Annotated in this window: 53 protein-coding genes, 1 tRNA gene and 3 pseudogenes (1 of these 57 only partly in view); 25 read left to right on the forward strand and 32 right to left on the reverse strand. The window is 63.1% G+C overall.

Annotated elements, in window-relative coordinates:
- The 3 genes from MRBLSP13_RS03485 to MRBLSP13_RS03495 form a co-directional block, all read left to right on the forward strand.
- On the forward strand, positions 1-317 hold a 317-nt coding region (locus MRBLSP13_RS03485), incomplete at its 5' end, for a molybdopterin dinucleotide binding domain-containing protein (protein ID WP_363752740.1).
- A gap of 83 nt (positions 318-400) precedes the next feature.
- Positions 401-1,417, forward strand: a complete 1,017-nt coding sequence (gene moaA / locus MRBLSP13_RS03490; protein WP_414714692.1) for a GTP 3',8-cyclase MoaA — start codon at positions 401-403, stop codon at positions 1,415-1,417.
- A 168-nt stretch (positions 1,418-1,585) separates the two neighbouring features.
- Positions 1,586-2,257: a hypothetical protein gene (locus tag MRBLSP13_RS03495; protein ID WP_363752743.1), complete on the forward strand. Its 672-nt coding sequence runs from the start codon at positions 1,586-1,588 to the stop codon at positions 2,255-2,257.
- Here MRBLSP13_RS03495 and MRBLSP13_RS03500 read toward each other — a convergent pair.
- Complete coding sequence (locus MRBLSP13_RS03500; protein ID WP_363752746.1) at positions 2,197-3,168, reverse strand: helix-turn-helix transcriptional regulator; 972 nt, start codon at positions 3,166-3,168, stop codon at positions 2,197-2,199. The genes MRBLSP13_RS03495 and MRBLSP13_RS03500 overlap by 61 nt on opposite strands.
- Positions 3,169-3,387: 219 nt before the next feature.
- Here MRBLSP13_RS03500 and MRBLSP13_RS03505 point away from each other — a divergent pair, with 219 nt between their 5' ends.
- The 7 genes from MRBLSP13_RS03505 to MRBLSP13_RS03535 all read left to right on the forward strand — a co-directional run bounded on the left by MRBLSP13_RS03505 (position 3,388) and on the right by MRBLSP13_RS03535 (position 15,176).
- On the forward strand, positions 3,388-5,475 hold the full coding sequence (locus tag MRBLSP13_RS03505) for an amidohydrolase (protein ID WP_363737466.1): 2,088 nt from the start codon (positions 3,388-3,390) through the stop codon (positions 5,473-5,475).
- Positions 5,476-5,542: 67 nt separating this feature from the next.
- Positions 5,543-6,925 (forward strand): aminotransferase class III-fold pyridoxal phosphate-dependent enzyme, encoded by a 1,383-nt coding sequence (locus tag MRBLSP13_RS03510; RefSeq protein ID WP_363737467.1) that lies wholly within the window; start codon positions 5,543-5,545, stop codon positions 6,923-6,925.
- Positions 6,926-7,002: 77 nt separating this feature from the next.
- The gene (gene adh, locus MRBLSP13_RS03515) at positions 7,003-8,523 is read left to right on the forward strand and encodes an aldehyde dehydrogenase (protein WP_363738200.1); all 1,521 of its coding nucleotides are present in this window, start codon (positions 7,003-7,005) and stop codon (positions 8,521-8,523) included.
- Positions 8,524-8,578: 55 nt separating this feature from the next.
- Positions 8,579-9,010, forward strand: a complete 432-nt coding sequence (locus tag MRBLSP13_RS03520; protein WP_363752749.1) for a DUF779 domain-containing protein — start codon at positions 8,579-8,581, stop codon at positions 9,008-9,010.
- A gap of 41 nt (positions 9,011-9,051) precedes the next feature.
- Complete coding sequence (locus MRBLSP13_RS03525) at positions 9,052-10,938, forward strand: AMP-binding protein (protein WP_363738202.1); 1,887 nt, start codon at positions 9,052-9,054, stop codon at positions 10,936-10,938.
- A gap of 193 nt (positions 10,939-11,131) precedes the next feature.
- Positions 11,132-13,720: a TonB-dependent receptor gene (locus MRBLSP13_RS03530; RefSeq protein WP_363752752.1), complete on the forward strand. Its 2,589-nt coding sequence runs from the start codon at positions 11,132-11,134 to the stop codon at positions 13,718-13,720.
- A gap of 82 nt (positions 13,721-13,802) precedes the next feature.
- Positions 13,803-15,176, forward strand: coding sequence for an APC family permease (locus MRBLSP13_RS03535; protein WP_363752755.1), 1,374 nt, complete (start codon positions 13,803-13,805; stop codon positions 15,174-15,176).
- Between the two features lie 114 nt (positions 15,177-15,290).
- Here the strand turns inward: MRBLSP13_RS03535 and MRBLSP13_RS03540 are convergent, their stop codons facing one another.
- Positions 15,291-15,782 carry a DUF3237 family protein gene (locus tag MRBLSP13_RS03540; protein ID WP_363737471.1) on the reverse strand — a complete coding sequence of 164 codons (492 nt, stop codon included), beginning with the start codon at positions 15,780-15,782 and terminating at the stop codon, positions 15,291-15,293.
- Between the two features lie 293 nt (positions 15,783-16,075).
- Between MRBLSP13_RS03540 and MRBLSP13_RS03545 the strand changes: the two genes are divergently transcribed.
- Complete coding sequence (locus MRBLSP13_RS03545) at positions 16,076-17,719, forward strand: tannase/feruloyl esterase family alpha/beta hydrolase (protein WP_363752757.1); 1,644 nt, start codon at positions 16,076-16,078, stop codon at positions 17,717-17,719.
- A 118-nt stretch (positions 17,720-17,837) separates the two neighbouring features.
- On the opposite strand, the gene MRBLSP13_RS03550 is transcribed toward MRBLSP13_RS03545, so the two are convergent.
- The 9 genes and pseudogenes from MRBLSP13_RS03550 to MRBLSP13_RS03590 all read right to left on the reverse strand — a co-directional run bounded on the left by MRBLSP13_RS03550 (position 17,838) and on the right by MRBLSP13_RS03590 (position 22,622).
- Entirely contained in the window at positions 17,838-18,524 is a 687-nt protein-coding gene (locus MRBLSP13_RS03550; RefSeq protein ID WP_414714690.1) for an RES family NAD+ phosphorylase, read from the reverse strand.
- A gap of 29 nt (positions 18,525-18,553) precedes the next feature.
- Positions 18,554-18,967, reverse strand: coding sequence for an MbcA/ParS/Xre antitoxin family protein (locus MRBLSP13_RS03555; protein ID WP_363752761.1), 414 nt, complete (start codon positions 18,965-18,967; stop codon positions 18,554-18,556).
- Between the two features lie 113 nt (positions 18,968-19,080).
- Positions 19,081-20,007, reverse strand: a complete 927-nt coding sequence (locus tag MRBLSP13_RS03560; RefSeq protein WP_363752877.1) for a HipA domain-containing protein — start codon at positions 20,005-20,007, stop codon at positions 19,081-19,083.
- 135 nt (positions 20,008-20,142) lie between these two features.
- A pseudogene (locus tag MRBLSP13_RS03565) lies at positions 20,143-20,409 on the reverse strand (HipA N-terminal domain-containing protein); the annotation flags it as partial.
- Complete coding sequence (locus tag MRBLSP13_RS03570) at positions 20,409-20,660, reverse strand: helix-turn-helix domain-containing protein (protein ID WP_363737475.1); 252 nt, start codon at positions 20,658-20,660, stop codon at positions 20,409-20,411. The gene MRBLSP13_RS03570 and the pseudogene MRBLSP13_RS03565, both read right to left, overlap by 1 nt.
- A gap of 336 nt (positions 20,661-20,996) precedes the next feature.
- Positions 20,997-21,260, reverse strand: coding sequence for a hypothetical protein (locus MRBLSP13_RS03575; protein ID WP_363752763.1), 264 nt, complete (start codon positions 21,258-21,260; stop codon positions 20,997-20,999).
- A 278-nt stretch (positions 21,261-21,538) separates the two neighbouring features.
- Positions 21,539-21,655, reverse strand: a pseudogene (locus MRBLSP13_RS03580) (cold-shock protein); the annotation flags it as partial.
- A gap of 277 nt (positions 21,656-21,932) precedes the next feature.
- Positions 21,933-22,088 carry a hypothetical protein gene (locus tag MRBLSP13_RS03585; protein WP_363737476.1) on the reverse strand — a complete coding sequence of 52 codons (156 nt, stop codon included), beginning with the start codon at positions 22,086-22,088 and terminating at the stop codon, positions 21,933-21,935.
- Between the two features lie 315 nt (positions 22,089-22,403).
- The gene (locus MRBLSP13_RS03590) at positions 22,404-22,622 is read right to left on the reverse strand and encodes a hypothetical protein (RefSeq protein ID WP_363737477.1); all 219 of its coding nucleotides are present in this window, start codon (positions 22,620-22,622) and stop codon (positions 22,404-22,406) included.
- A 400-nt stretch (positions 22,623-23,022) separates the two neighbouring features.
- On the opposite strand from MRBLSP13_RS03590, the gene groL reads away from it, so the two are divergent.
- The 4 genes from groL (at position 23,023) to MRBLSP13_RS03610 (ending at position 27,134) form a co-directional block, all read left to right on the forward strand.
- A complete protein-coding gene (groL, locus tag MRBLSP13_RS03595; protein ID WP_363737478.1) occupies positions 23,023-24,648 on the forward strand; it encodes a chaperonin GroEL in 1,626 nt (541 codons plus the stop codon).
- 204 nt (positions 24,649-24,852) lie between these two features.
- Positions 24,853-25,227: a hypothetical protein gene (locus MRBLSP13_RS03600; RefSeq protein ID WP_363752765.1), complete on the forward strand. Its 375-nt coding sequence runs from the start codon at positions 24,853-24,855 to the stop codon at positions 25,225-25,227.
- Between the two features lie 1,255 nt (positions 25,228-26,482).
- Positions 26,483-26,725: a hypothetical protein gene (locus MRBLSP13_RS03605; protein ID WP_363737479.1), complete on the forward strand. Its 243-nt coding sequence runs from the start codon at positions 26,483-26,485 to the stop codon at positions 26,723-26,725.
- Between the two features lie 94 nt (positions 26,726-26,819).
- Entirely contained in the window at positions 26,820-27,134 is a 315-nt protein-coding gene (locus tag MRBLSP13_RS03610) for a hypothetical protein (RefSeq protein ID WP_363737480.1), read from the forward strand.
- Here the strand turns inward: MRBLSP13_RS03610 and MRBLSP13_RS03615 are convergent.
- Positions 27,110-27,830: pseudogene (locus MRBLSP13_RS03615) on the reverse strand (IS3 family transposase); the annotation flags it as partial. The gene MRBLSP13_RS03610 and the pseudogene MRBLSP13_RS03615 overlap by 25 nt on opposite strands.
- Before the next feature lie 299 nt (positions 27,831-28,129).
- Here MRBLSP13_RS03615 and MRBLSP13_RS03620 point away from each other — a divergent pair.
- From MRBLSP13_RS03620 to MRBLSP13_RS03630, 3 genes are read left to right on the forward strand one after another with little or no spacing between them, the layout of a single operon-like run.
- Complete coding sequence (locus MRBLSP13_RS03620; protein WP_363737481.1) at positions 28,130-28,483, forward strand: hypothetical protein; 354 nt, start codon at positions 28,130-28,132, stop codon at positions 28,481-28,483.
- A 31-nt stretch (positions 28,484-28,514) separates the two neighbouring features.
- Positions 28,515-28,751, forward strand: a complete 237-nt coding sequence (locus tag MRBLSP13_RS03625; RefSeq protein WP_363737482.1) for a hypothetical protein — start codon at positions 28,515-28,517, stop codon at positions 28,749-28,751.
- 54 nt (positions 28,752-28,805) lie between these two features.
- A complete protein-coding gene (locus MRBLSP13_RS03630; protein ID WP_363737483.1) occupies positions 28,806-28,934 on the forward strand; it encodes a hypothetical protein in 129 nt (42 codons plus the stop codon).
- Between the two features lie 421 nt (positions 28,935-29,355).
- Here the strand turns inward: MRBLSP13_RS03630 and MRBLSP13_RS03635 are convergent, their stop codons facing one another.
- The 19 genes from MRBLSP13_RS03635 to mnmA all read right to left on the reverse strand — a co-directional run bounded on the left by MRBLSP13_RS03635 (position 29,356) and on the right by mnmA (position 48,381).
- Positions 29,356-29,730, reverse strand: coding sequence for a hypothetical protein (locus tag MRBLSP13_RS03635; protein ID WP_363737484.1), 375 nt, complete (start codon positions 29,728-29,730; stop codon positions 29,356-29,358).
- 455 nt (positions 29,731-30,185) lie between these two features.
- Positions 30,186-30,261 (reverse strand) — tRNA-Phe (locus MRBLSP13_RS03640).
- Between the two features lie 51 nt (positions 30,262-30,312).
- On the reverse strand, positions 30,313-30,507 hold the full coding sequence (locus MRBLSP13_RS03645) for a DNA gyrase inhibitor YacG (protein ID WP_133652449.1): 195 nt from the start codon (positions 30,505-30,507) through the stop codon (positions 30,313-30,315).
- A complete protein-coding gene (locus tag MRBLSP13_RS03650; RefSeq protein ID WP_363752767.1) occupies positions 30,497-31,486 on the reverse strand; it encodes a ribonuclease in 990 nt (329 codons plus the stop codon). The genes MRBLSP13_RS03645 and MRBLSP13_RS03650 overlap by 11 nt, the downstream gene beginning before the upstream one ends.
- Before the next feature lie 6 nt (positions 31,487-31,492).
- On the reverse strand, positions 31,493-32,065 hold the full coding sequence (locus MRBLSP13_RS03655; protein WP_363752769.1) for a Maf family protein: 573 nt from the start codon (positions 32,063-32,065) through the stop codon (positions 31,493-31,495).
- 12 nt (positions 32,066-32,077) lie between these two features.
- On the reverse strand, positions 32,078-32,296 hold the full coding sequence (gene infA / locus MRBLSP13_RS03660; protein WP_003049127.1) for a translation initiation factor IF-1: 219 nt from the start codon (positions 32,294-32,296) through the stop codon (positions 32,078-32,080).
- Between the two features lie 59 nt (positions 32,297-32,355).
- Complete coding sequence (locus MRBLSP13_RS03665) at positions 32,356-33,645, reverse strand: adenosylmethionine--8-amino-7-oxononanoate transaminase (RefSeq protein ID WP_363752771.1); 1,290 nt, start codon at positions 33,643-33,645, stop codon at positions 32,356-32,358.
- 135 nt (positions 33,646-33,780) lie between these two features.
- Positions 33,781-34,179 (reverse strand): DUF4168 domain-containing protein, encoded by a 399-nt coding sequence (locus MRBLSP13_RS03670; protein WP_414714635.1) that lies wholly within the window; start codon positions 34,177-34,179, stop codon positions 33,781-33,783.
- 253 nt (positions 34,180-34,432) lie between these two features.
- Complete coding sequence (locus MRBLSP13_RS03675) at positions 34,433-36,448, reverse strand: M13 family metallopeptidase (RefSeq protein ID WP_363752773.1); 2,016 nt, start codon at positions 36,446-36,448, stop codon at positions 34,433-34,435.
- A gap of 146 nt (positions 36,449-36,594) precedes the next feature.
- Positions 36,595-37,206: a dethiobiotin synthase gene (gene bioD, locus MRBLSP13_RS03680; protein WP_363737490.1), complete on the reverse strand. Its 612-nt coding sequence runs from the start codon at positions 37,204-37,206 to the stop codon at positions 36,595-36,597.
- Positions 37,203-38,327: an 8-amino-7-oxononanoate synthase gene (locus MRBLSP13_RS03685; protein ID WP_363737491.1), complete on the reverse strand. Its 1,125-nt coding sequence runs from the start codon at positions 38,325-38,327 to the stop codon at positions 37,203-37,205. The genes bioD and MRBLSP13_RS03685 overlap by 4 nt, the downstream gene beginning before the upstream one ends.
- A 198-nt stretch (positions 38,328-38,525) precedes the next feature.
- Entirely contained in the window at positions 38,526-39,206 is a 681-nt protein-coding gene (locus MRBLSP13_RS03690) for a DUF2490 domain-containing protein (RefSeq protein WP_363737492.1), read from the reverse strand.
- A 126-nt stretch (positions 39,207-39,332) separates the two neighbouring features.
- Positions 39,333-41,282 (reverse strand): alpha/beta hydrolase family protein, encoded by a 1,950-nt coding sequence (locus MRBLSP13_RS03695; RefSeq protein ID WP_363737493.1) that lies wholly within the window; start codon positions 41,280-41,282, stop codon positions 39,333-39,335.
- A 78-nt stretch (positions 41,283-41,360) separates the two neighbouring features.
- Positions 41,361-43,484 (reverse strand): sodium-translocating pyrophosphatase, encoded by a 2,124-nt coding sequence (locus MRBLSP13_RS03700; protein ID WP_363737494.1) that lies wholly within the window; start codon positions 43,482-43,484, stop codon positions 41,361-41,363.
- 239 nt (positions 43,485-43,723) lie between these two features.
- Entirely contained in the window at positions 43,724-44,638 is a 915-nt protein-coding gene (gene thiL, locus MRBLSP13_RS03705; RefSeq protein WP_363737495.1) for a thiamine-phosphate kinase, read from the reverse strand.
- Between the two features lie 59 nt (positions 44,639-44,697).
- Positions 44,698-45,144: a transcription antitermination factor NusB gene (gene nusB / locus MRBLSP13_RS03710; RefSeq protein ID WP_133652460.1), complete on the reverse strand. Its 447-nt coding sequence runs from the start codon at positions 45,142-45,144 to the stop codon at positions 44,698-44,700.
- An 87-nt stretch (positions 45,145-45,231) separates the two neighbouring features.
- Positions 45,232-46,521 carry a histidinol dehydrogenase gene (gene hisD / locus MRBLSP13_RS03715; RefSeq protein ID WP_363737496.1) on the reverse strand — a complete coding sequence of 430 codons (1,290 nt, stop codon included), beginning with the start codon at positions 46,519-46,521 and terminating at the stop codon, positions 45,232-45,234.
- Entirely contained in the window at positions 46,511-47,173 is a 663-nt protein-coding gene (hisG, locus tag MRBLSP13_RS03720; protein WP_363737497.1) for an ATP phosphoribosyltransferase, read from the reverse strand. The genes hisD and hisG overlap by 11 nt, the downstream gene beginning before the upstream one ends.
- A gap of 86 nt (positions 47,174-47,259) precedes the next feature.
- Positions 47,260-48,381, reverse strand: a complete 1,122-nt coding sequence (gene mnmA / locus MRBLSP13_RS03725) for a tRNA 2-thiouridine(34) synthase MnmA (protein ID WP_363737498.1) — start codon at positions 48,379-48,381, stop codon at positions 47,260-47,262.
- A 122-nt stretch (positions 48,382-48,503) separates the two neighbouring features.
- Here mnmA and MRBLSP13_RS03730 point away from each other — a divergent pair, with 122 nt between their 5' ends.
- The 3 genes from MRBLSP13_RS03730 (at position 48,504) to MRBLSP13_RS03740 (ending at position 49,621) form a co-directional block, all read left to right on the forward strand.
- Complete coding sequence (locus MRBLSP13_RS03730; protein ID WP_363737499.1) at positions 48,504-48,803, forward strand: hypothetical protein; 300 nt, start codon at positions 48,504-48,506, stop codon at positions 48,801-48,803.
- A gap of 105 nt (positions 48,804-48,908) precedes the next feature.
- On the forward strand, positions 48,909-49,208 hold the full coding sequence (locus tag MRBLSP13_RS03735) for a DUF1153 domain-containing protein (RefSeq protein WP_007687284.1): 300 nt from the start codon (positions 48,909-48,911) through the stop codon (positions 49,206-49,208).
- Between the two features lie 158 nt (positions 49,209-49,366).
- The gene (locus tag MRBLSP13_RS03740) at positions 49,367-49,621 is read left to right on the forward strand and encodes a GlsB/YeaQ/YmgE family stress response membrane protein (RefSeq protein ID WP_013848281.1); all 255 of its coding nucleotides are present in this window, start codon (positions 49,367-49,369) and stop codon (positions 49,619-49,621) included.
- Between the two features lie 62 nt (positions 49,622-49,683).
- Here MRBLSP13_RS03740 and MRBLSP13_RS03745 read toward each other — a convergent pair whose 3' ends face one another.
- Entirely contained in the window at positions 49,684-49,932 is a 249-nt protein-coding gene (locus MRBLSP13_RS03745; protein ID WP_363737500.1) for a GlsB/YeaQ/YmgE family stress response membrane protein, read from the reverse strand.
- 199 nt (positions 49,933-50,131) lie between these two features.
- Here MRBLSP13_RS03745 and MRBLSP13_RS03750 point away from each other — a divergent pair, with 199 nt between their 5' ends.
- The 4 genes from MRBLSP13_RS03750 to MRBLSP13_RS03765 all read left to right on the forward strand — a co-directional run.
- Positions 50,132-51,304, forward strand: a complete 1,173-nt coding sequence (locus tag MRBLSP13_RS03750) for an efflux RND transporter periplasmic adaptor subunit (RefSeq protein WP_363752775.1) — start codon at positions 50,132-50,134, stop codon at positions 51,302-51,304.
- Positions 51,305-51,356: 52 nt separating this feature from the next.
- A complete protein-coding gene (locus tag MRBLSP13_RS03755) occupies positions 51,357-54,515 on the forward strand; it encodes an efflux RND transporter permease subunit (protein ID WP_363752777.1) in 3,159 nt (1,052 codons plus the stop codon).
- Positions 54,516-54,750: 235 nt separating this feature from the next.
- Entirely contained in the window at positions 54,751-56,016 is a 1,266-nt protein-coding gene (locus tag MRBLSP13_RS03760) for a DUF445 domain-containing protein (protein WP_363752780.1), read from the forward strand.
- A gap of 187 nt (positions 56,017-56,203) precedes the next feature.
- Positions 56,204-56,316 carry the 5' end (the start) of an energy transducer TonB gene (locus tag MRBLSP13_RS03765; protein WP_363737504.1) on the forward strand. Its footprint extends 580 nt past the window's final position, so the window shows 113 of its 693 coding nt (coding positions 1-113); the start codon lies at positions 56,204-56,206; its stop codon lies off the right edge, out of view.

Here is a 56,316-nt window from a genome sequence, read left to right on the forward strand (position 1 = left end):
ATATCCATCCGGCCGACATGGCTGAGCTGGGCATAGAGAATGGCGATCACATCGAACTGGAATCCGATGTCGGCAAGATCACCGCGATCGCCGAGGCGGACGAGACGATGCGTCCGGGCGTGATCTCGATCCCGCACGGCTTTGGTCCGGCCACCGGTGAGATGGACGAGGATGGCGGGGTCTCCATCGGTGCCCTCATCGTCGCCGATGAGTTCTATCAGCGCGTCAACGCCATCCCACGGATGACCGCCATCCCCGTGAATGTCCGGCGCCTGAGCAGCAGGATTATCGGGCACCAAACCGCAGAAGTGGAGTGAGCAACGTCTGAGAATTGGTAATGATCAGACGCAAAAATGCAGTTGGGAATCTGTCTGTTGACCAGGAATGCCATGCCGTGAAAATTGCGCCCTCCGATAGTTCGGCGCAGGCGGCATCCGGTCGCCTGACAGATCCCAGTGGCCGTAGCTTCGAATATCTGCGGCTATCGCTGACGGATGTCTGCAATTTTCGCTGCACCTATTGCTTGCCCAATGGCTATCGCAAGGCGGCGGGACGGACGCCCGATCTGTCGCCTGACGAGATCGTGCGGGCGGTGACGGCCTTCGCCCGGCTCGGCTTGTGGAAGGTTCGGCTGACGGGTGGGGAACCCACATTGCGCGCCGAATTCACCGAAATTGCCCGGCGCGTAGCGGCGGTGCCGGGCATTCGCCGCGTGGCGATGACCACCAACGGCTATCGCCTGGCCGATCACGCTGCGGAATGGCGAGCAGCTGGCGTAAGCGCGATCAACGTCAGCATCGATTCGCTCGATCCTGCTCGCTTCGCGGCGATCACCGGCCATGACCGGCTCGACGAGGTGCTGCGTGGCGTGGAAGCGGCCCGGGTCGCCGGGTTCGATCCGATCAAGCTGAACGCCGTGCTGATGCGGGGCGTCAACGATGACGAGTTGGAGGCGATCATCGCCTTCGTGCGTGACCATGACCTGTCGCTGCGTTTCATCGAAGTGATGCGCACGAATGACAATGCGCCTTTCTTCCAGGCCCATCATCTACCCGGTCAAACCGTGATAGACGCCTTGGCGCGGGCAGGATGGACACGCGTGGCGCGCGCGCCGGGAGCAGGCCCGGCCGTGGAATTCGCCCATTCCGACGCCAGGGGGCGGATCGGCATCATCGCCCCCTATGCGCAGGATTTCTGCGCTACCTGCAACCGGCTCCGCCTGTCGGCCGAGGGCAAGCTGCATTTGTGCCTGTTCGGCGATGGCGGACTCGACCTGCGCCCGCTCCTCCAGGACGATGCACAGATAGACGAACTGGTCGAGCGGATCATCACGCTCACGGCGCGCAAGGCACCGTCGCACCGCCTGCACGATGGCAATAGCGGCGCCACGCCGCATCTCGCCTCGATCGGCGGCTGACCTGTCAGCCATGGCGGAACTGCGCGCACCAGGCTTCGTCATGACCGTCCGGGCCAGCGATGGCGGATGGCTCGGGACAAGGTCGGGCTGATGGGCGCAGCACCGATTGGCTTCGACGAGGCAGCGGCGCGCCTGCCGGGCGTCTAAGCCCTGCTGGGCACCGAAACCGTGGCGTTGGCCAATGCGCCCGGCCGTGTGCTGGCGGAGCCGCTATACGCACGGCAGGATTCACCCGGCCAGCTGACCGCGGCGATGGACGGCTATGCGGTGTGCGACGCGACCACCGCCCCGGATCAATTGCTGCGGGTGACGGGAGAATCTCGTGCCGGGCTCGGCTTTCCCGGCATTGTGAGCGCCGGTGAGGCAGTGCGCATCTTCACCGGCGCGCCGATGCCCGCCGGGACGGACCGCTGCATCGTGCAGGAGCACGCGATCCGCGAGGGCGGCAACGTCAGGTTCACGGCTGGCTACGGCCCGGCATGGAATGTTCGGGCCATAGCCAGCGACTTTGTCGCCGGCACGCTGCTGCTCGATCGCGGCACCCGTCTCTCCCCTCAGGCCATGATTGCGGCCGCCGCATCAGATGTCGCCAGTGTGACGGTGGCGGTTCGGCCACGCGTGGCGATCGTCGGTACCGGCGACGAACTCGCTTCGCCCGGCACCGCGGCTGACCGGCCCGCCGCGATTCCCGAGAGCGTCAGTTTCGGAGTCACGGCAATGGTGGCGGAAGCCGGCGGCCTGGTGATCAGGCGGGCAACGGGTCGCGATGAGCTGGCCGCTCAGGCCGATTGCGGATCCGCCTGGGCCAGGGAACGCACGTTGCGTGGTGACGCGCCATAGCGCTTGCGGAAATTGCGGTCGAAGGTGCTCAGTTCGTTGAAGCCCCAGCGGAATGCAACCTCGGTAATGGTTCGTTTCGAATGGGTCGGCGCCGTGAGTTCGGCATAGCAGCGATCAAGTCTCCGGTCGCGGATCCAGCTCCAGAATGTTTCCCCCGAAGCCTGAAAAACGCGATGCAGCGTGCGGACGGAGACGCCAGCCCTTGCCGCGACCGTTGCGGGGCTCAGCTCCGGATCGTCGAGCGCGGCGGTTGCGATCGACTTGAGGTCGTTCAGCAGGCCCATTCGCGCCGCATCGGCAAGGGATCCGGTCGCCAGGGTTCCAAGCTGGACGATCGCCTCGGCCAGGCCGACCTGGAGAGCGGCGCAGTCGGCTGCGGAAAGATCCGCGCGAGAGTTGAAGATCGCGTCGATGAAGGAGGCGACACAGGCCCCGATTCCGACCTTGCTCGTGAAGACGCGATCCAGGGAGATGTTCCGCCCATAGGCCAGGCTTTGGACCAGAGCCCAGGGAAGTTGCACGCCTATGGTTTTGCTGCCGCACGATGATGTGTGATATTCCAGCAGCTTGCGGGAGCGCAGGAAGACCAGATCGCCGGGGCCGACTTCATGGCAATGATCGTCGCTCACGATCGTGAGATTGCCCTCCACAATATATTGAAGGGAATGACCCAACTGCATCGGGCTCTTGCGCATGGAGTAGCGATGAAGCGGCGAATTGCATTTATGGACGGAACAACTCAGCCTGCCCAGATCGAACGCCATGGAGAATGCGTCGAGAGTATCCCGTTCCTGTATCTCGGCAATGACCTCGCGTTCCGATTCAATGGAACTGTAATAAGAACTGAGCACTTCGGAATAACGGGCGGCGCGCCCGTTTTCCGGCAGTTTTTTTGTGGTGAAGTCGAGCATGCTGTGCCCCCCACATATATGAAGTGCAGGAGCGTGCCATAGTCTACACCATGTTTCAATCCCGTGACGGAGTGGCCGCGACATTGGCACGGAAAGTCGAAAGCGCTGTCTCGGAACGCTGTGATCTTCAGCGCCGCATGAAGCTAGATATGGTCTTGCAAGGGACCGATGAAACATATGCCTCAGGGTCGGGCCCGTCCGTTTTCGGGAGAAATGACGATGCGCATCGGATCTAAGGCCAGACGTCGCTGGTCTGCCAGGCTCAGGGGGGCGGCCCTGGCGTCATCATTGGCGATCTGCCTGATGCCGCTGGCGCCGGCGATCGCGCGAGGGCCTGTCGCGGCCGATCTGGTGCTGAAAAATGCCCGCGTCTACACGGTGGACGGGGCGCACCGCATCGTGGAAGCCCTGGCCGTAAAGGACGGCAAGCTGGTATTTGTCGGCAGTAACGCCGCCATAGGCGCCTTTATCGGCAGCAAGACGGTCGTCGAGGATGCAGGTGGTAAGCTTGTCCTGCCGGGCCTTGTTGATGCGCATATCCATCCTCGGGGCATTGTGGACTTTGGCGGCTGCAACCTCGAGGCCAAGGCGCATACGCTTGCGGAAATCGCGACGCTGGTTCGCCAATGCCTCGTGGACGCGAAGCTCGAGCCGGGGAAATGGCTTGCCGTTTCGCAATGGGAATATGCGGCCGGCAATCAGACCGATGCCAAATTCGCCACGCTCCGGGCTGCGCTGGATGATGCCGCACCCGATAATCCTGTCGTCATGACCGGTTGGGACGGCCATCATGGCGCCTATAACAGCCGCGCACTGGCCCTGGCCAAGAATGCGAAGGGGGAGACCGTCGGCTATTCCAAGAAGACGCTGCAGACGGATTTCGCTCATTACAAGCCCGTGGTCGGCGTCGACATTCACGGCGAGCCCAGCGGTGACATCCAGGACGAGGGCAAGACCCCCATCGATTCGTCGGAGACATCGCGCGAGGAGTTTGCGAAGCTGCTCGCCGAACCCCAGCGACTCGCCCAGGCGCTCAACAGCCGGGGCATTACGGCGGTATGGGACGCCGCCGCGTCGGCGTCTACCGGCATATTCGGACCGGGCAGCATCTTCGACGTCTATGACAAGCTGCAGAAGAACGGGCAGCAAAGCTTCCGCGTCAATATGGCGCAATATTGGGCGCCCGAAGACTTCCGGGACGCCGACGGCCGCGTGAACTGGGATGCCCTCTTTACCCAGGCGGATGCCATCAAGCGGAAATATGCCGGCAATCCGCTCGCTTCGGCGGATTCCGTGAAAATCTTCGCGGACGGCGACATGGAGGCCAATCCCAACAACGTTCCGCCCACCTTCGGCGCGGCCTTCCGCCCCGTGCCCTATTTGCAGCCGATTTTCGAAAAGGATGCCCAGGGCAATCTGTCCGTCAAGGACTATGTCGACATTTCATCGCCTGAATGCGTCTATGCGCGGGCTGTTCCGGCTGACCTGTCCTCGCCGACAGCCATTGCCGATTTCACCAAGCGCTACGGCTTCCATCCCGGACAATGTGCGATTTCCTACGGCATTCCGCAGCACGCGCCGTGGATCTTTGCCGATTATGTGATGAAGGCGCATCTGAAGGGCTACACGATACACATCCATACGATCAGTGACGCCGCAGTGCATATGGCGCTGGAGGCCATAGAGGCGGCGCGCAAGGCCGATGGCGTCTATACTCGTCCGGACACGCTGGCTCACCTCCAGTGCGCCACCCCGGCCGATATCAAGCGCATTGGCGAAGATCGATTGAATCTCGTCTATACCTTCAGCTGGATGTATGCCGAACCCACCGGATACGACCTCAGCACCGTTCCCTTCTTCGAAAAGGTGCACGGCAACAGCTATGAGGCGCTTCATAAGCCGAACGGCTTTTTCGAACAGTGCAATTATCCCACCAAGACGTCCAAGGATGCAGGCGCGGTTATTGTCGCGGGATCGGATGCGCCAGTCCTGACGCAGGATCCGCAGCCGTTCGTGAACATGGAGATGGGGGTGACCCGGTCGCGCCGCGGCGGGCAGCCGATCAGCCCCTGGCAGCGTCTCAGTGTCGAAGATGTGATCGACGCCTACACGATCAATGGCGCCCGGGCCTTGAATCGCGGTGCGGAGATCGGATCGCTGGAAGTCGGGAAGTCGGCTGACTTCATCATCGTGGATCAGAACATTCTGGAACTTGCCCATTCGGGCCATCCCGAAAAGATCGGCGATACCAAGGTGCTGGCGACATGGTTCATGGGCAAGAAGGTCTATTCGCCGTCGTCCGAATAGAAACGGACCATAAGCAGAAAACGAAATTTATGCCGGTGGGTTCGCCGGCGCGCAGGAGCTTGTCTCAATGATGTCGTTCAAGACTGGTAATGCCGATCGCTTCGTGGCGGATCGAGATCGTGTGGCCCGTATCGATCAGCGTGAAGTTGACCGTTTCAGGCAACGCACCGGCGCGTCCAACGCGCTTCGCGAACGCGCTCTGGCGGTGATGCCGGCAGCCGTCCCCAACTCATGGATGGCGGGCTATTATTCCCATCCCCAGCTTTTTGCCGATCGCGGCGAGGGGGCAAGCTTCTTCGATCCGGACGGCAATTCCTATGTCGACATGAACGTTTCGGACCTCTCGATGACGATCGGCTTCGGCGTGCCGGAGGTCGAGGAAGCACTGGCCCGGCAATATCGCAGGGGCGCCCACTTCCTGCTGCCGACGGAGGATGCCATCGTCTCTGCGGAACTGCTGGCGGCGCAGACCGGCATGCCGGCATGGCAGTTCACCGTCTCGGCTTCCGGATCGAACACCGACATCATGCGGATCGCGCGTCACATGACGGGCCGTCGCAAGCTGGTCGTGTTCGAAGGCAAATATCATGGCCATCTCGAAGAGACGCTGGTCGTTTCCCAAGACGGGCACAATGTTCCCGAATATCAGGGAATGTCGGGAAAGCGCGCGGAGGACACGATCATCCTGCCGTTCAACGATCTGGAAGCGGTTTCGCGCGTGCTGAAACAGGGCGACGTCGCACTGGTGCTGACAGAGCCGACGATGACCAATTGCTCGCTGGTGATGCCGGAACCGGGCTTTCTTGAAGGATTGCGCGAGATTACGCGCGAGACAGGCACGATGCTGTGCATTGACGAGGCCCACACCTATTCCTTCGCTTATGGCGGCCTGACCCGAAAGTGGCAGTTGAAGAGCGATTTCATGACACTGGGGAAGGGGTTCGGCTCCGGGGTTGCCTTCGCGGCCTACGGCATGACCCGCGAAGTATCGGATCATGTGGAGCGGCACCTCGACATCCTCCACCGCCGGTCCGGGATCGGCCTGGGCGGCACGCTCTATGGCAATGCCCTGTCGATGGCGGTTGCCCGGGCGATGCTGGAGCATGTGCTCACGGAAGCCGCCTACGACCGCATCTCTGCCTTGGGCGCGCGCATGGCGGATGGGATCGACGCCATCTGCCGTGACCTTGACCTGCCGTGCCGGGCGTTTCGCCTCGGGCCGCGGTCGGGCATGTGCCTGACGACCGAGTTGCCGCGCAATTATCAAGAGGCACGCGCCTCGATGGATCTCGACATGCTCGACGCCCGGCGGGTGTTCATGGCCAACAGGGGCTATTGGGATTGCATCGTCAGTGCGGGGCCGCAGGCTTCGTTCGCCCACACGGCTGAGGAGATTGACGGTTATGTCGCGCTGGTGGCCGAATTTACCGAGGAACTCGTGCGCGGCTGAAGGAAGATCGATCGGGTTCTTGCTGAGGAAGCACCCCGGTCGAGTAGTTCAAATCCGATAAAGAAAGAGAGATGGAGATGCCTGTCGACGATCGCCCCGATTTGGTCATGAAGGCTCCCTTTGCGGCGCGCTATGACAATTTCATCGATGGCCAGTGGCTTGCGCCGAAATCGGGCCGCTATTTCGACAATGTTTCGCCGATCACCGGCGGCGTTGTCGGGCAGATCGCGCGCTCGCAGGCGGAGGATGTTGAAGCCGCGCTGGACGCGGCGCATCGCGCCAAGGACGCATGGGGACGGACGCCGGTGGCCGAGCGCGCCCTGATCCTCAATCGCATCGCGGACCGGATGGAAGCCAATCTGGACAAGCTCGCGCTGGCCGAAACCTGGGACAATGGCAAGCCGATCCGCGAATCCACCGCCGCGGACGTGCCGCTGGCGATCGATCACTTCCGCTATTTCGCCAGCGTGATCCGCGCGCAGGAAGGATCGATCGGAGAGATTGATCACGATACTGTCGCCTATCATTTCCATGAGCCGCTGGGCGTGGTCGGGCAGATCATTCCGTGGAACTTCCCGCTGCTGATGGCGGCCTGGAAAATGGCGCCGGCGCTGGCGGCGGGCAATTGCGTGGTGCTGAAGCCTGCCGAACAGACGCCGGCCTCCATCATGGTGTGGATCGACATCGTCGGCGATCTGCTGCCGCCCGGCGTGCTCAATATCGTCAACGGCTTCGGCCTGGAGGCGGGCAAGCCGCTTGCCTCCTCCAGCCGGATCGCAAAGATCGCCTTTACCGGCGAGACGACGACCGGCCGTCTCATCATGCAATATGCCAGCGAGAACCTGATTCCGGTCACGCTGGAACTCGGTGGCAAGTCGCCCAACATCTTCTTCGACGATGTCGCGCGCGAGGATGATGATTTCCTCGACAAGGCGATCGAGGGTTTCGTCATGTTCGCGTTGAACCAGGGCGAGGTCTGCACCTGCCCCAGCCGCGCGCTGGTCGCCGAGTCCATCTACGACCGTTTCATGGAGCGGGCGCTGGCACGCGTCGCTGCGATCCGGCAGGGCAATCCCCTCGACCCGGCAACCATGATCGGCGCGCAGGCCTCTTCCGAGCAGTGCGAGAAGATCCTCTCCTATATCGATATCGGCCGGCAGGAGGGCGCCGAACTGCTTGCGGGCGGCAAGGCGGCTGCGCATGGCGGGGCGCTCGCGGGCGGCTATTATGTCGAGCCGACGGTGTTTCGCGGACACAACAAGATGCGGATCTTCCAGGAGGAGATCTTCGGGCCGGTCCTGTCGGTGGCGACGTTCAAGGACGATGAAGAAGCGCTCCAGATCGCGAACGATACGCTATATGGCCTTGGCGCCGGCATCTGGAGCCGGGACGTGAACAGATGCTATCGCTTCGGACGCAATATCAAGGCGGGGCGGGTGTGGACGAACTGCTACCATGCCTATCCGGCGCATGCAGCGTTCGGCGGCTACAAGCAGTCCGGCATCGGCCGGGAAAACCACAAGATGATGCTCGATCACTATCAGCAGACGAAGAACATGCTGGTGAGCTACAGTCCGAAGAAGCTCGGCTTCTTCTGATGCGGCGCGGGGGATGCTCCATAGGCCGGCGCCGCGGCGGTCAGGGGGCTCTGCGATGAGCGGCGGCGCGGATACCGATGCGTCGGGGGCAGTCCCGCGCGTCGTCGCGTCGCCGGCCGCGCTTGCCTTCATCGCCGAATTGAAGGCGGAATATGGCGCGCTCCTGTTCCACCAGTCGGGGGGATGTTGCGACGGCTCCTCGCCGATGTGTTATCCGGCGGACGGGTTTCGTATCGGCGGGAGTGACATCCTGCTCGGCATGGTGGATGATGTGCCGGTCTATATCGGGGAGGCGCAGGCAGCCGCCTGGGCGCATACCCAGCTTATCCTTGACGTGGTGCCGGGGCGCGGAGGGATGTTTAGTCTGGATAATGGCCGCGAAAAACGGTTCCTCACGCGGGGACGGGTTTTTACGCTGGCGGAAATGGCGGCTCTGGCCGCACAACTGGTCGCGGCGGAGGCCGACAGCCGGGACGAAACCCGATGAGCACAGACATGCCCCATGACGATAATCATGAGATCGGCGCTATGGAGCCGCGCTACACCGCCGCCTGGCGCAGGAGCCTTGAAGATGCCGAGGCGTTCTGGACGGACGCCGCCGAAGCCGTCGACTGGGCCGTGCCGCCGCGCCGCGCCTTCGATCCTGAGGAGGGCTGGTTTCCGGGCGGCGTCCTGAATACATGCCATAACTGCCTCGATCGCCATGTGCTGCAGGGGCGGGGTAGCCAGACGGCCCTCGTCTATGAAAGCGCAGTCACCGGGACTTCGATGCACTGGACCTTCGGGGAGGCGCTTCACGAAGTCCAGCGCGTGGCCGCGATGCTGCTGCGCCTCGGCGTCACGCGCGGCGATCGCGTGGTCATCTACATGCCGATGGTGCCGGAGGCGATTTTCGCGATGCTGGCCTGTGCGCGAATCGGGGCGATCCATTCGGTCGTGTTCGGCGGCTTCGCGGCGCACGAACTGGCAAAACGCATCGACGACGCGTGCCCGACGCTGTTGATAACCGCGAGTTGCGGGATCGAGGGCAGTCGCGTCATTGCCTATAAGCCGATCGTCGACGAAGCCGTGGCTGCCGCCACGCACCAGGTCGATCGAGTCCTGCTGCTCCAGCGCGACCGACTTGCCGCAGAACTGAAACCGGAACGCGACCGTGACTGGGCGGCGCTGCGAGAAGCAAGCGCAGGCGACCCATTGCCGCCCTGCGCCATGCTCGACTCTGGCGACCCGCTCTATATCCTCTACACCTCAGGCACGACCGGAACGCCCAAGGGCGTGGTGCGCGACAATGGCGGTCATGCGGTCGCGCTCGCCTGGTCGATGGCGAACATCTATGGGATCGGCGCGGGCGACGTGTTCTGGGCCGCTTCGGACGTCGGCTGGGTGGTGGGCCACAGCTACATCGTCTATGCGCCGCTCCTCGTCGGGGCGACCACGATCCTTTACGAAGGCAAGCCGGTGGGAACGCCCGACGCCGGGGTCTTCTGGCGAACGATCGTGGCGAACGGGGTGAAGACCTTCTTCACGGCGCCGACGGCGATCCGCGCGATCCGCAAGGAAGATCCGCAGGCGCGGCTGCTCGGCGAGATCGGCACGGGTGAACTGACCGCCATCTTCCTGGCCGGTGAGCGGGCGGATCCCGACACGGTGACCTGGCTGGAGCGGCATAGCGGCCTGCCGGTCGTCGATCACTGGTGGCAGACCGAGCTGGGATGGCCGGCGATCGCGCCATGCCTGTCCCTGGGTGATGACCGGCGTCGACTCGGCAGCGCCGGGCCGCCCGTCCCGGGCTATGCCATCCAGGTGGTGGACGAGGACGGGGTCGAATGCCCGGCCGGCAGCAGCGGCGCGATCGTCGTTCGCCAGCCGCTCCCGCCCGGCGCGTTTCGCGGCCTGTGGAACAATCCCGTGGGCTTTGCGAAGAGTTTCCAGCGTTTCCCCGGCTATTATGAGACCGGAGATTACGGCCATATGGACGAGGATGGCTTTGTCTTCGTCATGGGCCGTACCGACGACATCATCAACGTCGCCGGCCACCGCCTTTCAACCGGGCAGATGGAACAGATCGTGGCGGCGGTCGACGGTGTGGTCGAATGCGCGGTCATCGGCGCGGATGATCCGATCAAGGGAATGGTGCCGCTGGGCTTTGTCGTCGCGCGGAAAGCGTTCGACGCGGACCAGTTGCCCGCGGAGGTCATATCGGCCGTGCGGCGCGAGCTTGGGGCGATCGCCACCTTGCGCGAAGTGCATGTCGTTCCGGAGCTGCCGAAAACGCGATCCGGGAAGATCCTGCGAAACCTCCTTCGCAAAATCGCCAATGGTCAGGATTGGACCGTGCCGCCGACCATTGAAAATGAAGCGACGCCCTATATGATCGCGCAGCTTCTTCAACCTACCGGGCGGGCCGATGGTTGAAGCCATCATATCCTGTCGAAGGCGTAGGCCGGCGCATCGCGTCCATGGCTTCCGCCTGCTGGCGCTGCAAGCCTGATGCGGTGGCACTCAGGGCGTAGCACTGACAGGCGACACATATGAATATGCGTTAGGGATTGGATACCGGGCACCTGCGTCATGAACGCAAGCACAGGGCTAACGGGGAGCACATAAAATGGGGTGTTTTCGAAGCAAATATGGCGCCATGTCGATTGGCGTGGCGTTGACGGCGGTAGCGGCGGCCACGGCGGCCCATGCACAGGAGCCGGAGAAACCGTCCGCGAATGACGCGCGGGATATGGGACAGGCCGAAATCGTGGTGACGGCTACCCGCCGATCCGAGACGCTGTCCAAGGTTCCGATCAGCGTCAGCGCATTTTCGCAGCAGGAGCTGCAGGCCAGGGGCGCGAGGGAGTTTTCGGACGTGGTGCGGCTGACGCCGGGCCTGTCGCTGCAGAAATCCCCGATCGGCGGCAATCAGGTTTCCATACGCGGAATCGCCTCCAGCGCTGGTGCTTCCACCACAGGCATCTATATTGACGATACGCCCATACAGGCGCGCAATCTGGGCTATGCTCCCAGTTCGAGCTTTCCGAGCCTGTTCGACATCGAGCGCGTCGAGGTTCTTCGCGGCCCGCAGGGAACGCTGTTCGGCGCGGGTTCGGAAGGCGGCACGGTCCGCTTCATCCAGACCGAACCCAGCATGAAGGACTTTTCCTATCGCGGCCGCGCCGAAATCGCGACCACGCGGAACGGGGCGCCGACCTATGAAGCGGCCGCGGCCGTCGGCGGCCCGATCGTCGAGGACAAGATAGGTTTCCGGGTCAGCGCCTATTATCGCCGCAATGGCGGCTGGGTCGACGATGTGAATGGAACCTACACGGTCGTGGATCCCACGGCCGCATCCTATGGCGACTCGTTAAACTTCACCAAGACGTCGACGATCCACAAGAACGCCAATTCCGACACGGCGCTTCTGTTGCGCGGCGCGCTGGTCTTCGCGCTCAGCGACGCCATCACGGTGACGCCTTCGCTGACCTATCAGAAACTGCGCAACAATGACGGCATCGGCCAATTCTGGCTGGCCGCTTCCAACCCCGGCAAGGCGCAATATGCCCGTTACCTCTACCAGGCGGGTGATCCGGCGACCGATCCGACGCTGACGGCTCTGTCCGGCACCGATCGGGAGGCGGGAGGCGATCGTTTCTACCTGCCGGCGTTGCGGATCAACTGGGACATCGGCTTTGCCTCCATCACCTCCAACACCTCCTATTACGACCGGCTGCAAGGCCAGCGGGCCGATTATACGAGATATTATTATCGCTATCTGACGCAACAGCTTGTCCCGCCGCCGGGAGCGCGGGCCAATTCCGATTTCACCAACAAGCAGAAGAATTTCGTGCAGGAAATCCGGTTGCAGTCGGCGGAATCGGAATCGCCCCTGCAATGGGTGGTTGGTGCCTTCTACTCGCGTAACATCCAAACGGCCCGGCAACCCATTTCCGAAAATTTCACCGCCAATCTTCCGGTAATCTCCTTTGGCGGCGTCCCCTACGGATTCACCGACGGCGAGCCGTTCGGGCCGGGATCGACCGCGTTTCTCAATACTTTCGGTGCGCCCCTCCTTCCCGGATCCGTCAGCTATGACGAGAACAGGCGGCTTGTCGAAACCCAGATTGCCGGTTTCGCCCAGGCCGATCTCCGACTGTCGAGCAAGCTGAAGCTGACGGCAGGCGTCCGGGTCGCACGCAACAAGTTTGAACAGAATGTCGACCTGCTGGGGCCGGAAAGCAACATCAACGCGCCTTATGGAACGCCATGCGAGGTCTATGTGGGCCCCGGTGGAACCTGTACAGTGGGTCAGGGGCCGCTGACGCCGGTTTACTCCAGCGCGCGATCGAAGAAGCTCGAAACCTCCGTCACGCCCAAGTTCGGGCTGACCTATGAACCGGATTCGCGCAATCTTTTCTACGGCACGGCAGCCAAGGGCTTCCGCCCCGGCGGATCGGGGCCGATCATACCGCCCAATGTGTGCGATGCCGACCTCAATCAGCTCGGCTATACCTCGACGCCCACCACCTATAATTCGGACTCGGTGTGGAGCTACGAGGTCGGCAGCAAGAACCGTTTCCTGAACGGTCGTGTCGCGATCGCGGCGAGCGGCTACATCATCAAGTGGAAGAACATCCAGACGGATATCGCGCTGCCGACCTGCGGCTACAGCTTCGTGGACAATGCCGGCAACGCGACCGCCAAGGGCTTCGACCTGTCGCTGGAAGTCTCACCCGTCCGGGGGCTGATCCTCACAGGCGCGGCCGGTTATACCAAGGCGACGTTTGACGATCCGGTGGCACGCGGCGCCAATGTCATATTTCCGCGCGGATCGGGGGTTCCCGGAGCAAGCGCGCCCTGGAACACATCCTTGTCGGGGGTGTACAACATGCCCCCCGTCGGCAACGTGAATTTCTACACGCGCGTCGATTTTACCTACACGTCGCGTGAACGGCGCGCCGGGCAGACCCAGCCAGGGGCGTTCGGCTATAATCCGCTGCTGCGCCAGGTGTCGGCCTATTCGACTCTGAACGCGCGCCTGGGGGCTACCTTTGGCCGGTATGATCTGTCGGTCTTCATGACGAACATCACCGATGCACATCCGCTTCTGCTGCTCGGCCCGGCATCGCGGCCGATCCAGAACGATCCTGCCTGGGTTTCAACGACGCTCAGGCCGCGCACCGTGGGCCTGACCCTGTCGATAAAGGAATGAGGCGCATGCCGGTCTCAGAACAGGGGCGCGACGGCCCAGGCACCTATCTTCCCGCCGTCGCGGCCGGGCGAGAGGGATCTCGGTGAACGATCATCTCAAGGACAATTCCGTCTCCTTCATCGGGTCGATGATGATGGGCGTCGCGGGCAGTGCGCCCGCATCGTCCATAGCAATGGGCACCGCGGCGCTGATCGGCGCCGCCGGGGTCTTCGCACCGGTTTCCCTCCTCATCTTCGCCGTTCCGATGCTCGGCATAGCGAAGGCCTATCAGGCGCTGGGAGAACGCGATGCGAATGCGGGCGCCTCCTATCAATGGACGTCCGCGATCTTCGGTAAATTCCTGGGATTCTTCTCTGGCTGGTCGCTGCTCATAGCGACGCTGCTGTTCGTGGTCAGCGGCACGGTGCCGATCGCAACCGCGACCCTCAACATCATAGCCCCCAGCCAGGTGGGACACGTCGTCACCACGTCGATCGTCGCCAGCCTCTGGTTCGCGGCGGTATCCGCGATAGTCGTCGCCGGTATCACGGTGACCAGCCGGGCGCAGACGATGATCACCTTGGCGCAACTGCTGATCCTCGTCGTCATTCTCGGCGCGGCGCTGATGCATATCCATGAGGTCGGGAGCGTCGAGGCGTTCGGAAAACGATGGTTTGGCAGCGGCCTGACCCTGGATGGCTTTGCGGCTACGGCCCTGATCGCGGTCTATTTCTACTGGGGCTGGGACGTCACCTCCAACCTGGGCGAGGAAACGGTCGGCGGGGGGCGCAAGGCCGGCCTGGGCGGCCTCCTCAGCATTCTGATCACCATCCTGCTCTACACCAGCTTCGCCGCCGTGGCGTTGATGATGTTCCCGGTTCAGGACGCGGCCAATCTCACGGACAATCTGATATTCAATATCGCGTACCGGGCCGGGCTTTCCTATGCAGGCGGATTGCTGGCGTCGGCCGCGGTCATATTGTCGAGCATCGCGGCGATCGAGGCGACCATGCTGATGTTCTCGCGGACGCTGTTCGCGATGGGACGCGATGGATCGATGCCCCGCATCTTCGGAACGGTGGATGATCGTACCTTATCGCCATCGCACGCCATATACGCCATGATCGTCCTGGGCCTGATCCTGATATGGACATCAGCCCTGATGCCGAGCGTGCAGTTGCTGTTGTTCGCGTCGGTGCGGGCGCTGGGCTTTCAGGTGGATTATTATTTCGGACTTGCGGGTCTTGGCGCGGCCTGGGTCTTCAGGGATAGCTACAAGGTCTCGATCGGCAAGTGGCTGACCCTTTGCCTGTTCCCGGCCGCGAGCAGCGTGGCGTTGATCGGCCTGGGGCTCTATGCGGTGACGACCTTCGACCTGTGGACCAATGTGATCGGAATAGGCAGCTTCGCACTGGGGCTGGTTTTTGTCTGGCTCTGTTACAGACCGGGCGCCGCCACTATGGAATTGAACGTTTAGGGGGCAGGCGGGATGAAAGGGGGCGATCCGGGTCGGCCCCTTCCATCCCGCCCGGATCCTGGTTCCGCCCCTTGTCCTCATTCGCGCAGCCACGGCTTCCCGCCCGTCGGGCATTCACAGCAGCTTGAAATAATGGATCCGGTTCGCTCCAGGCGTCTTTTCCGCCACACCCACGAAAACATGCCGCGCGAGCCAGTCATGTGGTCCCGCCGGCACATCGAACTTCGGCGTGACGCGCATATAGTATGAATCGGGATCGACAGGCTCATTCCGTGCCATGCGCTCCCCGATCTCCGGGGTCGATGCCCAACGATAGCCGGAATTCTGCATGTAGATCAGCGTGCCATCGTCCAGTTCCAGAAGGTAACGGGCATCGAAATCGATCACGCCGTCCGGACGCACAAGCGGCCAGTCACCACCGCTCATCGGCACCACGCGACCATTGAGCGCAGGCCCTTCGATGCTGCCCTGCGCCGCATAGACGGCACCGCGTGTAGCGCCCATGGTTGATGGGCTGACCCAGCGGACCGGCGTCAGCGTCAATGCGATGCTGAACGCATATTCGAAACGCGGCGCGAATCGTTCGATGGTGGCGGGTTCAATCATGGGGCCTCCGTTGAGAGGGTGGGAACGGGGGTAACCAAGGCAGCTGTCCGGCGCCCTGCTTTCGTCGAAGATGTCGAGATAATCAGAAGAGCCATGATTACTCGACAAGAATATATGGAGAAGATTCTGTGAGCGAAGGTTTTCTTACGGCCCGATATTGGCCATTTTCAGCGGAAAATCCAGATGATATTATTGACGCGTCAACAAAATGATGATGACTTGCGCCCGTGACCGTGCCCGGGTGGTTCCATAAACCGCTGCAAGCGGCCGGCTTGCCATTCTTGGGGGTTTGGATGACGTCTTTTCTTCAAATGGGATCGGCGCGCGGCGGGCTGGCTTCTCCAGCAGGCGCCCGGTCGGCCGTCGGCCTTTGGGTCGGCGGGACGATGGCATCGGCGCTGGCGCTGTTTCTTGCCGGGACCGGCCCGGCATCGGCCCAGGCGACCCCATCTCCCCCGGCGACCGCGTGTGACAGGCTGAAGCAAATGGCCGACGGCGACCTGCATGTGCTGGAGGCGCGAGAGGTTGCTGCCGGTCCGGCGGCGGCATTCTACGGTGAGGATCAGGGACGGAAAATGCCGGCGCATTGCCTGATCCGCGCCTCCTTTGGCGATCGCCGGGGCGTCGACGGCCGAACCTATGCGATCCGGTTCGAATTGCGCATGCCGGCGGCTTGGAATGGCCGTTTCCTGTTCGAGGGCGGCGGCAACATGGATGGCGTCGACTGGCCGGCCTATGGATCGCTGTTCAGCCGCCTGTCGCCAACGGCGCTTGAACGCGGCTTTGCCGTGGTGCGGACCAATGGCGGGCATATCAGCCCCGGCAATGAATCGACCGATGGCAGCTGGGCGATCGATCAGCAGGCGCGGATCGACTATGGCTATGTGGCGCTCGACAAGGTCGCGATCGCAGCAAAGCGCATCGTTGCCGCGCATTACGGCAAGCCTGCCGCCAAATCCTATTTCATCGGCTGTTCCAATGGCGGACGGCAGGCGATGCTGGTGACGCAGCGCTTCCCCGACTATTTCGACGGCGTGGTGGCGGGTAATGCCGCGTTCAATCTGACGCGCATCGCGCCGCGCCTGTCATGGACCACCGCTCAGCTCAGCCGCATCTCCAGGCCTGGCGTGGGCGCATTCACCAAGGTGGACTTGAAACTGGTGGCCGATGGTGCGGTGAAGCGCTGCGACGCGCTGGATGGTCTTGCCGACGGGCTGATCCAGGACATTGCGGCCTGCAAGTTCGACCCGGCAGTGCTGCAATGCAAGGGCCCGAAAACCGCCACCTGCCTTTCCAGGGCTCAGGTCGATACGCTGAAGCGGATCGTCACCGGACCAGTAGATGCCCAGGGCAAGCCCTATTACAAGCCGCTGCCCTATGATTCGACGCCCGCCTTCTGGGCGGGTGCCGCGGCGGCCGACACCAGGGCGCCGTCACTGTTCATGGATACGATGCGCTATTTCGCGTTGACCCCGCCCAATCCCGGACTCGATGCACTCGACATACGCTTTCCGGATGTTTTCGCCAGCCTGGTCAGCACGGCCGGGGTCATCGACGCGGAGGGAAGCTTTCTCAACAGCTTCGCGTCGAGATCGAAGCTGATCATCTATCATGGGACCAGCGATTACAGCCTGTCGGCCTTCGAAATCACCTCATGGTACGACCGCCTGGCGCATGATACCGGCGGTAAGACCCAGGATTGGGCGCGCCTGTTCCTGGTGCCGGGGATGATGCACTGCGAAGGCGGGCGGGCGACGGACGATTTCGATCCGTTGACCGCCATCCAGGCCTGGGTCGAGCAGGGAATCGCGCCGGACCGGATCGTCGCAACCGGCAAGACGCTGCCGGGGGTCAGCCGCCCGCTCTGCCCCTGGCCCAAGGTGGCGCGCTATCGTGGCGGCGACCCTGCGCGGGCGGAGAGCTTCGATTGCGATTGAGCCCGCAGCACCATTCCGGTGGCGCAGGACCCGATAGTCGGGATGACTGTTCAGCGCCTCAGTTGCGCGCTCGTGACGACCTTCAGCAGAGAACGTCATGGTGCAAACGATCCCTTTGTCATTCTTCCACCACCCGGAAAACTGCGCCGCTCCCGGCATCCCTCACCAGATCAACCCGTTCGCCATCCCAATGATAGTCGAGATGCCTGCCCTGGACAGGGCTGGAGGCACAGTCGGGGTAGAGGAGCGCGACACATTCTCCCCCAGCTTGCCGCACGCTCGGATAGGCTATCCCGTCAGAACCAGCTTTGCGCAGGGCAGAGCCCAACAACTGGGCCGCTGCATAATCATCCGGATCGAGGCAAGCGGCCAACGGATCTTCCTGGCCGCGCAGATCATGGAGATCGGCGCGGACTGTCAGGATGATTTCCCGAAACTGGGAGGTCCAACCGGGCGGTTCAGCCGTGCGCGCCATGAACCGGGCATGATGATGGATCGTCTCGAACAGGGCAGTCTCATAGCCATCAGCGACGTAGAGGACGCCATAGCTCCCGTCGGAAAAACGGCTGGGACGGTCGACACTGACATGGGTGAAGGACGCCATCAGATAGGAAGCGCCGTTGCCACCCACCCGTCGCTTGGGAGGCACAAGGTCGATATTCCCGATCGACGACCTGATGCGCGGATTGGTCTTCTGCTCGCCCGCCAGCAACAGGGGCCAATCCGCCGGATCGGCAATATCCTCGAACAGGTCGATGGGTGGGTAGACGCTACGGATGATCCGTACCGCACCTTCCCATTCCACTCTGCAAATTGGCGGTTCGTCAGCCAGGGTCACCAGCCGCCACGCTCCGCATCAAGATAGCGCCGCACACGCATCAAGTCCGTCAATTCGCCGCCCAGCATGACCGCCAGCGCACTCGATCCCCCGAAGGCCGCATTGGACGCCTTGATCCAGTCATAGCCCCGCTGCGGCTCCTGAAAGATAATGCGGAGAGCCTTATGGATGCCCATGAGATTGGATAGACGGGCAAGCCCATCGCGCGAAATGCGCCCCGGCCCCTCCGCCTTCCAGCGACGAAAGCTGCGCACGGGCATGTCGGTAAGAACGGCAGCCTGCTCATCGGTGACGCCCCATTTGGCGAACAGGTTGAGGGCGGCGCGAAACATCGCTCGACCTTCTTCCTGAGTGACAGGTTCCTGCCGGAAGGGAGCGGGAGCAGTCTCAATGGGTTGCAATATAGCCATATAGAACAAAATATATGATAAGCTGCCAAATGGCAATTCATGGCTCGCGGGTGGGTTGCGATAAATCCAATCTGCCGCTCGTGGCGACATACAGGAAGCCCGCGAAACGCGGTTCAAATCTCTGCTAGACCAAGCTCCAATGACCTGAGCCTGACTTCCATGGCGTTCATGATGCTAGTGTGTGTGGCGATGACAAGCCCATCGGGCATCATGGACAACGCCTGCTCGGGGGCTTTTTCGGCCATTTGAATGACGTCCCGAAGCACCTTGTCGATGAGAGTAGGGCCCAATCCGGCCTCCTTCGCGGTCTCCACGAAATGCCGTCCGCCAAGGTTCAGAATTTGATATTTGCGGCTGTTGCCCGCCGACATTGCGAGCTTGTACTTGTTGTTCGGGATCTGCCGCGCGTCGAACGCAGGTTGAGCGGTGAGGACATCGTAGAATGGCGTCATCCCGAAACGCCCGCCGGGGCGAAGAAAGATGCTGAAATTCTTGGCGTGACCGTCCGCCGCACCGATAAGCCAGAATATGATCTGGCTTTTCAGGAAGGCAGCCTGATCCTCCAGGGGGTTGTCGCTGCTCCCGAGCAGCTTGAGGATTGCAACGGCGCCAGGGCCGCCGTGGCTTTGATATTTCTGGGCAGAAGGGACGCCCAAGGCCTGACAGAAATCCTCCTGGGGCAATCGAAGCAGTTCGGTCGGGCTCCTCCAGCGACGATCAAATCGCTCGACCGCCAGCACCTTGCGCGCGCCGAATGTCGCGATCTCGGTTTTTGCGACGGGCAGGCCAAAGCCTTCCAGCAGCCTGAGGCAATAATGTTCATTCTCGACGCTGTCGGCCATGTCGATCATCCCGAATGCCGTCGGAATCTCGCCGAGCTGCGGCTTGAGGATGTGGGTCGTGGGGGTGGTTCCAAGCGGTCTCAGCCACTGGCCGTCATGGAAAAGGAGGGCGGTCTTTTCCTGTGCTCCGGCCACTGAAATCCGGAACTCATGGTCCATGTCGATGCCGAGTGGCGCCTGGGCCAGATTGGCGAGCATCTGCTCGATCTCGGCGTCGCTGATGGGCTCCCCATCCACCGGCTGGATGCCGTCGAAAGCTGCATCATCCGGCAGGAATTGCATGGCGCCCACGCAATCCCGCCCGATACGCTCCAGCAAACTGTAGGCATCGCTGCCCTGGGCCCCGGTTCGTTCGGCAACCCGGCGACGCACGGCGGCATTATCCGGCAGCAGATTGTCGAAGACGGCGACCACCGGTTCGCCGGTGAATTGCGATTCGCGCAGGGGCAACGAAAGGGAGATTGGAAATGCGTGCTCCCAGGGAAGCCAGCTTTGGTCGTAGCGAAATTCGATGGCGCCGCTGGCCTGCTTGAGAAGGCGCCCAGCCAAACGGTTGTTGATGAATATGTTAAGAGGGGGGTGCGCTCTGCGCCGGCCCATCAGAAGATGTCCTCAATATCAGGCACCGATTTGCCGGACCTCTGATCGATGACCATCTCCAGGCCGAGAGCGGCAAACAACGCATAAATCGAGGATAACCGGGTGCCTTCTTGTCCGGTCTCGATCTTGGAGACCAGTTCCTGCCGCAGGCCTGCCAAGCGGGCCAGTTCCGTCTGGCTCATGCCTTTCTGCTTGCGCACACGCTGGATGGCGGCGCCAAGTTGCTTGGGCGATCGCGCAATATGAGCCATAAGCCAATCTCCTTGGCCAGCGCTATGTCTCAAATCACATAATTTCGCAATATGCTGTTTTGAGCATAAATTCTCTTTATGCCTTAATCTGCATAATCTACATGCACACTTGGCGAATCTTTTGTTTTCAGCACCATAGAAGCTAAATAGCTCAGTCACTCGTCCTTTCGATAAACCGGAACCATCGCTCAGCAAATTGCGCACCTGACAGCGCAAGAAAATGGAATGATCGGCCCTGGCCGGGGCGGGTCGGCAGCGAGAGGCTCGGCAAAGCTGCCAATCCTATCGCCGAGGAAGCTGCCGCGCCGCACTCGACGATTTTGCGAGGTCAGACTGTCACCCTTCCTCCAGCATGACGTCAATCATGGTCTGCCAAACATGTTTTGCCGTCGCACGCGGGTCGGTACTCTCCTCGTAGATAGCTGCCTCTATCATCTGTTGAGAAGGATCTCGCAAGGAGATGACGACGGATCGGACCAACTCTGTAGCGCTCAAATGAAAGTCGCCTTCAGGATCATAGAACGCCAGACGGGCTGCGGATTGCCTTTGAACCTCAGCGACGAGGGCATTGGCGGCTTGTTCAATCGGAGGGGGAGCCATAAAGGCTATAACGCCGCTCAGCGTCCATCGTTCAGATGCCGAGAAGAATCGATGTGACCGTTAAGCAACCGAGTCCATGCGTTGTAGACGCTGCAGTCGCGGCTTCGATCTCACTGCTCACCCGGCAGCGAGAGAGCGCCTAGTGGATTAGCCGGGGTCTCGCCGGCTTATCATTAGCCGCCGACATCAAGCGCCCTTGGATGCAAGCCAGATCGTGTGAATTACATGTTCTTCACCGGCCAGGGCTGGGATGCTCACCTCTTCCACATCGAAACCGGCATGCCCGCACGTTCAACCGCGGTTATGTGCACGAAGGCGTCCCCGCCGCCGCTTTCCGGCGCGATGAAGCCATAGCCTTTGTCGGCATTGAAGAATTTGACTGTTCCGATGATCATATTGGAGCTCCTTGTCCAAGTTTTAGGGGCGCACGCGACAATGCGGGCATCCCGGCTTCAAGAGGCAAATGTGGGACAAGAGAGAGCCGAAGCGGCCCGATATCCGTCGAAGCGCGACGTTCAGCGAGGCGTCAATAGCACAAATTGACAGAAATGGAAAAACCGATCGGGGGCGATCGATCGAATACTTTTCCATCTGCCGGTAACTACGTCTTCAGTTTACCTTAGATTTCGTACGATCGCATCTGTGCCACGACCAAATGCCGCAGCGCGCTGCTCACTTCGAGCGCGCCGCCTCATCGCGCTTGGCTTGAGCAAGCGCATCGTTCAAGGTCGAATATCGCCAGTCACGATAATGGTAGCGATATGCCGGCACCTTGATGATGCCATGGCGAGCCATGACTTCCGCTTCGTCCGCCGGGACAACTGTCATCTTCTGTCCAATCCTGGTGAGCACGGGTTGACGAGCACGATTACTGCCGACCGCCGGCTGCGGGTCGGGCAAGGAGCTGGACCGCATTTTCCACCCTTGAATATCCCGCTGGATCGGCGATCGCCAAATCGAGGGGCCGGGCACCCAACGAGGCATTGTGGGTGTTTAGAAAGCGGATTGCTTCCTCCTGCCCCAGAAGCACGAATGCAAGATGGGTGATCAACCCCTGCCGTCTCGCCTGGTCTGGAGAGATCCGTGGCTCGCGGCTAACAAACGCTCGCCTTCGCGGGCGAGCCGGTGTTGTCGCGTCCGCTGTCATGCCGACCCCACCAAGTCTGCGGCTAGGGGAGACTGATCCATCCAAGGCAGCCAACCCACCGAAGCGCCTGCGTTTTTCGAGGAAAGCACGTCGAAGATCTGACCGCCGATAATGCCCGCTGCGGCCAGATGCTTGCGGCGTGCCGGCTCACTGATCGCGTCGGCGGCGTGTATGAGCAAAATCTGATGCTCGGAATAAAGCTGATTGAGATCCATGTGTAACTCCCTTGGTAAGCGGGAGCGCGATGGTCTCTCAGTCAAGAGCGCCTACGTTGGTATGCACTTGATGACCTCCATATAGGCTTAATCGACAATCATACAACACTGCCGTGTCTCCAAAAATTCGAGAGAAATATCCTTACGTGAAGTGCCCTGATGTTCCACCTGCGACACGACGTTTCTGCTCATGGCTTGTAACAGATTCACCCGTTCTAAGGGATCGCTGATCGGTACCGACATATTGCGTCCAGCTTGTCTTTAGCTGTCGCAGGGCGCATATCAGATTCATCGGCGGTCTATATTTAGGCCTGCCAGTTCGCAATTTGGTAGCGCTGGCTTCCGCTTGTGAAAGCGACATTCCGTCGCGGACCAGCGCCAGGAAAGTCGGACCCAAACCATGACTGCCAAGGACCTGAAATTCGCGCACGAGGCCCGCGAAGGCATTGCGCGTGGCGTCGATATTCTCGCCAACGCCGTGCGCGTGACCTTGGGTCCCAAGGGGCGCAATGTCCTCATTGACAAGAGCTTTGGGGCGCCCCGGATCACAAAAGACGGCGTCACCGTCGCAAAGGAATTGGAATTCAAGGACAAGTTCGAGAATATGGGCGCGCAGATGATCCGCGCCGTGGCGTCCAGAGCGCATGATCATGCCGGAGACGGCACCACTACGGCGACCGTCCTTGCGCAGGCGATCGTTCGGGAAGGGATGAAGTCGGTATCGGCGGGCATCGATCCGATGGACCTCAAACGCGGCATCGACATGGCCGTTGCCGCCGTCGTCGCCGAACTCAAAGCGCGGTCCAAGCCGGTATCGAACAATCAGGAAATCGCCCAGGTCGGCATCGTTTCGTCCAATGGCGACGAGGTGGTGGGCAATCGGATCGCCGAGGCGATGGAGAAGGTCGGCAAGGAAGGCGTCATCACGATCGAGGAGGGAGCGGGCGTCGAATTCGAGCTGGAGGTGGTGGAGGGCATGCAGTTCGATCGCGGCTATCTGTCGCCCTATTTCGTCACTGACAGCGAGAAGATGACGGTGGAACTGGAGGACCCGGTCATCCTCATCCACGAGAAGAAGATGGGCAATGTGCAGGCCATGCTACCCTTATTGGAAGCGGTCGCCAACGCGCACCGTTCGCTGCTCATCATCGCTGAGGATGTTGAAGGGGATGCGCTCTCGACGCTGGTCGTCAACAAGCTGCGCGGCGGGCTGAAGGTCGCCGCGGTCAAGGCGCCGGGCTTTGGCGACCGGCGCAAGGCGATGCTGGAGGATATCGCCATATTGACGGCAAGCGACGTCGTGACGGAGGATCTTGGCATCAAATTGGAGGATGTCACGCTGGACAGGCTGGGCACCGCCAAGCGCGTGACGATCACGAAAGACAACAGCACGATTGTCGACGGTGCGGGCAGCGCGGAAGCCATTAAGGCGCGCGTCGTGTCGCTCCAGGGGCAGATCGAAGCCAGCAGCAGCGACTATGATCGCGAGAAGCTTGAGGAACGTCTTGCCAAGCTATCCGGCGGCGTAGCCGTCATCAAGGTCGGCGGATCTTCGGAACTGGAGGTCAAGGAACGCAAGGATCGGGTGGAGGACGCTCTCCATGCGACCCGGGCGGCGGTGGAGGAAGGCATTCTGCCGGGCGGCGGCACGGCGCTTCTTTATGCGTCGAAGGCGCTGGATAGCCTTGATCCCGTCAAGGACGACCAGCGGCGCGGCATCGACATCGTCCGCCGGGCGCTTCAGGCACCGCTCCGCCAGATTGCGGAGAATGCGGGCTATGATGGTGGCGTGGTTGCCGGTCGTTTGTTGGACGAGAGAGACGAAAATCTGGGGTTCAACGCGCAGAGCGAGCAATATGAAAACCTCTTCCAGTCCGGTGTCATCGATCCGACCAAGGTAGTCCGCACCGCCTTGCAGGATGCGGCCTCCATCGCTGGGTTGCTGATCACGACCGAAGTGGCGGTAGCCGAGTGGGTCCCCGATAGCGACGGCCCGCAGATCAAAGCTTCCGGCGGGGGATTTTGAGGACCTCTCAAGCTCATCGCTCACCGTTCACCATGCCTGACGAATTGATGCATGTGCTCGGGCGTTTCGTGTTACAATTCCTCATCACCCCGATCATGCCGCGGGCATGTTGTGACAGAGAGACCATCGTGCTCCCGCCTGCAACCGGGAGCAGCCTATGCCTGACGATCTGACCCGAAGCCGCTCCGCCGGTGCGAAGCCGTCATGACCATCCGCTCGACACGGAAACCCGTGACATTTTCGGCCCCTTTCCGCCTGACGGGTTTCGAGGAGCTTCTATCTGCGGGCACCTATGTGGTGGAAACGGACGAAGAAGTTCTGGAAGGTCAAGCCCATACAGGCTTCCGTCGGATTGCGACGACCATGCGTATCCGGACAGGCGCGACCATCGAGCATCACCAGATCGATCCTCGGGAATTAGAGGCCGCATTGCAGCGAGATCAGGATGCGGCTCGAGACAAGCTCATTTCAGCTGATCAGCTATCTCGGCAGTCCCGGCGCTCGGATAATTCCCCGCCAGCAGATTGGCGTTGGGTGCCTTTGTGGGTCCGTAACACACCCTCCCACCGCCGCAGTTAGACCAGCCATGTTCAACAGTTCAGCCATGTGCAGGCAACAGGCAGCTCATCACAAAAAAGCAGAATGTATCCAATACTTCCCAAAAGCCTGGAAAAGTTACTCTGGTCACTTTGAAAAGACGAATGCTTGAATGATCTCAGAAACGAAAACCATCATGATAGCTCGCCTTTTCCATTCTACTCACAATGCGCCGTGGCCCTACCTGGTAGCAGCCCTATAATGAGAGCCTGAGCACCCTTGCTCGCGGAGGGCCCCGCGTTGCCGACACGACGCGGGGCTTTTCTTATGTTCACCGAGGGGCCGACATTCAGCAAACAAACTGTTTCCGCTGGACACCGGTTGGGTGAACCATAAGGCTACAATCTCGGACTTGTGATCTTCAGTTCTGGAGACGTCACCCAAAATAATATTATCCAAAATGTTGGAATATCATGTCATAAATCAAAATGATTGCGATCCTGATAATCCCCACGATGCGGTCGAAATTTATAGGCGACGCCCAACCAAAATTCAGATATGAGATTCATATTGCGCGGAAACTGATGCAGGCATCCGCCGTGACTGAGAGACCATCGCGCTCCCGCTTGCCAAGTCGAGGAGCAGATCGTGAAAGACCTTAACGCTCGTTTGAAACGTGAGCAGCAAGAGCTGCTGCGTTCGCAAGCCGCTGCGCGCGCTTCAACGCTATTCCCTTCCGGACCGTTGGGACATCGGGCATGAGCCGAGCTGTCCATATCGATCAGACCCCGACCGCCGTCGAGGATCTGTGCAGAAAACATTCGTTCCGGGTTTCTACAGTGGAAGCCCTTTTATCAGGGGGCTCAAGAGTCGTTCTGCTGGACCCTCGCGATGCCGAGTCATTGCGCATCCTCATGAAGCACAAGCTGATCCTTGGCGGGGTAAGACGATCGCCCTCTCATATTGCACGCCAGTTGCCGCCCTCCGGCTCCCGGAGATAAGGGATGGAAAGATCCCGTTTGTTGGAACGCAGCAGAGTGATGGCGCTGAAAGAAGCGCTTTTAGCCAGTTGCCCCCGTCAAAGGAACCTGCATGAGGAGCAAGCCCGCGCCTACGCAAAGATCATCGACGTGTTGATCCGCGAAGGAAGGCAAGCCATCGCAGGCGTCCGCCCCCGGTAACGCTTCCGGCTATTTTCAGCCAACGTCCAGCACTGCGGATTGTCGGAACAGTAGCCAGTTTCCGATGCTGTCTGGATGCCGGGGCCAAGGCTGTGCCAGGCAGATCAGGATATCGAATGCGCCTGCAGGTAGAAGCAAGGCTCGCCTATCACATGCCGCACACGGCCGATGTGCTTCTGGCGGTCGAAGGCGCGCAGATGACGGAACAGCGTTTGGTGAAGGACCTGCTCACAGTCAGCGGCTGCGAACCGTGCCGGGCGATGGCGGGATTGGTCGCAGAACCTGGGCCTGCACACGAGGCGATTTTATGGCGGAATATCGTGGAACGTTCGATGTGGAACGAGGAGCCATGTCTCTAGTCAAGCGGGCTATTTCCCCGCACCCAGATCTTCCCGCGCATGTCATACTCTCTGGCCTAGCCGCTTCTGCCAATCCGACCGTTTCATATCCTTCGTGGCACGTGAGTTCGAGGATCTGGAAGGCGGGACGAAGATCGAGGCCATCGCGGCATGGATACGCCACAACATCGACTATCGGCTGGGCTACGTCATCGGGATAGGGCTGGGCTTCCTTACTTTCCACCTGCCCAACGCCGCCAAGCTGTCCCGGACAGGTGACGGGTTCGTCTCCCTGGGTGCCGCGCTCCTTGCATATGGCCTCACCCAACTGGCACATGGGTATGGCTTTCTCGCCGTTTTCGTAGCGGCGCTTTGCCTTCGTCATGCCAGCCGCGACCACAGCTACAGGTCGATTACGACGGCCAGATAAGCGAAGCCTTCCAGGGTGCGAATGTAGGTGATGTCTGTCACCCAGGCCCGGTCTGGTGCACCCACGTCGAACTGGCGATCGAGGGTGTTGTCGATCGCCAGGGACGGCTTGCCGCCATAGCTGCCGGGCCTGCGCTTGTAGCCGATCTGCGCCTTGATGCCCGCCAGCATGGTCAACCGGGCAACGCGATTGGGGCAGCAGGTCTCGCCGTGATCCAGCAGATCGTCATGCAGCTTGCGGTAGCCATAGACCTTGCCGCTGTCCTTCCAGGCCCGCCGGATCAACGCGGTCTGCCGAGCATCTTCCTGGGCCCGTTGGCTCAGCGGACTCTTCTGCCAGGCATAAAAACCGCTGGGCTGGATGCGCAGGCACCGACACATCGACCGAACCTTGAACTGGTCACGATGCTCGGCAACAAACGCGTATCTCACTTTGCATCCCTGGCGAAATACGCGGTGGCTTTTTTAGGATGTCGCGCTCCTCGGTCACCCGGGCCAACTCGCGCTTCAACTGGCGGATCTCGACATCCTTGCCCGCATCGCCAGACACTTGCCGGGCCAGCTGCCGCTTCCATGCATACAGCAAGTGCTGACTGACGCCGAGCCGCTGCGAGACCTCGGCTACCGGATACCCGCGCTCGGTGATCTGGGCCATCGCGTCACACTTGAACTCATCACTGAAATTGGGCTTCCCCATCATCGCCTCCTGTCCTCAAAATTAGGATCGAAGGCGTCCAGAAATCTAGGGGCTACTCAATCGTTCTACATGGCATCACCGTAACTCCGTCCCTCCAGCTTCTCGATCGATGGCAGGCGCGGCGTCAATCTTCGCAGTGATGGCAGGAGGAAGAGGGTGTTCCGATAGCGCTTCAATGCTGAGTAGAAAGTGCTCTTGTCCCCAACCCCAACGTGCTACTGTAGGGCATCCCGGTTCGACTCATCCAGACAGGCCGGGGCTGAGAGACACAGGCGCTCCCGTTTGGCGAGGAGTGCACAATGTCCGCATCTGAAAGCTCTAATCCATCATTATTACTTCGCCAGGCCCGCAGGCAGGCTGATGCCGAGCGACGGTGGCTCGCCCTTGGAGCCGCGCGAGAACGCTCGCGGAGCGCGGCTGCCATTTCGCGTGACCGTAAACGCCAGCTCACGTCGGCGATTGACAGCTGGGAGAATGAGGGTGGAACGGCAATTGGCGTTGCCATGTCATTAAGACCCAAGCCTCTCCGGTTCACTAAGATCCAGTGGTGCGCTGATCTATTTCGTGACGATACCACGACGCGTGCGGCCATTATCAACGGCCTCCTCATGGTGATAGCAGGAACAGTAGCCATCATATTGCTGAATAATTGAGCCCCCCATATTTACAGCGATTGGCAGAAAAATGGATGCTACACCAAAAGGACTGGCGAACGCCGAGTTTCGGCTGACGCCGGGACTGACCTGTGACCTCGACAAGCTACAGGAACTTCAGGATCTCCTCTATGCTGCCCGCGATGCGCTGGCACGTGGAGAAGCGCTGTCTACGGTCGAGAGGCAGCGATTGAACGGTGCGCTCGACAACCTCATGGTCTTGAGAAACAGCAACAATGCGCCACCGGGTGCCCCCCAACGCATCTGAACGAGCGAAGCAGCACAGCCCATACATCTGACGTCCAATGCAAAGGAACACACCATGGCCAAAAGCCAGAAAAGATCCAACCGTGAAGTTCGCAAACCCAAGGCGGAGAAATCCAAAAAGCAGAATGCGTCCAACCCGTCGCAGAAGCCCGGCGCGCTCGGCATCGTTACCCTGAAAAGCTGATTGCACTAGGAGGCGCGGCGGGTGTTTCAAAAGCGTCCGCCAACTCGTTCATCAGGTCCGATCAGGCAGGCCGCCCATGCTGTGCGGTCGCCTACATGTCATATTGCTCTACCTCACTGTTCGTCAGAACTTCTTTCCTCGTCATGGCCGGGGGTGAGAAGCTATGCTTCCTCATCGCGAGCGCGGCTCCGAGCGTCCTCCTCCTCTTCCAAGCGGAATTCCAGAGCAATCGCTGCATCTTCGGGGCTGAGTGCTTCAGACGTCCCTGCCTCACGCGCCTCAGCCTCGGCAGCCTGCGCCTCCCAAACATTGGCGGCTCGCAGGGCAGCCCGGCGTACCTGTTCAAGATGAGAAGCGGCGGCAACCTGACGATGGTATGCCGCCTCTCGTCTGCACATTGTTGAACTGTTGGTCATTGCGCCTACCTCTTACCGTCAGGTGGCGCGTTGCGCACCCAAAGCGACACCCATCGCGCCGCAGCGGACGGCGAACCGCTGGCCGGCTTCGCCTGATCTGCGGCCGAGGCGGGCGGCCTCCCCCGCGGTGGCGCAGCCTTTTGATCGCTTTCCAGTGCAGCAGCGAGATCGGCGGGATCGATCGGGTGATACTCTATGGCAGAACCCATTTGGATCCGCAGCCCCGTAGCGGTGCGATGAAAGCCCGTATGGTTATTGCCCTCCAACATCTCTTCGGTGGTTTCCACTTCGTAGGGACCCGCCGGCAAGGGGGCTTCGAATCCGGGTAGCCGGAATGGTTTGGTGAAGGTCACCGTTTTACGCGTCGTGCGGACGGTCATGATCGCTTCCGCTGGAGAAGAGGGGGCGTTTTTTGTCGGCGGGCATCGGTATCTCCTGCTTGCAGGCGCGAGCACGATGGTCTCTCTGTCACGATATGCCTGGGAAGGATCAGGGTGATAGCCCGTTGTAGCACAGCCGTTCCCGGCGGGGCGCATCTATTCGTCCGGAGCAGACGAGAATCCTGCTCGGCTATAATTCCAAGCCTGTAGGCACCGCCGCGATCCGTTACATCCTGTTTTACCGGCTTCCTTGAGGATCGCATCGATCATGGCTTGCCAGACGTTGATCGCGTTAGCATCTGCGGCGGCACCGTCGCCTCCAGTTGATCATTCCATTCTGTAAGCGGCATCCTGCATCTTATCGCTTCGACTGTGTAGCAGAACTGTGAGGGAGCGAGGGTTAGAAGACCGCCTTTTGGACGATTTTTCAACGATTTCAGTGGGATGACGACAAATGGTGCCCGGGGACGGAGTCGAACCGCCGACACTGCGATTTTCAGTCGCATGCTCTACCAACTGAGCTACCCGGGCATGGCGGCCGGTGAGGATCACCGGGCCTTTGGTGAGGCGTGCCTATAGGCATCAGGCCGGGGTGCTGTCTACCCCATCCTCGTCACTTTTTTTCATCTCGTCATCGACCGGGCGGCCGGGTACGCGATAGCCCTCGCCCAGCCATTGCAGAAGATCGCGGTCGCGGCAGGCCTTTCCGCAGAAAGGGCGGGTTTCGAGAGCCGAAGGCTGGCCGCAGACGGGGCAGGAGGAAGCTTTAGGAGACATGGCCCGCCGATATGGCGAGCGTCGCGTCCGCCTTCAAGCCGATTGCGCCGCCGCGGCGGCGGGCGAGGGTCTCGATCCAGTCGGTCGCCTTGTGCAGCCGGTCGATGATCGCAGGTGCGGCCGTGATCGTCGCGGGACCGCCATTGCCGTGGCGTTCGGCGCGGCGCAGCAGCGCCAGCGCCGCCGTTTCGACCGGATCGGCGCGGAGCAGTTCCATGAGGTTCATGCGCTCCCGCCGGCGGATGACCTGGACGAAGCCGAAGCCATTGACCGCCGTGCGCTCAAAGGGCAGCGGCAGATATTTGTCGATCTGGGCCGAGGCGACGGCGCGCTCGTCCTTGTTGTTCATCGTCGGCAGGTCGATGCCGATCGAGCCGGTCAGCCCCAGGCGGCGGATCGCCAGCGCGGCCAGTTTCGCGCCCTTCGGGCCCAGCTTGGCAGGCGGCATGGAGCCGTCGACGTCTATCAGGATCATCGCAGGCGTGGGGAAGATGCGCAGGGCGGCTTCCTCCGTGCCGATATCGCCGGAGATCGCCTCTTCCATCAATTCGCTCCAGCCATGGGCCTCCAGCCGGTCCTCTTCATGCGCAGGGCACGGAATGATGGGCAGGCCGGTGGCGCGCAGGCGCTGGAGCAGGCTGGGGGCGGGGTGCGCTTTCGAGCCGGGCTGGGCTATGCGGGCCTTGGCGAGCTTTGCGCGCCCTTCCTCCGGGATCGCCTCGCGCAGGATTTCCAGCAGCACGGTGGCGCCCTCTGCAATCTTGGGCGGAATGGGTTCGACCAGCACTTCCTCGCCGGAGATCAGGCGGGCGATGCCGCGCTTCTTGGGGATGACGGTGCGGACCAGCTTGCCCTGGATCATCGCGCCGGCGCGTGCGGCGTCGCTGTCCCGCTCGATCTGTGCTTCGACGAGCTGGCCCTTTTCGATCAGCGCGGCGCGGGCCTCGCCAATGCCTTCTTCATAGAGCCATTCGGCCATAAGCGGTTAATCCAGTGGATAGCCCGCTGCCTTCAGCAGCGCGCAGGTTTCGTAAAGGGGCAGGCCCATGATGGCGCTGTGGCTGCCTTGTATGGCGCGGATGAGGCCGGCGGCGCGGCCCTGTATCGCATAGCCGCCCGCCTTGCCGCGCCATTCCTGCGCGGCGATATAGGCTTCGATTTCGGCGCGATCGAGATGCTTGAAGGTGACGATGTTGGTCGAGAGGCGGTGGCGCGCCTTCCCCTCCGCATCGATCAGCGTGATCGCGCTGAACACGCGGTGGCGGCGGCCGGACAGGAGTTGGAGGCACGCGCGCGCTTCGGCTTCCGTTTCCGTCTTGGGCAGGATGCGGCGCCCGGCGGCGACCACCGTATCACCTGAAAGGACCAGCGCACCGGGATGGCGCTGCGCCACGACAGCCCCCTTCTCAGCGGCGACGCGGGTCGCGTAGGCGGCGGGGAGTTCGCCCTTCAGGGGCGTTTCATCAAGGTCAGCCGGGTCCACCGCGTCCGGAGACGCGCCGATCTGACCCAGAAGTTCACACCGTCTAGGAGAAGCCGAAGCAAGGATGAGCCGCATGCGTGGGGCGGCTTATTTGAAGCGGTAGGTGATCCGACCCTTAGTCAGGTCGTAGGGGGTCAGTTCGACCAGCACTTCGTCGCCCACCAGCACGCGGATGCGGTTCTTGCGCATCTTGCCGGCGGTGTGGCCGAGGATCTCGTGATCATTTTCAAGCCGCACGCGGAACATGGCGTTGGGGAGAAGCTCCACAACCTGTCCGCGCATTTCAAGCAGTTCTTCTTTTGCCATAATATCCTGGAAAGCCGAAAAATCGCGTCGCCATAGCGTCAAAATGCGGAAAAAGAAAGTCAGGCGGAACGCCCGAACTTTTCACCGGCTTTTTGTAGCACCGCAAAGACGTGATCGAGCTGATCTGCGTCAAGGCAATAGGGCGGCATCAGATAGATGGTGTTTCCCAGCGGCCGCAGCAAGAGGCCGTTTTCATGGGCAAAGGCGCGCAGTCGCGGGGCGACGTCGGAAAGATAGCCGGCGTCCGGTGTGATCAGGTCGATGGCGGCGATGGCGCCCAAGCGGCGCGGTCGGGCGAAGGCGGGATGCGCGGCGAGCGTTTCGAGTCGCTGCGCCATGCCCTGGCCGAGCGCTGCAACGCGGCCCAGCACATCCTCCTGCCGCCAGATGGCGAGATTGGCTGCGGCGGCGGCGCAGGCGATGGCATTGGCCGTATAGCTGCTCGAATGATAGAAGAGGCGGGCGCGGTCTGTGGACTTGTGCGCGTCGAAGATGCGCGGTGTGGCGAGGGTAGCGGCGAGCGGGATTGCGCCGCCGGTGATCCCCTTCGCCACCGCCATGATGTCGGGCACCACGCCGGCCTGTTCGCAGGCGAAGAGGGTGCCGGTGCGGCCCCAGCCGGTCATGACCTCGTCGGCGATGAAGAGGACGTCGTGGCGGGCGCAGATCGCCGCCATGTCGCGCAGGACGGCGGCCGGGTAGATCAGCATGCCCCCGGCGCCCAGGACCAGGGGCTCGACGATGAAGGCGGCTGGCCCCTGCGCGCAGGCGGCCTCCAGCGCGTCGAGCGTCGCCTGTTCCTTGCCCTCATGGGGAAAGGGGATGGTGTCGACATCGAACAACAGCGGCGACCAGGCGGCGTTATAGACGCCGCGTTCGCCCACCGACATGGTGCCGATGGTATCGCCATGATAGCTGTGCTGGAGGACGAGGATGCGGTGGCGCGGCTCGGCAAGACCGTCCAGCGCGCGGTTGTGCCAGTAGCCGAGCGCCATTTTCAGCGCTACCTCGACCGCGGTCGAGCCACTGTCGGAGAAGAAGACATGGGCGAGCGGATCGCGACCGGCAGCCTTGGGCGCCAGTTCGACCAGTCCGCGCGCCACCTCTTCCGCCGGTTCATGGGTGTAGCCGGCGAAGATAAGCTGGTCGAGCCGCCCCGCCTGCTGGGCGATCGCCGCGGCGATGCGGGGATCGCAATGGCCGTGCGTCGTCACCCACCAGCTGGATATGCAGTCGATCAACGTGCGGCCATCGGCCAGATGCAGCAAGGCCCCCTCCGCCCGGTGGACGAGGGGGATCGGCTCTTTCAGGCCATGCTGGAAAAAGGGGTGCCAGACAGGGGAGGTCATGGCCGCTGTCTAGAGCCTTTTCGCGCTGGGCGAAAAGGCTCTGTCTCCCGATGCGGCATTTTGGTTTGGCCAGCCCCGCAGGTCAGCCTGAAAATGCTGCGGGGCCGATGACGTCCATCCCTTGCAATGTCCCGCTTACTGGGCCGGCGGCGCTGCAGGCGAGGCGGGAGCCGCGTCCGTCGCTGGCGCCGCCGGAGCGGCGGGCTGTGCCGGAGCCGCCGCCTGGATCTTCTGCTGAAGCGCAGGGTCAGCCGCGGCTGCCTGACCGATCTGGTTGAATTTTTCCGGCGGCATGCCCGATGCCTGGAGCGCGGCCAGCATCTTGGGCTGCTTTTCGGCTTCGGCGATGGACGTATCCTGCTGAATCTTCGTCACCTCGACCGCCGCGGCGGCGAACTGCTTGATTTCGGCATCGCTGAAACTGCTTGACCCTGCGGCTGGCGCAGCCGGGGTTGCCGGCGTGGCGGGAGCCGCAGGCGCAGCGGCATCCTGAGCCAGCGCCGGACCCGCAACGGCCAGTGCGATCGAAGCCATGCCGCTCTTCAGAATGATCGATTTCAGATCCGTCAAATTTCTTCTCCTCAAACTTAGCCAGACTTTGAACGCCAAGCTGAGGAAGAGGTTGTCCGGATTAAAGGGCGATCCGACAAACTGTTGCATTTAAGAGACGGTCAACAAATAAAACGCGGTTAATCGTCCATGTGTCACGATTCACCGCCCGGCATATTTGTTACGACAGGAAAACGAAAACGGGGCCGGAATCATCCTCCGGCCCCTGTTCCCGTCCTTACCAGATCTTCACGCGATCTTGCGGCGCAAGATAGATCTTGCCGCCCGGTTGCGGCTTGAAGGCCGAATACCATTGATCGAAATTGCGGACCGTGTCGGCGCGATATTGTGACGGCGAATGCGGATCGGTGACGAGCCGCTGGCGCAGATTGGGTTCGCGATAATTGCGGCGCCAGACCTGCGCCCAGCCCAGGAAGAAGCGTTCGTCGCCGGTCGTGCCGTCGATCACCGGCGCGGGCTTGCCGCCCAGCGAGGCGTGATAGGCATCGAGCGCCACGGCGACCCCGGCCAGGTCGCCAATATTCTCTCCCAGCGTGAAGGCGCCCTTCACATGTGCTCCGGGAAAGGGTTCATAGGCATCATATTGCTTGACCAGCTTGTCGGTCAGCGCCTTGAAATTGGCGACGTCCTGATCGCTCCACCACTGGTTGAGCTTGCCCGTCTCGTCATATTTCGCGCCCTGATCGTCGAAATGATGGCTGAGTTCATGGCCGATCACCGCGCCGATGCCGCCATAATTGACCGCCGGGTCGGCATGGGGATCGAAGAAGGGCGGTTGCAGGATCGCGGCGGGGAAGACGATCTCCACCATGCCGAAATTGGCATAGGCGTTGATCTCCATCGGGGTCATGCCCCATTCCCAGCGATAGATGGGCTTGCCGAGCTTGCCCATCTGATAGTCGAATTCGAACTGGTTGGAGCGCAGCGCATTGCCGAACAGGTCGTCGCGCCTGATCGTCAGGCCCGCATAATCGCGCCATTTGTCCGGATAGCCGATCTTGGGCGTGAAGGCGGCGAGTTTCTTGTGGGCGCGGGCCTTGGCGGCGTCGCTCATCCAGCTGAGGCCGTCGATGCGGCGGCCCATGGCGGCGATCACGTTCCGGACGAGCTGGTCCATCGCCGCCTTGGTTTCGGGCGGGAAATATTTGGCGACATAGACCTTGCCCACTTCCTCGCCCATGGAGGATTTGAGGAAGTCGACCGCCTGCTTCCACCGGGCCTCGCGTTCCGGCGTGCCCGACAGGGTGGTGCCGTAAAAGGCGAAATTCTCATTGGCGATGGCGTCGGGCAACTGGTCGGCATAGCCATGCAGCGTGCGCAGCAGCAGCGCGTCCCTGAGGACGCCGACCGGCGCCTTGGCGATCAGCGCGGCTTCGCCGGCGACGGCGCTGGGCTGGGACACCAGCAATTCCTTGGGCGCGAGCTTGTTGGCGGCGAAATAGGCGGTGAAGTCGAAGCCGGGCGCGGCCTTTTGCAGCTCCGCCAGGGTCATCTTGTTATAGGTCTTGTCGGCGTCGCGGCTGTCGACCTGGGTCCAGTGGACCCTGGCAATTTCGGTTTCGAGGGCCATAAGCGCGGCGGCGCGGGCCTTGGCATCGGCTTCTCCGGCCAGGGTCAGCATCTTTTCCAGATGCGCGACATAGGCGGTGCGGATCGCCCCCATCTTGGCGTCGGGTTCCAGGTAGAAGTCGCGGTCAGGCAGGCCCAGGCCCGACTGGTGCAGGACCAGGATGTAGGTTTCGGGATCCTTGTCGTCCTGGTTGACGTAGAAGCCGAAGGGGCCGTCAATCCCCGCGCGCGCGGCTTCGGCGGCGAGCCTGGCATAGGCTGCCTTGTCCTTGACCGCCCTGATCCTGTCGATCCATGGCCGGACGGGGAACAGGCCCTTCTTTTCGACGGTCGCGGCGTCGAGATAGCTGGCATAGGCATTGCCGATCTTGCTGCCGGGGTCCGCCTGCGCAGCTTCGAGAATGCCTCTGGTCCGCTCGCGCGACAGGTCGTCCAGCGTGTTGAAGGCGCCGTAATTGGACTTGTCCGCCGGGATGGGCGTGTTCTTCGCCCATGTGCCGTTGGCATAGTCGTAGAAATCGTCGCCGGGCTTCACCGACTTGTCCATGCCGGCACTATCGAAGCCATAGCTGCCATAGGTCGGTTTTGCGGCGGGGTCGGTCTGGGCGACGGACGCGCCGCCCATCAGCGCAACTGCCGCCGCGCCGAGGAGAAGATATCGCATAAAAGCTTTCCCTTGCTTTCTGGCCGGGACGCTTGCGGGCGCCCCCTGATGGCGGGGAGTTGAACGCCCGGGGGCGGCCATGTCCATGTCGTTGGTCGAAAAATCCGGCTTGCTCGCGGCTTTGGTCGCGGGAAGCAGGATGTGCTTCAGGGCAGATTTATGGACTTGAAGGCGGTCTTCAGCGTTCCCGCATCCAGCGGATCGATATAGGGCAAGCGGCCGAGGCCGCGCACCTTTCCCAATATCGGAATGATCCGCTCATTCTCTGCATGCGCGTCGCCGATGAATGCGATGCCGGCAATGGGAATCGCCCGCGTGCGCAGGGCCTCTATGCTGAGCAGGCTGTGGTTGATCGTGCCCAGCCCCGTCCGCGCGCACAGGATCACCGGCAGGCCCCAAAGTGCGAACAGGTCGATCATCAGCAGCGATTCGCTGACCGGGACCATCAGGCCGCCTGCCCCCTCGACCACCAGCGTGCCGTCCACCTTCGGCAGGGCGAGCCGCTCAGCCGTGATTTCGATCCCGTCGATCCGCGCCGCCAGATGGGGCGAGGCGGGAGTGGTCAGGCGATAGGCCTCCGGCAGGATATGGGAGGGGGGCAGGCCCGACAGGGCGGCCACCCGCTCCTTGTCCCCCTCAGGATCGACGCCCGCCTGCACCGGCTTCCAATAATGAGCGCCAAGCGCACCCGCCAGCCCTGCGGCGAAGACGGTCTTGCCGATGTCGGTATCGATGCCGGTGACGATGAAGCCGTTCACGCCGCCACCCGCCTCAGCGTTTCCCCCAGGGCGGCGATGTCGGCGCGTCCCACGTTCAGCGTCAGCGAGATGCGCAGCCGGCTGGTGCCCGGCGGCACGGTGGGTGGACGGATGCCGCGCACGTCGAAGCCGGCCTGCTGCAGGGCGGCGGCGGCGGCCATGGCGCGGCGGTCCTCGCCCAATATGATCGGCACGATCTGGCTGCGCGGGGCTGGCAGGCCGAGCGGCGCGCAGATATTTTCGCTTGCGTCGACCATCAGCGTCTTCAACCTTTCGCGCAGGTCGCCCGCCTGCTTGATCCGGTCCAGCGCGGCGGAGGCCGCCACCGCCATGAGTGGCGAGGGCGCCGTCGAGAAGATGAAGGCGCGCGCCCGGTTGATGAGATAGTCGACCAGAATGCGCGGTCCGCAGATCAGCGCGCCCTCCACGCCCATCGCCTTCCCGCAGGTGTGCAGTGTGACGACATTGTGCAGCCCGTCCAGCCCGGCCGACAGCCCGCGTCCGGATGGGCCGAAGACGCCCGTGCCATGGGCTTCGTCCAGGATCAGCATGGCGTCATGCTTCGCCGCCAGCGCCGCGAGGTCGCTGAGCAGGGCCAAGTCGCCATCCATCGAGTAGAGCGTTTCGACCGCGATCCACACGCGCCCCTTGCCGCCCTCCAGCCGCCAGGCGGCAATCAGGTCGGCAAAGCTCTGTACATCATTGTGGCGGGCGAAGACGGCGACGGCCTTCGACATGCGGAGGCCGTCATGGACGCTGGCATGGATCAGCTCGTCCGCGACGATCAGGTCGCCGCGCTGCGGCAGGGTGGAGAACAGCGCGAGATTGGCGGCGAAGCCGTTGGCCATGAACAGCGCCGCCGGGGTACGGAAGAAATCGGCGGCCTTCGCCTCCAGCCCTTCATGTTCGGGCGCATTGCCGCGCAGCAGGCGCGACCCGCCCGATCCCACCGGCACGCCGCGCGCCACCGCATCAGCCACCGCCTGACCGATGATCGGATCGCCGGCAAGGCCCAGATAATCGTTCGAGGCAAAGTCCCGCCCGGCGCGAGGGGTGAGGCTGCGCAGGCGGCCGCGCCTTTCCAGCGCGGCGAGCTGCGAGCGGAAGGGTTCGCTGGTCATGGCGCGGCCTATAGGCTTGCCACGCGGGGGCGGGCAAGCCCGACCGCCGATCCGCCGGTTCGCTTCGGCTGTGGACGGGACGGGACGAGGGGGGCGGCCGACGTTCCGGTTCGGTCCGGGCAAAGCGTGCTCCCGCCTGCGCAGGAGCACATGCCGATCAATGGCAATCAATGGCCAGGACAGGCCCCATGTCGCAGATCAGAAGGAAAAGCCCAGCGAGAAGGAGGCGACATTGTCATTGCTGTCGTCGGCGCCCGGCCGGAAACCATGCTGGTGAAGATAGCCGATCTCCGCATTCACATTCTTCGCGAGCGGGGTGGTGATGGCGATCTGGTTGCGCATCCGCTCCTCCCCCTGGACCCGCTGGAAATTGGTGGTGTTGAAATCGATGAAACTTTCATGGCTGAGCACCAGCGCGGTCTTGCCGCCTTCCCTGAACGGCAGCACATATTTGACATAGGGACGCAGCCGCCAGGCCGTGCCGTCGATCCCTTCGCGCCAGCGTTCCTCCAGCCGCAGGCGGGCGCTGAGCTGGCCGGGTCCGATCTTCACGATATTGTCGAAGGTCACCTGCTGCCGCCCGCGATGCTCCATCACCGCGAAATCGCCGGCATTATAATTGGGGTCGTGGGTATAGCCGGCCCAGACCGTCACCTTCTTGCCGATCTTGTAGCCGATCAGCGAATTCATCTCGACCTCGTACAGCCCGTCGCGATCGTTGCTGAAGCGGGCGACGACCTCCTGCGAGAAACGCCAGTGATCGCTCAGCTTCACCGTCGCGCTGGCGGTGGTCCAGAGCTGTTCGTCCTCGCTGGCGTGGGCCACGGCCGGAGCAGCCAGCAGGGCGAGCGCGGGCAGCAGCTTGCAGGTCAGTCGCATGATCAATTCTCCCCTCCGCCAGGCTGGCGAACGAGGGCCCACTATGACCATTGCGTTACAGTCTTGTGACTATGATATTTCTAATTTGTGACTTTCTGGCCTGCGCGGGATGGCGCGTGCGCCTGGTCAGGCCGGATTATGCTCCTTCAGAAAGGCGTCCATGCGCTGGAGAAAGTCCAACCGATCCGCCTGGCGGGAAAAGAAATGGTCGGCCAGCGGCTGTTCAACATAGATATAGTCGCGCCCGGCGATTTTACCTGCTGCCTTCAGTTTCTCCGCCATTTCGCGTGACTGACTCACCTGTACCCGCCGATCCTTCCTGCCATGCATCAGCAGGATAGGTGTGGACAATTGCCCCGCGAAGTTAATCGGAGAAACGGAAGCAAAATCGGGCGCCTGTTGCTTCATCCAATCCTTCCGCGTGCCATGATTGAGGAAGCGGCCGTCATAGCGCATCATCGCCGAAAGGTCGGAGACCCCTGCATAAGAAATGGCGCAACGATAGCGGCCGCCATCGCGCTGCGCCCCGCGCATCGCCGCATAGCCGCCATAGGACGCGCCGACGATGCAGACCCGTTTCGCATCGGCGATTCCCTCCTTCACCGCCCAGTCGACCGCGTCGTTGAGGTCGTCCTGCATGGCAAGGCCCCATTGCCCCTCCCCTTTTTCCGCAAGGGCGGTACCATAACCGGAAGAGCCCCGATAATTGGGCTGCAGCACCGCATAGCCGCGATAGGCCAGGAACTGCACCCACCAGTCCCATTCTTCGCTGTCGCGCGCAAAGGGGCCGCCATGCGGCATCAGGATCAACGGCAGATTTTTTGGGTCCCTGCCTGCTGGCAGGGTCAGCACCGCAGTGATCTCCAGCCCGTCGCGGGCCTTGTAACGAATCGTCCTGACCGGCGAGAGATGGATGCCGGGACCGAAATTCTGGCTGATCTTCGACAGGCTGCTCATCACGCCGGCGGAGGTGTCGTAATAATAATAGGTTCCCGGCTGGTCCGCGCTGCCGACGTGCACGATCATGCGCTGATGGTCCCGGCTGGCGGACACGATGCGGGCGCGACGCTGGGCGCCGACCGCCTTGTCGATATCGGCCTGAATCTTCGCCAGCCCCTCATCGAACCAGTGGACTTCCGGCCCGTCGGCCGTATAGCGCACCCCGGCAAGGCCCGTACCAGCCGTATCGCGCTCTATCCCGTCGATGTCGAAACCGGGTGCGGCGAAGATCTTCTTCCCCAATTCCAGTCTGGTCAGATCATATTCGTACAGGGCATTGGTGCCTTCATGGTCGTCACTGGCGATCGCCTTGCCGGGATCGGCGGTGAAAAGCATCGGCACGACCATGGATTCGTCGCGTCGGCGGTTGGCCCGGTCGATCACCCGGAAGTTCGAGCGCCCATCGTCACGATAGAGAAGCTTCGCCATCCGCGTCGTATCTTCATAGCCGACCCCCATGCGCACCGCGCCGGTCGCATCGGCATACCATGACATGACATTCCGGCGCGGCTGCACCACCGGGCGCATCCTTCCGTTGGTGACGTCCACCTCGTCAACCTGCGGCCAGAAACCGGCTTCATCGTCGTAGATGGATGACTGATAGGCCAGCAGGATGCGAGGGCTGCCATCGCTGGCAACCCATATGACATCGTCGCCATTCTGCGCCGCCACATTCTTGGCCAGTATGTTGATCTTCGACCCGTCTCGTTTGATGCTGGCGACGCGGCTGATCGACCAAGGCATGCCCTGCACGCTGGTTTCGCTGCCTATGCCGGCAATCAGCCAGTCGTCATTGACCCAGCGCCACCAGTTCAGGTCGTTTTCTCCCAAGGACAGCGTGCGAACACGGTTGGGCTCGTCTGCGATGGAAGCGATCATCAGCAGCAGCTCGCCGTTGCGTGCCACCCTGGCAGCCAGGTGCATCCCATTGGGCGAGAGTTGCGGTTCCACCATCATCGGCAGTTCGGCAAAGGCCTCGACCGGCCATTCCTTGCGCGGCGCGGGTGCCGTCTCGGCTCTGGCGGACACGCAAAGCTGCGCGAGCAGGACGCCCGCGACGACAGAAAACCCCCTCAATCTTTCCCCCGTAAAATAATAGCCCCGCCTTTCTATAAGGCGGGGCTATTTTCCTGTCTTTCCATTTTTATCGGTGATTTATGCGCCGTGTGCGAGGGCGGCCAGCAGCAGCAGGGCGACGATGTTGGTGATCTTGATCATCGGATTGACGGCCGGGCCGGCCGTGTCCTTGTAGGGATCGCCCACCGTGTCGCCGGTCACGGCAGCCTTGTGGGCTTCGCTGCCCTTGCCGCCATGATGGCCATCCTCGATATATTTCTTCGCATTGTCCCAGGCGCCGCCGCCAGAGGTCATGGAAAGGGCCACGAACAGGCCGGACACGATGACGCCCAGCAGCAGCGCGCCCAGGGCCGCAAAGCCGTTGGGCGTGCCAGCCACGGCCGAGATCGCGAAATAGACGACGATTGGCGCCAGCACCGGCAGCAGGCTGGGGATGACCATCTCCTTGATCGCGGCGCGGGTGACGAGGTCCACCGTCCGGGCATAATCGGGCCGCGACGTGCCCTCCATGATGCCCTTGTTGGTGGCGAACTGGTCGCGCACGTCCTTGACCACGTCGCCCGCGGCACGGCCCACTGCGGTCATGCCCATGGCGCCGAACAGATAGGGCAGCAGCGCGCCCAGCAGCAGGCCGACGATGACATAGGGGTTGGAGAGGCTGAAATCGACCGGCTCGGTGAGGCCGAGCGCGCTGTTGTAGAATTTCAGATCCTCCGTATAGGCGCCGAACAGCACCAGCGCGGCAAGGCCGGCCGAACCGATGGCATAGCCCTTCGTCACCGCCTTCGTGGTGTTGCCCACCGCGTCGAGCGCGTCGGTCTTGACCCGGACGCTGTCGTCGAGATGCGACATTTCCGCAATGCCGCCCGCATTGTCGGTGACAGGGCCATAGGCGTCGAGCGCGACGACCATGCCTGCCAGCGCCAGCATGGCGGTCGCGGCGAAGGCGATGCCGATCAGGCCCGCAAGCTGGTAGGCGACGATGATGCCGATCACGATCACCAGCGTCGGCAGGGCCGTCGCCTCCAGGCTGATGGCCAGCCCCTGGATGACGTTGGTGCCATGGCCGGTTTCCGACGCGCGGGCGATGCTGCGCACCGGGCGATAGTTGGTGCCGGTATAATATTCGGTGATCCACACGATCAGGCCCGTGACCGCGAGGCCGACCATCATCGCCCAGAACAACGCCATACCGCTATAGCCGCCCGCGCCGTCCAGATCGGTCCCGAAACGGGCGTTGAGGTCGCCCAGCGCGAAGTGCGTCACGGCATAGAGCGCCGGGATGGACAGGATCGCGGTGGTCCAGAAGCCCTTGTACAGCGCGCCCATGATCGACTGGCTCGCGCCCAGCCGCACCATGTAGGTGCCGATGATCGAGGTGATGATGCATACCCCGCCGACGATCAGCGGCAGCGACATCAGGCGCATCAGGAAGGCGTTGTCGACCCCCGTCACCAGCAGCGCGGTCAGCACCATGGTCGCGCCCACCGTCACCACATAGGTTTCGAACAGATCGGCCGCCATGCCTGCGCAGTCGCCGACATTGTCGCCCACATTGTCCGCGATGACGGCGGGGTTGCGGGGGTCATCCTCCGGAATGCCGGCTTCCACCTTGCCGACCAGGTCCGCGCCGACGTCGGCCGCCTTGGTGAAGATGCCGCCGCCCAGGCGCGCGAAGATGGAGATGAGGCTGGCGCCGAAGGCCAGCGCGATGAGGGAGTCGATCACCATCCGGTCGTCGGGCGCATGGCCTGCGGGTCCGGTCAGATACCAGAAGAAGACACTGATCGCGAGCAAGGCCAGTCCCGCGACCAGCATGCCGGTGATGGCCCCTGCCCGGAAGGCGACGGTCAGCCCGCTTTGCAGCGTGTCGCGTGCGGCCTCCGCCGTGCGGACATTGGCGCGCACGGAGATGTTCATGCCGATGAAGCCGGCCGCGCCGGACAAGATCGCCCCGATCAGGAAGCCGACCGCCGACGTCACGCCGAGGAAGAAGAAGACCAGCGCCGCGACGACGACGCCGACCATGCCGATGGTGGTATATTGCCGGCCGAGATAGGCCTTCGCCCCCTCCTGAATCGCGCCGGCAATCTGTTGCATGGTTTCATTGCCGGCGGACGCCGCCAGCACCTGTCTACTGGTGATGAGGCCGTAGAGCACGGCCAGCAGGCCGCACCCTATGGCAATCGTGACAATCTGCATGGATGTTCCTCTCCCCCTGTTATGCCTGTCATCGGCCGCTCCGCAGGGAATGACGGGCGGGCGAAGGGCGTAAGGGCGGGCGGCCGGAACATGCGCTTCCGGCATCGGGCACCGCGTCAATCAGCATCGTAGCTCACGCATATCATGCGGTCCTACCGGGCTGAGAAAGGTCGATCGTGAAGCTACATGGCCGACGGCGCGCGTCAACCCGTTACGATGTTAAGGCAAATCAACGCCGATCAGCCATGTTCCCAGCCCAGACGGTCGGGAAGCGGGATCGCCACGCCGTCTATTGTCAGCGTCAGGCCCTTGCCCTTCGTGAAACGGCCGACGGGTATGGCGCGCACGGGCGGCCTGGCCGCGGCGGGCAGGGCAAAGAGCAGTTCATAATCATCCCCCGCCCGCGCCGCCGCGAGATGGACGGCGTTGCTGGCCCCGCGCGCAGCCTCCAGCGCCGGGGAGAGCGGGACATGGTCGATGGTGACCGCCAGCCCGCTTGCCTGCGCCATGCGGGAAGCGTCGATCAGCAGACCGTCGGATATGTCCATCATGGCGTGGACATGATGGGCGAGCAGCGCCCCTTCGGCGAGGCGCGGGCGTGGACGGCGATAGGCCTCCACCAGCGGTCCCGACGCGCCGGCCATGGACCGCAGCAGGTCCAGCCCGACCCCTGCATCGCCCACCGGGCCTGTCAGATAGAGCCGGTCGCCCGCCTTCGCGCCGCCACGCATCGGAACCGGGCCCGTCGCCTCGCCCAGCGCGGTCAGGCTGTAGCTGCGCGGCGCGCCCCTGGGCATCTGCACCGTGTCGCCGCCCAGCAAGGGCATGGCATGGCGGCCCAGCGCCTCGCCCAGCCCTTCCAGAAAGGCCGCGTCCCAATCCTCGTCGCCCGAAAGCGCATAGTTGAGCAGGCAGCCAAGCGGCCTTGCGCCCTTGGCGGCGAGGTCGGAAAGGTTCACCGCCGCCAGCTTCCAGCCGATATCGGCGGGCGGGTCGGTGGGGAGATAATGCACGCCCTCCACCATGGTGTCGCTGGTGAGGATCAGGCGCGCGTCGCCGAATTCGAGCACTGCCACATCATCCTGCAGGCCCCGGGCGGCGGGATCGTTCGCCAGCAGGCGGAGCAGGGTGAGGAAACGGGATTCAGCGGACATGACCGGACCCTATCCTCCGAGCCTGCCATGCCCGCCGATCGGCCGAGGATGGAGCGGACCTATTTCCGCACATCCTTCGCCACGGCGTCCAGCAGGCCGTTCACGAAACCCGCCTCTCGCTTGTCGTAGAAGGCGTGCGCGACATCGACATATTCGCTGATAACCGTGCCGGTCGCCACATCCTGGCGGGCGATCAGCTCATAGGTGCCGGCGCGCAGGATCTGCCGCATCGGCTTGTCGAGCCGTTCCAGGCTCCAGCCCTTGGAGAGGCGCGCCACGACCAGCCCGTCAATCTCCTCCCGCCGCCGGTCGACGCCCTGCACGATATCGTCGAAAAAGCTCTCCTCCGCCTGCGCATAGGTGACATCCTCTATGGTGGCGCCCAGGCGATGCTGGTGGAATTCATGCAGCAACAGTTGGAGCGGCGTGCCCTCCATCTCGAGCTGGTAGAGCGCCTGGACCGCGGCGAGGCGCGCAGCGGAGCGAGATCTGGAGCGGTCGTTCATATTCTTTCCATAACGGTTCGGGCCGGACCTGTCGAAGCCCTTTGCCCGACGCGGCGAGGGACAGGCTTCGGCAAGGTGCGGGCGGGGCTATTCCAATCTCAGCGCCACCGATGCCGCATGCGCGGGAAGCCCCTCCGCCTGCGCCAGGGCGACGGCGGCAGGGCCGATGGCGTCGATGGCCTTCCGGTCGAGGCTGAGGAAGCTGGTCCGCTTCATGAAGTCGAGCACCGACAGGCCGGAGGAGAAGCGCGCGCGCCGCCCGGTCGGTAGCACATGGTTCGGGCCGGCGATATAATCGCCCACCGCTTCGGGCGTCATTCGGCCGAGGAAGACGGATCCGGCATGGCGCACCTGACCGAACAGGGCGTCGGGATCGTCCACGGCGAGTTCCAGATGCTCGGCGGCGAGGCGGTCGACCAGCGGCATGGCCTCTTCCAGGCCGCGCACGACGATGATCGCGCCATTGGCGTTCCAGCTCGTCCGGGCGACGGCCTCCGTCGCCAGCCGGGGCAGCGCCCGTTCGACCGCCGCCGCGACCGCATCGGCGAAGGCGCCGTCGTCGGTGAACAGGATCGACTGGCTGGTCGGGTCATGTTCCGACTGGCTGAGCAGGTCGGCGGCAATCCAGTCGGCATCATTCTTCCCGTCAGCGACCACGACGATCTCCGACGGGCCGGCAACCATGTCGATGCCGACGACGCCGTATAGCTGGCGCTTCGCCTCCGCCACCCAGGCATTGCCGGGGCCGGTGATGACGTCGACCGGCCGGATCCGGTCCGTGCCATAAGCGAGCGCCGCCACCGCCTGCGCGCCGCCGACGCGCCAGATTTCCTCGATCCCCGCGATGGAGGCTGCTGCGAGCACGAGCGGGTTGATCTCGCCATTGGGGGTCGGCGTCACCATGGCGATGCGCGACACGCCCGCGACCCTGGCCGGGATCACGTTCATCAGCAGCGAACTGGGATAGGCGGCCCGCCCGCCGGGCACATAGAGCCCCGCCGCATCGACGGCGTTCCAGCGCGCGCCCAGGCGGACGCCCGCGGCATCGACGCCGTCGCTGTCCTGCGGCTTCTGCTTCTCATGATAGGCCGCGATGCGCGCCGCCGCGAGTTCCAGGGCATCGCGCAGTCCGGTCGAAAGCCCGTCCAGCGCCGCCCGGCATTCGGCCGGCGTCACCGACCAGCCGCTGATGTCCAAGTCGTGCCGGTCGAAGCGGCTGGTATAATCGGCCAGGGCCGCATCGCCCTCTGCCCGGACCCGCTTCAGGATCGCGGTCACGTCGCGCGACACATCCTCATCGGCTTCCCGCCGGGCGTCGACCAGCGCGGTGAAAGCGGCGGCGAAATCCGCGTTGCGGCTGTCGAGCCTAAGCGGCATCCTGCACCCCCACGGCCTTGCGGAAGGCTTCCACCAGCGGCGTCAGTTCCGCCGAGCGCATCTTGAACGCGGCGCGATTGACGATCAGCCGCGCCGACACCTGCATGATGACATTGGTTTCTACCAGCCCGTTGGCCTTGAGCGTCGCGCCCGAGGATACAAGGTCCACGATCCGGCGCGACAGGCCCAGCGACGGCGCGAGTTCCATCGCCCCGTTCAGCTTCACGCATTCGGCCTGAATGCCCCGCGCCTCATAATATTTGCGCGTCAGATGGGGATATTTGGTCGCGACGCGCACATGGCTCATCGCCGCTTCGTCCTCGTCGGCCAGTCCCATGGGCTCCGCAACCGACAGGCGGCAATGGCCCATGTCCAGGTCCACCGGCGCGTAGATTTCCGAATAGTCGAATTCTTCCAGCACGTCCGACCCGACAATGCCGATCTGCGCCGCGCCATGCGCCACGAAGGTCGCGACATCGAAAGCGCGCACGCGGATGATCGATACGTCCGGCCGGCTGGTGCCGAAACGGAGGGCGCGGCTCTTCTTGTCATGGAATTCCGCCTCCGGCTCGATACCGGCTTTGGCAAGCAGGGGCAGAACCTCATCGAGGATGCGTCCCTTGGGAATGGCGAAGGTGAGCGGGCGAGTCATGACAGGCCGCCCTTAGTTGGCGGGGCGAAAAAGGGCAAGGTCGCTGGCGAATCCCGAACCCTGCCCGCGTGCAGGAGGGACCGGGATCACGCCGCCGTTGCGAGCGCCGCTTCGGTCGCCGCGATCCAGCCGCCCCCCAGCACCCGATCGCCCGCATAGAGCACCGCCGCCTGTCCCGGCGCGACGCCATATTCAGGGGCGTCGAAGACCAGCCGATCACCCTCCAACCGCGCCGGAACCGGCCTGGCCATGGAACGTACCTTGGCGGAGAGCGGCCCGGCGAAGTCCCCGCCCAGCCAGTTGATGTCGGAAAGCCGCGCCGCCGACACCGCCAGCGCCGCCTTCGGCCCGACGATGACGCGCCGCCCTTCGGCATCCAGTCGCACGACATAGAGTGGTTCGGCCTGTCCGCCGATCTCCAGCCCCTTGCGCTGGCCGACGGTGTAATGGATCATCCCCTTGTGCCTGCCAAGCAGGCGGCCGTCGACATGGACAATGTCGCCGCCCTCGTCGGCATCGGGGCGCAGCTTGCGGACGATCTTCGCATAATCGCCGTCGGGCACGAAGCAAATGTCCTGGCTGTCGGGCTTCATCGCCACCGACAGGCCGAGTTCGGCCGCGATCTCCCGCACCTGGGGCTTGGGCAGGCCGCCGAGCGGAAAGCGAAGATAGTCGAGCTGCGCCTGAGTCGTGGCGAAGAGAAAATAGCTCTGGTCCCGCGCGGGATCGGCGGCGCGATGCAGTTCGGCCCCCTGCGCGCCCTCGATCCGGCGGACATAATGGCCGGTGGCGAGGCAGTCGGCGCCCAGGTCGCGCGCGATCTGGAACAGGTCCGTGAACTTCACCCCCATATTGCATTTGACGCAGGGAATGGGGGTGCGCCCGGCCATATATTCGTCGGCAAAGTCCGAAATCACCGAATCACGAAAACGGCTTTCATAATCAAAGACATAATGCGCAATGCCGATTCGGTCGGCGACGGCGCGGGCATCGCGTATGTCCTGCCCGGCGCAGCAGCTTCCGGTGCGCCCCACCGCCGCGCCATGATCATAGAGCTGGAGCGTGACGCCGATGGTTTCCGCGCCCGTGCGAGCGGCAAGGGCGGCAACGACGCTGCTGTCCACGCCGCCGGACATGGCGACGACGATACGCCGCGCATCGAGCGGGTCCTGGAGATCGAACCGGGCAGGCGGGAACTGGGAATGCATGGGCGCGCATATAGTCGCCCGCCCTTCGGGGTGCCAGACGGATTCAACGCTTCGTCGCAACCATCCCCATTTTGGGGACAAGTTTACCGGACCTTATCCTTTATTCCGTAAATCACTCACCCATGGATCTGGGATTCCTTCGGACGAGCGGGCTCAAGGCCGGCTTCGTCAAGCCTTCTGGCCGGCGGCGCGTGCCGGTCTGGCCGTCCTTGCGGGCCGCTTCGGCGGCGGCGCAGGCGGCCAGCCCCACCGCGCAGGCGGTCGCAGGCATCCTGCGGGGGCAGGAAATCGAGGGCGACTGGGTGCAGGAACTGGCCGATATCCTCGCGCCACGTTCCAGCGGCAATATCGAGGCCGTGGGGCTCGCGGGCAGCTTTAACCCGTTGATCGCGAACCTTTTAAGGGTGGGGCAAGGAAGATGAAGGGGGCGTTTACCGTGGCGCTTTAGGGCCTGTTCAGGGCTTGCAGCGCAAACAGGGAAGCACTGCTGAAATCGGCAACGCCAGTGCCGCATATTGAGGGTGATAATGATCGAAAACCAGAAAATCAGACCTGCACAGGTCGTCGGGCCGCTAGGAGAACCCCTGACTCTGGAAAGCCTTCCCCCCGTCGACACGACGCGCTGGGTCGTGCGCCGCAAGGCGGAGGTCGTGGCGGCCGTGAATGGCGGACTGCTGACGGTGGACGAAGCCTGCGCGCGCTATTCGCTGACGCTGGAGGAATTCGCCAGCTGGCAGCGGGCCGTCGACCGTTCAGGCATGCACGGCCTGCGCGTGACGCGCATCCAATATTACAAGTCCCTCTACGAACGGCAGCAGAAATACTGATCAAGCCATTACGGCAATAGAGGGTCGCAACAAGGCCGCCGGATCTGGCATCCGGCGGCCTTCTTCTTTGTCAAGGGGTGAAAGGGAACGTAACGCCGACTTCTCCGTTGAACAGATCAGCCCACCCGAAAGGGGCTATGGTCCAAGGAGAGTGAGATATGGGCATCATCTTGTGGCTCGTTGTCGGCGGCGTCATCGGCTGGCTTGCCAGCATGGTCATGCGGACCGACGCACAACAGGGCATCCTGCTGAACATCGTCGTCGGCATTGTCGGCGCGTTCATCGGCGGCCTGATCTTCAGCGGTGGTTCGATCAATGACGGTCTAACGCTTTACAGCTTCCTGGTGTCGCTGGTCGGCGCGATCATCCTGCTCGCGATCGTCAATCTGGTGCGGCGCGGTTCGGTCCGCTAAAAACAGCACCATGCATGAACAAAAGGGCCGTGCTCCGCAAGGGCGCGGCCTTTTTCTGCGGGTCAGCCCCGTCCGGCGAAGAAGGAATAGAGCGCGAGCACGCCGATCGACCCCAGCACCGCGGCGATGAAGCTCGCCTGCTCTCCGGGCGCATAGACGCCCAGCAGCCGCCCGACATAGCCCGCCAGCAGGGCGCCGGCGATGCCCAGCAATATGGTCAGCACGCAGCCGCCCGGATGGCGTCCGGGCATGACCAGTCGCGCGATGGCGCCCGCGAACAGGCCGACCATGATCCATCCGAGCAATTCCATCGCCGCCCTCCAGCCGCTATAGCATGCATTGCGCCACAGTCGGGCTGTTTTGGCAAGGGGCCCATTTGGCAGGGAGTCCAGCGCCGGGACGGGTTTCGCGCAGCCTGGGAGCGCCGTCGCAATGGGGGCTTGAGCCGGGTGATGTATTCATATAATACAGCAACCCGAACGGCGCCTATGGCCGAAAGATGGGTTCAGGATGAATTACGAGACTTCCTTGGTCGGCGATGCCCCGGCACATGTTCTTGGCGAGCAGGAGGAGCGCTCCGGCTGGCGCCGGCGGCTGACGATCGGTGCCATCGTCGCGATCATCCTGATTGCGATCGCCACATGGGTCAGCATGCATAGCAAGGGCGCCGATGCGCCGGCCAGTGCGGCGCAGGCGCCCGTCGTGACGGTGATCAGCCCCGGCCGGTCGACCGTATCGAACAGTGTCAGCGCGACGGGATCGCTCGCGGCGCGGGTGGAAATGCCGGTCGGCGTGGTTGGGGAAGGCGGCGCGGTGACGCGCGTGCTGGTCCAGCCGGGCGACTGGGTGCGCGCCGGCCAGGTGCTGGCGACGGTGGAGCGCTCCGTCCAGACCGAGCAGGTCCGGTCGCTCGCCGCGCAAGTGGAGGTCAACCGCGCCGACGCCAAGCTGGCGCAGGCCCAGCTCGACCGCGCCAAGACTCTGGTCGCGCGGGGCTTCATCAGCCAGGCCGATATCGATCAGCGGACCGCGACCCGTGATGCCGCCAATGCCCGCGTCAACGTCGCGGTCGCGCAACTGGCCGAGCAGCGCGCCCGTACCGGCCGGCTGGACATTCGCGCTCCCGCCGCCGGACTGGTGCTGACCCGCGCCGTGGAACCCGGCCAGATCGTGAGCGCGGGCAGCGCCGTATTGTTCCGCATGGCGAAGGACGGGGAGATGGAAATGCTCGCCCAGCTCAGCGAAGGCGATCTGGCGACCATTCGTCCGGGCAACGGCGCCACGGTGACCCCGGTCGGCGGCACGGCGCAATTTGCCGGGCGTGTGTGGCAGGTGTCGCCCGTCGTCGACAACCAGACGCGGCAGGGCATCGCCCGTATCGCCATCCCCTATAATCCGGCGATCCGTCCGGGCGGCTTCGCCTCCGCCACGATCGTGAGCGGCACCGGCTATGCGCCGATGCTGCCGGAATCGGCGGTGCAGAGCGATGAGAAGGGCAATTATGTCTATGTCGTCAACGGCCGCGACGAAGTGCAGAGGCGCGACGTCAAGATCGGTCAGGTGACCGATGTCGGGGTGGCGATCCTGAACGGCCTCAATGGCGACGAACGCATCGTGGCTTCGGCCGGCGCCTTCCTGACGCCGGGGCAGAAGGTGAAGCCCGAGGTCAGCAGGTCGAAATGAAGCGGCGGGACGCGCCCGCCCGGCGCGTCCACCGGCAGGCGAGGAAGCCGTCATGAGTTTTCGTAATATCTCCGCCTGGGCCATCCGCAACCCGGTGTCGCCGATCGTGCTGTTCGTCGCGCTGCTGCTGGCCGGCCTGGTCAGTTTCAGCCGGATGGACGTCAACCAGAATCCGGACGTCAGCTTCCCCATGGTCAGCGTCGTCGTGCTCCAGCCCGGCGCCGCGCCGACGGAGCTGGAAACGCAGGTCACGCAGCGCGTTGAAGCAGCCGTGCGCGGTATCAGCGGCGTGGACGAAATCACCTCCTGGGTGTCGGAGGGCCAGTCCAACACCAATGTGCAGTTCCAGATCGGAACGCCGGTCGACCGCGCCGTCAATGATGTGAAGAATGCCGTCGACCAGATCCGCAGCGACCTGCCCGAGGGAATCCTGGCGCCGCGGGTCAGCCGCGTCGACATTGACGGCGGGCCGATCGCCTATTTCAGTGCCGAAGCGACGGACATGACGCTGGAAGAACTGTCCTGGTACGTCGACAATACCGTCGCCAAGCGGTTGCTGGGGGTGCCGGGCATGGCGGCGGTCAAGCGCGGCGGCGGCGTTTCCCGCGAAATCCGCGTGATCCTGAACCCCGCCAAGCTGCAATCGCATGGCATCACCGCCGGCCAGGTCAACCAGCAGCTTCAGCAGGTGAATCTGAATGCGGCTGGCGGCCGGACCGAGATCGCCGGTGCCGAACAGGCGATCCGCGTGCTGGGCAATGCCCGTGACGCCTATGCGCTGGGCCAGACCCAGATCGCCATTTCCGGCGGCCGCACCGTCAAGCTGGCCGACCTGGCCGATGTGCGCGACATGTATGCCGAACAGCGTTCGCTGTCGCTGATGAACGGGCGGCAGGTGACCAGCTTCAGCATGGAAAAGGCCAAGGGATCGTCCGACGTCACCGTGTTCGACGATGCGATGGAGGTGCTGGACCAGTTGCGGAAGGAAAATCCGAAGGTCCAGTACAAGCAGCTCTATACCAGCGTCGAATATACCCGTGGCCAATATCACAGCGCCATGCAGGCGATGATCGAGGGGGCGGTGCTGGCCGTCGTCATCGTCTTCCTGTTCCTGCGCGACTGGCGCGCGACGATGATCTCGGCGCTGGCCATTCCCCTGTCCGCGATTCCCGCCTTCTGGTTCATGGACATGATGGGCTTTACCCTGAACGGCATCTCGCTGCTGGCGCTCAGCCTGGTCGCGGGCGTGCTGGTCGACGACGCGATCGTGGAGATCGAGAATATCGTGCGCCACATGCGCATGGGCAAAAGCGCCTATCAGGCGTCCATCGACGCCGCTGATGAAATCGGGCTGGCGGTGCTGGCCACCACCATGGCCATCGTCGCGGTGTTCCTGCCGGTGGCGTTGATGCCGGGCATTTCCGGACAGTTCTTCATCCAGTTCGGCATGACGGTCGTTGTCGCCGTGCTGCTCAGCCTGGCGGTCGCACGCCTGATCACGCCGATGATCGCGGCCTATTTCCTGAAGGCCCATGGCCAGGAAAGCCATGGCGAAGGCCGGATGATGGACGTGTACATGGCCGTGCTGCGCTGGTCGCTGGACGAGCGCAAGGCCGTGGCCCATCGCGCCCGCGGCGGCCGGGCGCGTTTCACCGCCTGGCTGCGCGACCATCGCATCTGGACGATGGGCATGGGCTTTCTGGCTTTCGCCGCCACGATCTTCGCCTTCGCCACGCTGCCCATGTCGTTCCAGCCGACGATCGACACGGATTTCAGCCAGGTGAAGATCGAAACCGTGCCCGGCAGCACGTTGCAGCAGACGACGGCGATCACGCGCAAGGTCGCGGACATGCTGGCCGCCGACAAGGACATGGTCGAGGCCGCCTTCGCCGATATCCAGACGACCGGCGCCGACATCTTCCTGACGCTGCGGAAGGACCGGCCGATCTCCTCGGTCGAATGGGAACGCAAGATCGCGCCCCAGTTCCAGCAGGTGGCCGACGCCCGCGTCAATTTCCAGTCGCAGTCGGGCGGCGGCTTTGGCCGCGACATCATCATCATGTTCGGCAGCGACGATCCCGTGAGGCTGGAGCAGACCGCCAACAAGCTGGTGGCGGAAATGGCGGGCATTCGCGAAATTCGCGCGCCGCGCGTGGCGGGCGACATGAACCGGCCCGAGATCGTCATCAAGCCACGATTCGACCTCGCCGCCAGCCTGGGCGTCACCACCGCCGCGCTCAGCCAGACGATCCGCGTCGCGACGATCGGCGACATCGATCAAAACAGCGCCAAATTCTCCCTGTCCGACCGGCAGATTCCGATTCGCGTGGCGGTCGCGGAAAACAGCCGGCGCGATCTGGCGACCATCCAGAACATGCCGGTGCCCACGGTCAATGGCGGCTCCGTGCCGTTGAAGGTCGTGGCCGATATCGAATTCGGCGCCGGTCCAACGCAGATCCGCCGATACAACCAGATCCGCCGCATCGTCGTGGGTGCGGACCTGGCGCCGGGCGTCGTCACCAGCGAGGCGATGGCGAAGATCGACGCCCTGCCGACGATGAAGGCGATCGCCGCAGGCCAGATCCCGGGCGTGCAGAAGCTGAATACCGGCGACAGCAAGTGGCAGGCGGAGATGATCCAGAATTTCATGATCGCCGTCGTTTCCGGCATCATGCTGGTGCTGGCGGTGCTGACGCTGCTGTACAAGCGGCTGATGCCACCCTTCGTCAACCTGGGGTCGCTGGTGCTGGCGCCGCTGGGCGGGGCGATCGCCCTGCACCTGACGGGCAATCCGGTGTCCATGCCGGTGCTGATCGGGCTGCTGATGCTGCTGGGCATCGTCGCGAAGAATTCCATCCTCGTCATCGACTTCGCGCTGGAGGAGATGGGCAAGGGCGTTCCGAAGCTGGAGGCGATCATCGATGCCGGGCACAAGCGCGCGCAGCCGATCGTCATGACCACTGTGGCGATGGTGGCCGGAATGGTGCCGACCGCCGCGTCGCTGAGCGGCGACGGCGCCTGGCGCGCGCCCATGGGCATCACCGTGATCGGCGGCCTGATCCTGTCGACCGTGCTGACGCTGGTGATCGTGCCTGCGACCTTCAGCCTGGCGCTGGGGATCGAGGAATGGATCGGTCCGCGCCTGGGCCGCCGCCTGCTGACATACAAGCCCGGCGACGATCGCGCGGGAGCGACGCAGCCGGCGGAGTAGGGATCGCGGGCGGACATTTGCTCACGGCAACGGCTTGATGGCGCGTCCTGTGCCGGTGGAGGCCGGGGCCAGGTTCAGGCGTGACGCTGTTCCATCGGGTACGGAACTGGGTTCCTGCCTTCGCAGGAGCACCGTGCGCCTGACATCCGCTGCCGGCCCGTTGCCGGATTGCATCCGCCTTCCCGCAAAAGAAGCGCTTGCCTGAACGAAACGGCGGCGTAACCGTTAGCCGGTCATGAAGATGCTCGCTCCGCCCCGGCCCGCCGTCGCCAGCCCAGTCCATCCGGCGCGGCGGATGCGGATGGTGGCGACGGGCATGTTGCTGGCGATGGCGGCGCTGTTTCTGGCGGCGCGGGCGACTGCTCATCTTCATCCTGCGATCGGATTCGTCCAGGCCTTTGCCGAGGCGGCGATGGTTGGCGGCCTGGCGGACTGGTTCGCCGTCACGGCGCTTTTCCGCCATCCGCTGGGCCTGCCGATCCCGCATACCGCGATCATCCCGCGCAACAAGGATCGGATCGGTGATACGCTCGCCCTGTTCCTGCGCGACAATTTCCTGACCCCCGCCGTGGTGGCGCGACGAATGCAGCGGCTGGACATGGCGGGGGCAGCCGGGCGCTTCCTGTCGAGCCCCGCCAGCGGCGACGGGCGCCTGCGGGAGGGCGCGTCCCGGCTCGCCGCGGACATATTGGAGGCGCTGGACCAGGAACGGCTGGGCGGCATGGTGAAGGGCGCCATCGCCCAGCGGCTGCGCGCCATGAACCTGGCCCCGCTGATCGGCCAGGCGCTGGAAGCGGCGATGCGCGACGGGCGCCATGCCCCGGTGATGGACGGCATCATCCTGTGGGCGGACCGGACGCTGGCGGCGAACGACCATCTGGTCCGGCAGATGGTGCATGATCGTTCGGGCAAGATCCTGCGCTGGACCGGCCTGGACGAAAATCTGTCCAATGCGATCATCGACGGGCTGCGCAAGCTGCTGACCGACATGGCGCAGGACCCCGGCCACAGCCTGCGCCTGAAGGCGGAGGAAGGACTGACGAAGCTGGCCGCCGACCTGCAGTTCGATCCGGAGATGCAGGCCCGCGTCGCCCGTATCCGCGACGAGATTGTCGACAATCCGGCGATGCAGCGCTGGATCGACGGCCTGTGGGAACAGGCGCGGGGCGGGCTGCTGCGGGCGGTGCGCGATCCCGGCAAGGCGATGGCGGGACGGTTGGGCGAGGCGCTCCACCAGCTTGGCGCGACCCTGCAGCAGGACGACCGGCTCCGCTTCCTCATCAATCGTTTCGTGCGCCGCGCGGCGGTGGGAGCGACGGCGACCTATGGCGATGCCATCGTCAAGCTGGTCAGCGAAACGGTGCGCGGTTGGGACGCGGGGACCGTCACCAGCCGGCTGGAACATGCGGTCGGGCGCGACCTGCAATATATCCGGGTCAACGGCACGCTGGTGGGCGGGCTGGTGGGGCTGGCCATACACAGCGTCGACACACTGCTTTAGGACAGCAAAGAATCCAGAGCAGCGATCTGATTCAATCAGATCGAAACCCGCTCTAGGATCGGGGAGACCATTCCGGGAGGATAATATACGCGCTGCGCCTTCAAAATTAATGTTGCAACATATCATAGAAGTATGTTGTAACGTCACATATCGATTCCCGAAGAGGAAGCGACGACAGGAGGGTAATATGCAGCGTATCAGCATGGGTGCGGCAGGCAGCGAAACCATTTCCGGCTATAGCGGCGGCAAGCGCTCTCCCATCGGCATAGGAGGCGCGGTCGCCGTCCATGCGCTGGTGGT

Source organism: Sphingobium sp. LSP13-1-1.1, assembly GCF_040676415.1.
In the GTDB taxonomy this organism is placed as follows: Bacteria; Pseudomonadota; Alphaproteobacteria; order Sphingomonadales; family Sphingomonadaceae; genus Sphingobium.

Excerpts from the sequence above, each read along its gene's own strand:
- MRBLSP13_RS03500 (WP_363752746.1), bottom strand. The coding sequence starts at position 3,168 with ATGCTCGACTTCACCACAAAAAAACTGCCGGAAAACGGGCGCGCCGCC.
- MRBLSP13_RS03505 (WP_363737466.1), top strand. The coding sequence starts at position 3,388 with ATGCGCATCGGATCTAAGGCCAGACGTCGCTGGTCTGCCAGGCTCAGG.
- MRBLSP13_RS03510 (WP_363737467.1), top strand. The coding sequence starts at position 5,543 with ATGATGTCGTTCAAGACTGGTAATGCCGATCGCTTCGTGGCGGATCGA.
- adh (WP_363738200.1), top strand. The coding sequence starts at position 7,003 with ATGCCTGTCGACGATCGCCCCGATTTGGTCATGAAGGCTCCCTTTGCG.
- MRBLSP13_RS03520 (WP_363752749.1), top strand. The coding sequence starts at position 8,579 with ATGAGCGGCGGCGCGGATACCGATGCGTCGGGGGCAGTCCCGCGCGTC.
- MRBLSP13_RS03525 (WP_363738202.1), top strand. The coding sequence starts at position 9,052 with ATGGAGCCGCGCTACACCGCCGCCTGGCGCAGGAGCCTTGAAGATGCC.
- MRBLSP13_RS03530 (WP_363752752.1), top strand. The coding sequence starts at position 11,132 with ATGGGGTGTTTTCGAAGCAAATATGGCGCCATGTCGATTGGCGTGGCG.
- MRBLSP13_RS03540 (WP_363737471.1), bottom strand. The coding sequence starts at position 15,782 with ATGATTGAACCCGCCACCATCGAACGATTCGCGCCGCGTTTCGAATAT.
- MRBLSP13_RS03545 (WP_363752757.1), top strand. The coding sequence starts at position 16,076 with ATGACGTCTTTTCTTCAAATGGGATCGGCGCGCGGCGGGCTGGCTTCT.
- MRBLSP13_RS03555 (WP_363752761.1), bottom strand. The coding sequence starts at position 18,967 with ATGGCTATATTGCAACCCATTGAGACTGCTCCCGCTCCCTTCCGGCAG.
- MRBLSP13_RS03560 (WP_363752877.1), bottom strand. The coding sequence starts at position 20,007 with ATGCTCGCCAATCTGGCCCAGGCGCCACTCGGCATCGACATGGACCAT.
- MRBLSP13_RS03570 (WP_363737475.1), bottom strand. The coding sequence starts at position 20,660 with ATGGCTCATATTGCGCGATCGCCCAAGCAACTTGGCGCCGCCATCCAG.
- MRBLSP13_RS03575 (WP_363752763.1), bottom strand. The coding sequence starts at position 21,260 with ATGGCTCCCCCTCCGATTGAACAAGCCGCCAATGCCCTCGTCGCTGAG.
- MRBLSP13_RS03585 (WP_363737476.1), bottom strand. The coding sequence starts at position 22,088 with ATGACAGTTGTCCCGGCGGACGAAGCGGAAGTCATGGCTCGCCATGGC.
- MRBLSP13_RS03590 (WP_363737477.1), bottom strand. The coding sequence starts at position 22,622 with ATGGATCTCAATCAGCTTTATTCCGAGCATCAGATTTTGCTCATACAC.
- groL (WP_363737478.1), top strand. The coding sequence starts at position 23,023 with ATGACTGCCAAGGACCTGAAATTCGCGCACGAGGCCCGCGAAGGCATT.
- MRBLSP13_RS03600 (WP_363752765.1), top strand. The coding sequence starts at position 24,853 with ATGACCATCCGCTCGACACGGAAACCCGTGACATTTTCGGCCCCTTTC.
- MRBLSP13_RS03605 (WP_363737479.1), top strand. The coding sequence starts at position 26,483 with ATGCGCCTGCAGGTAGAAGCAAGGCTCGCCTATCACATGCCGCACACG.
- MRBLSP13_RS03620 (WP_363737481.1), top strand. The coding sequence starts at position 28,130 with ATGTCCGCATCTGAAAGCTCTAATCCATCATTATTACTTCGCCAGGCC.
- MRBLSP13_RS03625 (WP_363737482.1), top strand. The coding sequence starts at position 28,515 with ATGGATGCTACACCAAAAGGACTGGCGAACGCCGAGTTTCGGCTGACG.
- MRBLSP13_RS03630 (WP_363737483.1), top strand. The coding sequence starts at position 28,806 with ATGGCCAAAAGCCAGAAAAGATCCAACCGTGAAGTTCGCAAACCCAAG.
- MRBLSP13_RS03635 (WP_363737484.1), bottom strand. The coding sequence starts at position 29,730 with ATGACCGTCCGCACGACGCGTAAAACGGTGACCTTCACCAAACCATTC.
- MRBLSP13_RS03645 (WP_133652449.1), bottom strand. The coding sequence starts at position 30,507 with ATGTCTCCTAAAGCTTCCTCCTGCCCCGTCTGCGGCCAGCCTTCGGCT.
- MRBLSP13_RS03650 (WP_363752767.1), bottom strand. The coding sequence starts at position 31,486 with ATGGCCGAATGGCTCTATGAAGAAGGCATTGGCGAGGCCCGCGCCGCG.
- MRBLSP13_RS03655 (WP_363752769.1), bottom strand. The coding sequence starts at position 32,065 with ATGCGGCTCATCCTTGCTTCGGCTTCTCCTAGACGGTGTGAACTTCTG.
- infA (WP_003049127.1), bottom strand. The coding sequence starts at position 32,296 with ATGGCAAAAGAAGAACTGCTTGAAATGCGCGGACAGGTTGTGGAGCTT.
- MRBLSP13_RS03665 (WP_363752771.1), bottom strand. The coding sequence starts at position 33,645 with ATGACCTCCCCTGTCTGGCACCCCTTTTTCCAGCATGGCCTGAAAGAG.
- MRBLSP13_RS03670 (WP_414714635.1), bottom strand. The coding sequence starts at position 34,179 with ATGGCTTCGATCGCACTGGCCGTTGCGGGTCCGGCGCTGGCTCAGGAT.
- MRBLSP13_RS03675 (WP_363752773.1), bottom strand. The coding sequence starts at position 36,448 with ATGCGATATCTTCTCCTCGGCGCGGCGGCAGTTGCGCTGATGGGCGGC.
- MRBLSP13_RS03685 (WP_363737491.1), bottom strand. The coding sequence starts at position 38,327 with ATGACCAGCGAACCCTTCCGCTCGCAGCTCGCCGCGCTGGAAAGGCGC.
- MRBLSP13_RS03690 (WP_363737492.1), bottom strand. The coding sequence starts at position 39,206 with ATGCGACTGACCTGCAAGCTGCTGCCCGCGCTCGCCCTGCTGGCTGCT.
- MRBLSP13_RS03700 (WP_363737494.1), bottom strand. The coding sequence starts at position 43,484 with ATGCAGATTGTCACGATTGCCATAGGGTGCGGCCTGCTGGCCGTGCTC.
- thiL (WP_363737495.1), bottom strand. The coding sequence starts at position 44,638 with ATGTCCGCTGAATCCCGTTTCCTCACCCTGCTCCGCCTGCTGGCGAAC.
- nusB (WP_133652460.1), bottom strand. The coding sequence starts at position 45,144 with ATGAACGACCGCTCCAGATCTCGCTCCGCTGCGCGCCTCGCCGCGGTC.
- hisD (WP_363737496.1), bottom strand. The coding sequence starts at position 46,521 with ATGCCGCTTAGGCTCGACAGCCGCAACGCGGATTTCGCCGCCGCTTTC.
- hisG (WP_363737497.1), bottom strand. The coding sequence starts at position 47,173 with ATGACTCGCCCGCTCACCTTCGCCATTCCCAAGGGACGCATCCTCGAT.
- mnmA (WP_363737498.1), bottom strand. The coding sequence starts at position 48,381 with ATGCATTCCCAGTTCCCGCCTGCCCGGTTCGATCTCCAGGACCCGCTC.
- MRBLSP13_RS03730 (WP_363737499.1), top strand. The coding sequence starts at position 48,504 with ATGGATCTGGGATTCCTTCGGACGAGCGGGCTCAAGGCCGGCTTCGTC.
- MRBLSP13_RS03735 (WP_007687284.1), top strand. The coding sequence starts at position 48,909 with ATGATCGAAAACCAGAAAATCAGACCTGCACAGGTCGTCGGGCCGCTA.
- MRBLSP13_RS03740 (WP_013848281.1), top strand. The coding sequence starts at position 49,367 with ATGGGCATCATCTTGTGGCTCGTTGTCGGCGGCGTCATCGGCTGGCTT.
- MRBLSP13_RS03745 (WP_363737500.1), bottom strand. The coding sequence starts at position 49,932 with ATGGAATTGCTCGGATGGATCATGGTCGGCCTGTTCGCGGGCGCCATC.
- MRBLSP13_RS03750 (WP_363752775.1), top strand. The coding sequence starts at position 50,132 with ATGAATTACGAGACTTCCTTGGTCGGCGATGCCCCGGCACATGTTCTT.
- MRBLSP13_RS03755 (WP_363752777.1), top strand. The coding sequence starts at position 51,357 with ATGAGTTTTCGTAATATCTCCGCCTGGGCCATCCGCAACCCGGTGTCG.
- MRBLSP13_RS03760 (WP_363752780.1), top strand. The coding sequence starts at position 54,751 with ATGAAGATGCTCGCTCCGCCCCGGCCCGCCGTCGCCAGCCCAGTCCAT.